General features: G+C 68.6%; 49 protein-coding genes, 1 pseudogene and 1 riboswitch (1 of these 51 only partly in view). Of the genes and pseudogenes, 23 read left to right on the top strand and 27 right to left on the bottom strand.

Annotated features, from left to right (window positions below):
• The 4 genes from ftsE to ung all read left to right on the top strand — a co-directional run.
• Positions 1-361, top strand: partial view of a cell division ATP-binding protein FtsE gene (ftsE, locus tag ASD82_RS06980; RefSeq protein WP_056717117.1) — the 3' portion only. The gene continues 317 nt to the left of window position 1, outside the view; only the last 361 of its 678 coding nucleotides appear in the window; the start codon falls outside the window, past its left edge; it ends in the stop codon at positions 359-361.
• The gene (gene ftsX / locus ASD82_RS06975) at positions 358-1,338 is read left to right on the top strand and encodes a permease-like cell division protein FtsX (RefSeq protein WP_056717116.1); all 981 of its coding nucleotides are present in this window, start codon (positions 358-360) and stop codon (positions 1,336-1,338) included. The genes ftsE and ftsX overlap by 4 nt, the downstream gene beginning before the upstream one ends.
• Before the next feature lie 129 nt (positions 1,339-1,467).
• Positions 1,468-2,310, top strand: coding sequence for a response regulator (locus ASD82_RS06970; protein WP_056717115.1), 843 nt, complete (start codon positions 1,468-1,470; stop codon positions 2,308-2,310).
• Entirely contained in the window at positions 2,307-3,017 is a 711-nt protein-coding gene (gene ung, locus ASD82_RS06965; protein ID WP_056717114.1) for a uracil-DNA glycosylase, read from the top strand. The genes ASD82_RS06970 and ung overlap by 4 nt, the downstream gene beginning before the upstream one ends.
• Here the strand turns inward: ung and thiD are convergent.
• The 7 genes from thiD to thiC are packed head-to-tail and all read right to left on the bottom strand — an operon-like array spanning position 2,963 to position 9,164.
• Entirely contained in the window at positions 2,963-3,796 is an 834-nt protein-coding gene (thiD, locus tag ASD82_RS06960) for a bifunctional hydroxymethylpyrimidine kinase/phosphomethylpyrimidine kinase (RefSeq protein ID WP_235580656.1), read from the bottom strand. The two genes, ung and thiD, sit on opposite strands and share 55 nt — an antisense overlap.
• The gene (locus ASD82_RS06955; protein WP_056717129.1) at positions 3,793-4,779 is read right to left on the bottom strand and encodes a HesA/MoeB/ThiF family protein; all 987 of its coding nucleotides are present in this window, start codon (positions 4,777-4,779) and stop codon (positions 3,793-3,795) included. The genes thiD and ASD82_RS06955 overlap by 4 nt, the downstream gene beginning before the upstream one ends.
• Positions 4,776-5,384, bottom strand: a complete 609-nt coding sequence (locus tag ASD82_RS06950; RefSeq protein ID WP_056717128.1) for a thiamine phosphate synthase — start codon at positions 5,382-5,384, stop codon at positions 4,776-4,778. Before ASD82_RS06950 ends, ASD82_RS06955 begins: the two co-directional genes overlap by 4 nt.
• Positions 5,381-6,151 carry a thiazole synthase gene (locus ASD82_RS06945; RefSeq protein ID WP_056717113.1) on the bottom strand — a complete coding sequence of 257 codons (771 nt, stop codon included), beginning with the start codon at positions 6,149-6,151 and terminating at the stop codon, positions 5,381-5,383. Before ASD82_RS06945 ends, ASD82_RS06950 begins: the two co-directional genes overlap by 4 nt.
• A 3-nt stretch (positions 6,152-6,154) precedes the next feature.
• Positions 6,155-6,352, bottom strand: coding sequence for a sulfur carrier protein ThiS (gene thiS, locus ASD82_RS06940; RefSeq protein ID WP_056717112.1), 198 nt, complete (start codon positions 6,350-6,352; stop codon positions 6,155-6,157).
• Positions 6,337-7,323: an FAD-dependent oxidoreductase gene (locus ASD82_RS06935; protein WP_056717111.1), complete on the bottom strand. Its 987-nt coding sequence runs from the start codon at positions 7,321-7,323 to the stop codon at positions 6,337-6,339. The genes thiS and ASD82_RS06935 overlap by 16 nt, the downstream gene beginning before the upstream one ends.
• Before the next feature lie 5 nt (positions 7,324-7,328).
• Positions 7,329-9,164 (bottom strand): phosphomethylpyrimidine synthase ThiC, encoded by a 1,836-nt coding sequence (gene thiC, locus ASD82_RS06930; protein WP_056717110.1) that lies wholly within the window; start codon positions 9,162-9,164, stop codon positions 7,329-7,331.
• Between the two features lie 69 nt (positions 9,165-9,233).
• Positions 9,234-9,334, bottom strand: a riboswitch (TPP riboswitch).
• 289 nt (positions 9,335-9,623) lie between these two features.
• Here thiC and rpoH point away from each other — a divergent pair.
• Positions 9,624-10,487 carry an RNA polymerase sigma factor RpoH gene (rpoH, locus tag ASD82_RS06925; RefSeq protein ID WP_056717109.1) on the top strand — a complete coding sequence of 288 codons (864 nt, stop codon included), beginning with the start codon at positions 9,624-9,626 and terminating at the stop codon, positions 10,485-10,487.
• Positions 10,488-10,588: 101 nt separating this feature from the next.
• On the opposite strand, the gene ASD82_RS06920 is transcribed toward rpoH, so the two are convergent.
• Together ASD82_RS06920 and ASD82_RS06915 are read right to left on the bottom strand one after the other, a co-directional pair.
• The gene (locus ASD82_RS06920; protein ID WP_056717108.1) at positions 10,589-11,962 is read right to left on the bottom strand and encodes a S41 family peptidase; all 1,374 of its coding nucleotides are present in this window, start codon (positions 11,960-11,962) and stop codon (positions 10,589-10,591) included.
• A 131-nt stretch (positions 11,963-12,093) separates the two neighbouring features.
• Entirely contained in the window at positions 12,094-13,389 is a 1,296-nt protein-coding gene (locus tag ASD82_RS06915; RefSeq protein ID WP_157599209.1) for a peptidoglycan DD-metalloendopeptidase family protein, read from the bottom strand.
• Between the two features lie 16 nt (positions 13,390-13,405).
• Between ASD82_RS06915 and ASD82_RS06910 the strand changes: the two genes are divergently transcribed.
• Positions 13,406-14,179, top strand: a complete 774-nt coding sequence (locus ASD82_RS06910; protein ID WP_056717126.1) for an NRDE family protein — start codon at positions 13,406-13,408, stop codon at positions 14,177-14,179.
• 107 nt (positions 14,180-14,286) lie between these two features.
• The gene (ligB, locus tag ASD82_RS06905; protein WP_200950242.1) at positions 14,287-15,987 is read left to right on the top strand and encodes an NAD-dependent DNA ligase LigB; all 1,701 of its coding nucleotides are present in this window, start codon (positions 14,287-14,289) and stop codon (positions 15,985-15,987) included.
• A 3-nt stretch (positions 15,988-15,990) separates the two neighbouring features.
• Here ligB and ASD82_RS06900 read toward each other — a convergent pair whose 3' ends face one another.
• The 5 genes from ASD82_RS06900 to dinG all read right to left on the bottom strand — a co-directional run bounded on the left by ASD82_RS06900 (position 15,991) and on the right by dinG (position 20,147).
• Complete coding sequence (locus ASD82_RS06900; RefSeq protein ID WP_056717106.1) at positions 15,991-16,392, bottom strand: YchJ family metal-binding protein; 402 nt, start codon at positions 16,390-16,392, stop codon at positions 15,991-15,993.
• Between the two features lie 194 nt (positions 16,393-16,586).
• The gene (locus ASD82_RS06895) at positions 16,587-17,180 is read right to left on the bottom strand and encodes a DUF938 domain-containing protein (RefSeq protein WP_056717105.1); all 594 of its coding nucleotides are present in this window, start codon (positions 17,178-17,180) and stop codon (positions 16,587-16,589) included.
• 12 nt (positions 17,181-17,192) lie between these two features.
• A complete protein-coding gene (locus ASD82_RS06890) occupies positions 17,193-17,390 on the bottom strand; it encodes a hypothetical protein (protein ID WP_056717104.1) in 198 nt (65 codons plus the stop codon).
• Between the two features lie 82 nt (positions 17,391-17,472).
• Entirely contained in the window at positions 17,473-18,033 is a 561-nt protein-coding gene (locus ASD82_RS06885; protein ID WP_056717103.1) for a HutD family protein, read from the bottom strand.
• Positions 18,030-20,147: an ATP-dependent DNA helicase DinG gene (gene dinG / locus ASD82_RS06880; RefSeq protein WP_056717102.1), complete on the bottom strand. Its 2,118-nt coding sequence runs from the start codon at positions 20,145-20,147 to the stop codon at positions 18,030-18,032. Before dinG ends, ASD82_RS06885 begins: the two co-directional genes overlap by 4 nt.
• Before the next feature lie 217 nt (positions 20,148-20,364).
• Here dinG and ASD82_RS06875 point away from each other — a divergent pair, with 217 nt between their 5' ends.
• Entirely contained in the window at positions 20,365-23,316 is a 2,952-nt protein-coding gene (locus ASD82_RS06875) for an EAL domain-containing protein (RefSeq protein WP_056717101.1), read from the top strand.
• 9 nt (positions 23,317-23,325) lie between these two features.
• On the opposite strand, the gene ASD82_RS06870 is transcribed toward ASD82_RS06875, so the two are convergent.
• The 4 genes from ASD82_RS06870 to ASD82_RS06855 form a co-directional block, all read right to left on the bottom strand.
• The gene (locus ASD82_RS06870; protein WP_056717100.1) at positions 23,326-23,979 is read right to left on the bottom strand and encodes a DsbA family oxidoreductase; all 654 of its coding nucleotides are present in this window, start codon (positions 23,977-23,979) and stop codon (positions 23,326-23,328) included.
• Between the two features lie 78 nt (positions 23,980-24,057).
• Positions 24,058-25,701, bottom strand: coding sequence for an NAD(P)/FAD-dependent oxidoreductase (locus tag ASD82_RS06865; protein ID WP_056717099.1), 1,644 nt, complete (start codon positions 25,699-25,701; stop codon positions 24,058-24,060).
• Between the two features lie 87 nt (positions 25,702-25,788).
• Entirely contained in the window at positions 25,789-26,295 is a 507-nt protein-coding gene (locus ASD82_RS06860; RefSeq protein ID WP_056717098.1) for a DUF1993 domain-containing protein, read from the bottom strand.
• Positions 26,292-27,629 carry a TCR/Tet family MFS transporter gene (locus tag ASD82_RS06855; protein WP_235580655.1) on the bottom strand — a complete coding sequence of 446 codons (1,338 nt, stop codon included), beginning with the start codon at positions 27,627-27,629 and terminating at the stop codon, positions 26,292-26,294. Before ASD82_RS06855 ends, ASD82_RS06860 begins: the two co-directional genes overlap by 4 nt.
• A gap of 142 nt (positions 27,630-27,771) precedes the next feature.
• Here ASD82_RS06855 and ASD82_RS06850 point away from each other — a divergent pair, with 142 nt between their 5' ends.
• On the top strand, positions 27,772-29,478 hold the full coding sequence (locus ASD82_RS06850) for a Zn-dependent hydrolase (protein ID WP_056717096.1): 1,707 nt from the start codon (positions 27,772-27,774) through the stop codon (positions 29,476-29,478).
• 31 nt (positions 29,479-29,509) lie between these two features.
• On the opposite strand, the gene ASD82_RS06845 is transcribed toward ASD82_RS06850, so the two are convergent.
• Positions 29,510-30,340, bottom strand: a complete 831-nt coding sequence (locus ASD82_RS06845; protein WP_056717095.1) for an alpha/beta fold hydrolase — start codon at positions 30,338-30,340, stop codon at positions 29,510-29,512.
• On the bottom strand, positions 30,333-31,469 hold the full coding sequence (gene hemH / locus ASD82_RS06840; protein ID WP_056717125.1) for a ferrochelatase: 1,137 nt from the start codon (positions 31,467-31,469) through the stop codon (positions 30,333-30,335). The genes ASD82_RS06845 and hemH overlap by 8 nt, the downstream gene beginning before the upstream one ends.
• 132 nt (positions 31,470-31,601) lie before the next feature.
• On the opposite strand from hemH, the gene ASD82_RS06835 reads away from it, so the two are divergent.
• The 4 genes from ASD82_RS06835 to tatC are packed head-to-tail and all read left to right on the top strand — an operon-like array spanning position 31,602 to position 33,800.
• A complete protein-coding gene (locus ASD82_RS06835; protein WP_056717094.1) occupies positions 31,602-32,291 on the top strand; it encodes a lipid-binding SYLF domain-containing protein in 690 nt (229 codons plus the stop codon).
• A 60-nt stretch (positions 32,292-32,351) separates the two neighbouring features.
• On the top strand, positions 32,352-32,591 hold the full coding sequence (tatA, locus tag ASD82_RS06830) for a Sec-independent protein translocase subunit TatA (RefSeq protein ID WP_056717093.1): 240 nt from the start codon (positions 32,352-32,354) through the stop codon (positions 32,589-32,591).
• A 17-nt stretch (positions 32,592-32,608) separates the two neighbouring features.
• Entirely contained in the window at positions 32,609-33,055 is a 447-nt protein-coding gene (gene tatB / locus ASD82_RS06825; protein ID WP_056717092.1) for a Sec-independent protein translocase protein TatB, read from the top strand.
• Complete coding sequence (gene tatC / locus ASD82_RS06820) at positions 33,042-33,800, top strand: twin-arginine translocase subunit TatC (RefSeq protein ID WP_056717091.1); 759 nt, start codon at positions 33,042-33,044, stop codon at positions 33,798-33,800. The genes tatB and tatC overlap by 14 nt, the downstream gene beginning before the upstream one ends.
• Before the next feature lie 16 nt (positions 33,801-33,816).
• Here the strand turns inward: tatC and ASD82_RS06815 are convergent, their stop codons facing one another.
• Positions 33,817-35,991 carry a primosomal protein N' gene (locus ASD82_RS06815; protein WP_056717090.1) on the bottom strand — a complete coding sequence of 725 codons (2,175 nt, stop codon included), beginning with the start codon at positions 35,989-35,991 and terminating at the stop codon, positions 33,817-33,819.
• A 387-nt stretch (positions 35,992-36,378) separates the two neighbouring features.
• Positions 36,379-37,584, bottom strand: coding sequence for a DUF3667 domain-containing protein (locus ASD82_RS06810; RefSeq protein ID WP_056717089.1), 1,206 nt, complete (start codon positions 37,582-37,584; stop codon positions 36,379-36,381).
• Positions 37,585-37,691: 107 nt separating this feature from the next.
• On the opposite strand from ASD82_RS06810, the gene ASD82_RS06805 reads away from it, so the two are divergent.
• Both ASD82_RS06805 and sppA read left to right on the top strand, forming a co-directional pair.
• Positions 37,692-39,077, top strand: coding sequence for an MATE family efflux transporter (locus ASD82_RS06805; protein WP_056717088.1), 1,386 nt, complete (start codon positions 37,692-37,694; stop codon positions 39,075-39,077).
• A gap of 46 nt (positions 39,078-39,123) precedes the next feature.
• A complete protein-coding gene (gene sppA, locus ASD82_RS06800) occupies positions 39,124-40,983 on the top strand; it encodes a signal peptide peptidase SppA (protein ID WP_056717087.1) in 1,860 nt (619 codons plus the stop codon).
• 17 nt (positions 40,984-41,000) lie between these two features.
• Here sppA and ASD82_RS06795 read toward each other — a convergent pair whose 3' ends face one another.
• Complete coding sequence (locus ASD82_RS06795; RefSeq protein ID WP_007809979.1) at positions 41,001-41,204, bottom strand: hypothetical protein; 204 nt, start codon at positions 41,202-41,204, stop codon at positions 41,001-41,003.
• Positions 41,205-41,306: 102 nt separating this feature from the next.
• Here ASD82_RS06795 and ASD82_RS06790 point away from each other — a divergent pair, with 102 nt between their 5' ends.
• Positions 41,307-42,089, top strand: a complete 783-nt coding sequence (locus ASD82_RS06790) for an SDR family oxidoreductase (protein ID WP_056717086.1) — start codon at positions 41,307-41,309, stop codon at positions 42,087-42,089.
• Between the two features lie 28 nt (positions 42,090-42,117).
• Here the strand turns inward: ASD82_RS06790 and ASD82_RS06785 are convergent, their stop codons facing one another.
• A complete protein-coding gene (locus ASD82_RS06785) occupies positions 42,118-43,062 on the bottom strand; it encodes a DegV family protein (RefSeq protein WP_200946052.1) in 945 nt (314 codons plus the stop codon).
• A 194-nt stretch (positions 43,063-43,256) separates the two neighbouring features.
• Here ASD82_RS06785 and ASD82_RS06780 point away from each other — a divergent pair, with 194 nt between their 5' ends.
• Positions 43,257-44,048, top strand: coding sequence for an AMP nucleosidase (locus tag ASD82_RS06780; protein ID WP_056717084.1), 792 nt, complete (start codon positions 43,257-43,259; stop codon positions 44,046-44,048).
• 79 nt (positions 44,049-44,127) lie between these two features.
• Here ASD82_RS06780 and grxD read toward each other — a convergent pair.
• A pseudogene (gene grxD, locus ASD82_RS06775) lies at positions 44,128-44,730 on the bottom strand (Grx4 family monothiol glutaredoxin); the annotation flags it as partial.
• A gap of 114 nt (positions 44,731-44,844) precedes the next feature.
• Between grxD and ASD82_RS06770 the strand changes: the two are divergent.
• Positions 44,845-45,543: a TetR family transcriptional regulator gene (locus tag ASD82_RS06770; protein ID WP_235580654.1), complete on the top strand. Its 699-nt coding sequence runs from the start codon at positions 44,845-44,847 to the stop codon at positions 45,541-45,543.
• Positions 45,527-46,312 carry an SDR family oxidoreductase gene (locus ASD82_RS06765; RefSeq protein ID WP_056717083.1) on the top strand — a complete coding sequence of 262 codons (786 nt, stop codon included), beginning with the start codon at positions 45,527-45,529 and terminating at the stop codon, positions 46,310-46,312. The genes ASD82_RS06770 and ASD82_RS06765 overlap by 17 nt, the downstream gene beginning before the upstream one ends.
• 16 nt (positions 46,313-46,328) lie before the next feature.
• On the opposite strand, the gene ASD82_RS06760 is transcribed toward ASD82_RS06765, so the two are convergent.
• Positions 46,329-46,937 (bottom strand): SGNH/GDSL hydrolase family protein, encoded by a 609-nt coding sequence (locus tag ASD82_RS06760; RefSeq protein WP_056717082.1) that lies wholly within the window; start codon positions 46,935-46,937, stop codon positions 46,329-46,331.
• 5 nt (positions 46,938-46,942) lie between these two features.
• Positions 46,943-48,184 (bottom strand): aminotransferase class I/II-fold pyridoxal phosphate-dependent enzyme, encoded by a 1,242-nt coding sequence (locus tag ASD82_RS06755; protein WP_056717081.1) that lies wholly within the window; start codon positions 48,182-48,184, stop codon positions 46,943-46,945.
• 171 nt (positions 48,185-48,355) lie between these two features.
• On the opposite strand from ASD82_RS06755, the gene rsgA reads away from it, so the two are divergent.
• From rsgA to aceE, 4 genes are all read left to right on the top strand, one after another.
• The gene (gene rsgA, locus ASD82_RS06750) at positions 48,356-49,411 is read left to right on the top strand and encodes a ribosome small subunit-dependent GTPase A (RefSeq protein WP_056717080.1); all 1,056 of its coding nucleotides are present in this window, start codon (positions 48,356-48,358) and stop codon (positions 49,409-49,411) included.
• Between the two features lie 152 nt (positions 49,412-49,563).
• Positions 49,564-50,853 carry a flavohemoglobin expression-modulating QEGLA motif protein gene (locus tag ASD82_RS06745; RefSeq protein ID WP_056717079.1) on the top strand — a complete coding sequence of 430 codons (1,290 nt, stop codon included), beginning with the start codon at positions 49,564-49,566 and terminating at the stop codon, positions 50,851-50,853.
• 104 nt (positions 50,854-50,957) lie between these two features.
• Positions 50,958-53,249, top strand: a complete 2,292-nt coding sequence (locus ASD82_RS06740; protein ID WP_056717078.1) for an NADP-dependent malic enzyme — start codon at positions 50,958-50,960, stop codon at positions 53,247-53,249.
• A gap of 156 nt (positions 53,250-53,405) precedes the next feature.
• The gene (aceE, locus tag ASD82_RS06735; protein WP_056717077.1) at positions 53,406-56,105 is read left to right on the top strand and encodes a pyruvate dehydrogenase (acetyl-transferring), homodimeric type; all 2,700 of its coding nucleotides are present in this window, start codon (positions 53,406-53,408) and stop codon (positions 56,103-56,105) included.
• The last annotated feature ends 34 nt before the right edge of the window (positions 56,106-56,139 follow it).

The raw sequence follows: 56,139 nt of genomic DNA, 5'->3' as shown, positions 1-56,139 counted from the left end.
CGGCGGCATCGCCCGGCCCGAGCGTGCGCGACGGGTGCGCGCGGCGCTGGAGAAGGTCGGCCTGCTCGCCTACGAACGGCAGCTGCCGGCCACGCTGTCCACCGGCGAGCAGCAGCGCGTCGGCATCGCCCGCGCCATCGTGGCGCGACCCAGCCTGCTGATCGCCGACGAACCCACCGGCAACCTCGATCCGCAACTGGCGGTGGAAATCATGGGCCTGTTCGACGAATTCCAGCAGGTCGGCACCACCGTGCTGATCGCCAGCCACGACCTGCCGCTGATCAAGCGCATGAAGAAGCGGGTGATCGTGCTGGACCATGGCCGGCTGGTCGCGGACCTGGCGGCGCAGGAGGTGTTGTGAGCGAGTCTTCCGAATCCGTGCGGGTGGCGGCGGATGCGCCGCAGCGCAACGGCCACAGCCGCGGCAGTCGCTTCGGCAGCTGGCAGGAACACCATCGCTGGAGTGCCGGCTCCAGCCTGCGCCGGCTGGCATCGCGCCCGCTCGGCAGCCTGCTGACGATCGCCGTGATGGGGCTGGCGCTGGCCTTGCCGCTGGCGTTCTACCTGCTGCTGGGCAACGTGCAGCAGCTCGGCCAGGCGCTGGGCCAGAGCCAGTCGATCAGCGTGTTCCTGCAGCCGGGGCAGGGCGCCTCGCAGGCACAGCTGCTGGCGAAACAGATCGGCGACCGGCCCGAGCTGGCCGCGGTCAGCGTGAAGACGCCGCAGCAGGGCATGGACGAACTGGCGAAGATGCAGGGTTTCTCCGGCGCGCTGCAGACGCTGGACGACAACCCGCTGCCCTACGTGCTGCAACTGCAGCCGCGCGACGGCACCACGGCGCAGGCGCTGGAACAGCTGGTGGTCGACGTGCGCGGCATGCGCGGCGTCGAACTGGTGCAGGACAGCGGAACCTGGCGCCAGCGCCTGGACGCGCTGCTCGGCGTGGGCAATCGCGTGGTGCTGGTGCTGGCCTCGCTGCTGGCCCTGGCCGCCCTGCTGGTGGTGGGCAACACGGTGCGAGTGGACATCGCCAGTCGCAGCGAGGAGATCGGCGTGCTGCTGCTGGTCGGCGCCAGCGGTGCCTTCATCCGGCGGCCGTATCTGTATGCGGGAATCTGGTACGGCCTGTTCAGCGGCGTGCTGGCCGCCTGCGTGGCGGTGCTGATCGAATGGACGCTGGCCGCGCCGGTGGCCCAATTGAGCCACGCGTATGACGGCAAGCTGCAGGTCGGCGGCCTGCCGGCGTGGTTGCTGCTGGCGGTGCCGCTGGTTGCCGCGGCGCTGGGCTGGCTCGGCGCGCGCCTGGTCAGTGCCTGGCAATTGCGCAAGGCGGGCTAGGAGCGGTGACGTGAATCGCAGCGCCGGGGGCGGCATTCGGTGCACTATGCGCTTTCAGGCTTGTGCAGGGGATGCGCTTGCAGGTTCTCTGGTCGGGGATGGCCACGGGTCAAGTGGATGAGCCAAGCAATGAGTACGAAGATCAGCAGCCGTCTGCTCACCGACGCACCGCGGGTGCTGGTGGTCGACGGTTCGCGCGTGGTGCGGCAGTTGATCACCCGGGTGCTGCAGGCCGAGCTGCCCGGGGTCGAGGTGGTCGGTTGCGGCAGCGGCGCCGAGGCACAGCAGGTGCTGGGCGAGGGCGTGTTCGATTTCATCACCATCGCGCTGCGGCTGCCCGACATGGACGGACTGGAACTGGCGCGTTTCGTGCGCGAGTCGGCGCCGCAGACCTATGTGCCGATCGTGGTGGTTTCCGGTGACGTCGAGGGACGCCTGCACAGCCGCTCGCTGGGCGAGCACGTCACCGACTATTTCGACAAGTCGCTGGGCTTCCAGGCGCTGGCGGAATTCATCCGCGGCTACGTGAGCCCGGACGCCAGCGCCGAGGGCGTGGTGCTGTACGTCGAGGACAGCCGCGTGGTGGCACTGGCCACCCGTCGCATGCTGGAGAAGGTCGGTCTTACCGTGCGTCACGTGGTCAGCGTGGAAGATGCGCTGGCACTGATGGAAACCTCGCGCGCGCAGGGCGAGGTGGGCGCCGACGTGGTGCTGACCGACGTCAGCCTGAAGGGCGAACTGACCGGTGGCGACCTGCTCGAGCACATCCGCAACGAGTTCGGTTACGGCAAGGGCCGACTGCCGGTGCTGGTGATGACCGGCGACGAGAACCCGGCCAACCAGGCCGCGCTGATCAAGTCCGGCGCCAACGACCTGGTCGAGAAACCGGTCGAGGAAAAATTGCTGATCACCAAGGTGCTGTTCCAGTTGCGCGTGGCCAGGCACCTGCGCGAGCACACGGCCGAGGCATGAGCGAGGCGGCGAAGGTCCGGCTGGAACCCTCGTGGCTCGCGCGCGTCGGCGACTACCTGCAGCGTCCGGACATGCAGGCGCTGGCGGCCTTCCTGCGCGACGAGATTCATCACGGCAAGCGCATCTATCCGCCCGGGCCGGAGATGTTTTCGGCGTTCGCGCATACGCCGTTCGAGGCGGTGCGGGTGGTGATCCTGGGCCAGGACCCGTACCACGGCCCCGGCCAGGCGCACGGCCTGTGTTTCTCGGTGCGCCCCGGCGTGCGGGTGCCGCCGTCGCTGGACAACATCTTCAAGGAAATCCAGCGCGACCTCGGCATCGCGCGCCCCGATCATGGCTGCCTGACGCCCTGGGCCGACCGCGGCGTGCTGCTGCTCAACAGCGTGCTGACGGTGGAAGAGGGCCGCGCCGGCGCGCACCAGGGCAAAGGCTGGGAAGGTTTCACCGACGCGGCAATCGATGCGCTCAACCGCGAGCGCGAAGGGATCGTGTTCCTGCTGTGGGGCAGCTACGCGCAGCGCAAGGGCCAGCTGATCGACACGACTCGCCACTGCGTGCTGAAGTCGGTGCACCCCTCGCCGCTGTCGGCCCATCGGGGCTTCCTTGGTTGCGGCCACTTCTCCGCGGCCAACCGCTATCTGGAAAGCCGCGGTCAGTCGCCGATCGACTGGTCGCTGCCGCCGCGGGCTTCGCTTCCCGTCGCTTGAGATGAAGACGGCCAGTGCTGGCGACCCATCAGCACGGCTCGCACATGGGCTTTCGCGCGACCAACGGCATCGGCCAGCGGATGGCCGCGGGCCACGCCCGCCGCGATGCCCGCCGAGAGCATGCAGCCGGTGCCGTGCAGACGGCGGGTGTCTATCCACGGCGCGGCGAAGCGCTGCGTGCCTTCGGCGGTGATCAGCAGGTCGACCGCTTCCGCCAGCGCGGCATGGCCGCCTTTCATCAGCACCGATCGCGATCCGATCGCGAGCAGGGCGCGGCCTTGTGCCTCCATGTCAGGCTCGCCTTGAGCACACGTCGTGCCGAGCAATGCGGCCGCTTCGGCCAGGTTCGGCGCAAGGCAATCGGCCAGCGGCAGCAGGCGCGAGCGCACCAGGTGCAGCGCGCCCTCGTCCAGCAGTCGGGTGCCCGAGCTGGCGATGAGCACCGGGTCGATGATCACGAAGGGCGGGCGGCGGCGCTCCAGCTGTCCGGCCACGGCCGCGACGATATCGGCGTTGGCCAGCATGCCCAGCTTCACGGCGCGGACGTCGATCTCGTCGAACACGGCGTCCAGTTGCGCATTTACCATCGCGGCGGACATCGCCTGTACGGCGCGGATGCCCGTGGTGTTCTGCGCGGTGACCGCAGTCACGGCGGTAGCACCGTCGACGCCGAAGGCGGCGAAGGTCTTCAGGTCGGCCTGGATGCCGGCGCCGCCGCAGGAGTCGGAGCCGGCGATGGAGAGCACGCTGGCTGCCGGCGTCACGCCTCTGTGCGTCACGATGGCAGGCCGGCGAGCGTCACCAGCGCCAGCTGACGGTAGCCACGGGATTGCAGCTGTCGGGCGGCACGCCATGCGCGCAAACCGCTCTGGCAGCACAGCACGACACGGCAATCGGTGGGCGGGTGTTCGGCGACGAACGCGGCGATGCGTTCGGGGCTGCAGCGCAAGGCGTTTGCCAGCGGGGAGGTCGGCGCTTCGTCAAGACTGCGCAGATCGATCACGACGTCGCGGGGCGTGACCTCGTCGACGTCGATGAAGCGCAGCACCTCGCCTTCGGGTTCGCCGGCATGGTGGAAATCGAAGCCGCCGAACGCCAGCCGGCCGGCGTCGAAACTCGTCAGTCGGCCCAGCGGCGATGGCTCGATGCCCAGCAGCCACTGCAGCACGAACTGCGCCTGCAGGCTGCCGAGCAGGCCGACCACGCTGCCCAGCACGCCGGCGCTGCTGCAACTGGCGGCGCGTGCGGGCATCTCGGGAAACACCGCGCGGTAGCTGGGCGCGCCGGCGCAGAAGCCGCCGACGTAGCCGGCCAGGCCGACCGCCGACGCGCTGATCAGGGGCGTGTGCTGTTGCAGGCAGGCGTCGCTCAGGACGTAGGTGGCGGCGAGACTGTCCGCGGCATCGACGACGATGTCGGCCGCGGCGACCAGCGCCGTCGCGTTGCCTGGCGTCAGCCGCTGCGCCAGCGCTTCCACCGCGATGTCCGGGTTCAGGCGCAGCAGCGCAGCGCGCGCCGCTTCCACCTTGCGTGCGCCGATGTCGGCCATCGTGTACAGCGGTTGCCGGTGCAGGTTGCTCTCTTCGACGCGGTCGGGGTCAACGACGATCAGCCGGCCGATGCCGGCGGCGGCCAGGTAGTGCAACACGGGACAGCCGAGGCCGCCGGCGCCGACCACCAGCACGCGGGCCGCGGCGAGTCGAGCCTGGCCGCTCGGGCCGACTTCGGGCAGGACGATCTGGCGCGCGTAGCGGTCGGTCATGCGCGCGCGCCGGTAGAAGCGATCCATTCCGCGACGCGGATGGCCGGCTCGGGATGCCGGGTCACGTCGCTGACCACGGCGACGCTGTCCGCGCCGGCGTCGAAACAACCGGCGGCGCGCCCCAGCGTGATGCCGCCGATCGCCACCAGCGGCCGCCTGCCGACCCGCCGTTTCCACTCACCGATGCGCGGCAAACCCTGCGGCGCCCACGGCATCGCCTTGAGCGTGGTGGGATAGATCGGACCCAGCGCAACGTAGTCGGGGGCGAACGCCAGCGCCTGTTCCAGCTCGGCGTGATCGTGCGTGCTGATGCCGAGCCTCGCGCCGCGCGCGCGGATCGCCTTCAGGTCCGCCGCGAGCAGATCCTGCTGGCCGAGGTGGATGAAGTCGGCGCCTTCGTCCAGCGCGATCTGCCAGTGATCGTTGACCACCAGTTGCACCTGCCGCGCGCGGCAGGCCGCCAGCGCCGCGCGCACTTCATGACGAACCTGCGCCGGCGACCGTTCCTTGATGCGCAACTGCAGCAGCCGGACGCCGAGCGGGGCGAGTCGACCGACCCAGTCGGCGCTGTCCACGATCGGGTAGAACGCGGGGAACGCGTTCATGCCAGCCACGCCGTGCCTGCCACCGGCGTCGAGGGCACGGCGAGATCGCGCGGCTCCATCGGTTGCGCCTCGAAGCCGGCGCGGCCCGCCTCGATCGCCCGTGCGAACGCCCCGGCCATCGCCACCGGATCGCCGGCCATGGCCACCGCGGTGTTCAGCAGCACGCCGTCGACGCCCAGCTCCATCGCCTGCACCGCGTGCGACGGGCGGCCGATGCCGGCGTCCACGATCAGCGGCACGTCCGGGAAGTGCGCGCGCAGCGCACGCAGGCCGAACACATTGTTGAGCCCGCGGCCGCTGCCGATCGGCGCGCCCCACGGCATCAGCACGCGGCAGCCGGCCTGCAGCAGACGATCGGCCACCACCAGGTCCTCGGTGGTGTACGGAAACACCTCGAAGCCGTCGGCGGCCAGTTCGGCCGCGGCCTCGACCAGGCCGAACACGTCGGGCTGCAGCGTGTCGGCATCGCCGATCACCTCCAGCTTGATCCAGGCGGTGTGGAAGATCTCGCGCGCCATCCTGGCGGTGGTCACCGCTTCCTTCGCCGAGTGGCAGCCGGCGGTGTTCGGCAGCACGCGCACGCCGAGGTCGCGGATCAGCGACCAGAAGTCCTGGCCGCTGCGCTGCGTGCCCGCTTCGCGCCGCAGCGACACGGTGACCACCTCGGTACCGGAGGCGCGCACCGCTTCGGCGAGGATCGCCGGCGAGGGGTAACGCGCGCTGCCCAGCAACAGGCGCGAGCCCAGTTCGATGCCGTAGAGATTCATGGCTCAGCCGCCCTGCATCGGTGCGAGGATTTCCAGCGCGTCGCCCTCGGCCAGTGCGGTCGTGTCGCGCTGGCTGGCCGCCACGAAGCGGCCGTTCACGGCCGTGGCGACGACGGCCTGGTGGTAATCAAGTTCGTCCAGCGCCTGCGCCAGGGTGGTGGCGCGTATCGCGCGGGCGACGCCGTTCACGGTGATGTGCATGAAGCGGTTTCCGGGAGGGTGGGAAGGATCATCTGCGCGGCCTGCCGGGCGAACGCCGGCGCCAGCAGGAAGCCGTGGCGGTAAAGCCCGTTGAGGTACACGGTGCGGCCGCGCCTGAGCACGCGCGGCAGGTTGTCGGCGAAGGCCGGGCGCAGGCCCACGCCCAGTTCCAGGATCTCGGCCTCGCCGAACGCCGGGTGCAGCGCGTACGCGGCGTTGAGCATGTCCATCGCCGAACGCACGGTGACCGGGCCGCGGCTGCTGCTTTCCAGCAGCGTGCCGCCGAGCATGAAGACACCGTCGCCGCGCGGCACCACGTACAACCCAAAGCGCGGATGCAGCAGGCGCACCGGGCGCGACAACGGGAGGTCGGGCGAGCGCACGACGATCATTTCGCCACGTACGCCGCGCAGATCCTCCAGCGTGTCGCGCGCGGCAAGGCCACGGCAGTCGAGTACCTGGTCCGCAGCGATGCGTTCGGCATCGGCGTCGACGCCATGGCGGATCGTCACGCCCATGGCCTTCAGTTGCGCGGCCAGCGCGGGCAGCGCGCGGCGTGGATCGAGGTGGGCTTCATCAGGGAAGAACAAGGCCTTGCGGAAACGCCCGGCCAGTTCCGGTTCCAGCGCGCCGATGCGCGCGGCATCGATCGGTTCGAAGCGCTCGGTACGCCGGCCGAACAGAGTCAGCTCGCCGGCGTCGCGGCTGGCCGCGACGACCAGCGTGCCGCGCTGCACGGTCCCGTCGAAATGGCGCCGCCACCACGCGATGGCGGGCGCGCCCAACGCGGCCACCTGCGGCTCGGCGGTGGCCTGCTCGCACCACGGCGCCAGCATGCCGCCGGCGACCCACGCGCAGGCCTGCGCGTGGTCTGGCGCGCGCTCGATGATCTCCACCCGGGCGCCGCGCTCGGCCAGCTCGATCGCCGCGACCAGGCCGGCGACGCCCGCGCCGAGGATGCCGATGCGCATGGCGGCTACTCCCCGGTCGGCACGTAGAGCGTGGCGCCGCGTTCGACGAACTCGCGCGACTTGCCGTCCAGACTGGCCTGCAGCGCGGCTTCTTCCATCTCGCGTACTTCGCGGCGCAGATCCTGGGTGATCTGCATCGAGCAGAACTTCGGCCCGCACATCGAGCAGAAATGCGCGACCTTGTGCGCTTCCTTCGGCAGCGTGGCGTCGTGGTAGGCGCGTGCCGTGTCGGGGTCGAGCGACAGGTTGAACTGATCCTCCCAGCGGAATTCGAAGCGCGCGCGCGACAGCGCGTCGTCGCGGCGCTGTGCCGCCGGATGGCCTTTGGCGAGGTCGGCGGCGTGCGCGGCGATCTTGTAGGTGATGACGCCGGTCTTGACGTCGTCGCGATTCGGCAGGCCGAGGTGTTCTTTCGGCGTGACATAGCAGAGCATCGCGGTGCCGAACCAGCCGATCATCGCCGCGCCGATGCCCGAGGTGATGTGGTCGTAGCCCGGTGCGATGTCGGTGGTCAGCGGGCCGAGCGTGTAAAACGGCGCCTCGGCGCAGTGCTGCAGCTGCTTGTCCATGTTGAGCCGGATCTTGTGCATCGGCACGTGGCCGGGCCCTTCGATCATCACCTGGCAGCCGTGTTCCCACGCGATCCGGGTCAGCTCGCCCAGGGTTTCCAGCTCGGCGAACTGGGCCGCGTCGTTGGCGTCGGCGATCGAGCCGGGGCGCAGGCCGTCGCCCAGCGAGAAGGCGACGTCGTAGCGGCGCATGATCTGGCAGATCTCGGCGAAGTGTTCGTACAGGAAACTCTCGCGGTGATGGCTCAGGCACCAGCGCGCCATGATCGAGCCGCCGCGCGAGACGATGCCGGTGACCCGCTGCGCGGTCAGCGGCACGTGCTGCAGGCGCACGCCGGCATGGATGGTGAAGTAGTCCACGCCCTGCTCGGCCTGCTCGATCAGGGTGTCGCGGAAGACCTCCCAGTTCAGCCGGGCCGGATCGCCGCCGACTTTCTCCAGCGCCTGGTAGATCGGCACGGTGCCGATCGGCACCGGCGAGTTGCGGATGATCCACGAGCGGATGTTGTGGATGTGGCGGCCGGTGGAGAGGTCCATGATGGTGTCCGCGCCCCAGCGGATCGCCCACACCAGTTTCTCGACCTCTTCGGCGACGCCGGAGGACACCGCCGAGTTGCCGATGTTCGCGTTGACCTTCACCAGGAAGTTGCGCCCGATCACCATCGGCTCCAGCTCGCCATGGTTGATGTTGGCGGGGAGGATCGCGCGGCCCCGCGCGATCTCGCTGCGTACGAACTCCGGCGTGACCAGGGCGGGCAGGGCCGCGCCGAACGCCTCGCCATCGGCCAGCCGGGCGACGTCGTCCTCGTGCATCCGGGTGCGCGCCAGATTCTCGCGCTGGGCCGCGTAGACCATTTCCTCGGTGATGATGCCGGCGCGGGCGAACTCCAGCTGGGTCACCGGCTGGCCCGGCCCGCCCATGCGCAAGGTGCGCTGCGCGGGACACGGCGCCACCAGCCGTTCCGCGCCGACCCCGCCGTTGTCTTCCGGGCGGGCGGCGCGGCCTTCGATGGTCGCGAAGCCGCGCGCCGCGATCCACGCGTCGCGCAGTGGCGGCAGGCCGGCGGCGAGATCGATCCGCGCGTCGTCGTCGGTGTACGGCCCGGACGGATCGTAGACCTGCAGCGTCGGCGTCAGCGGGTCCTTCAGCGTGATCTCGCGCATCGGCACGCGCAGCGACGGATGCCCGGGCGGCGTCACGTAGACCTTGCGCGAGCCGCGGATTGGCCCGGTGGTGACGGTCGAGGGTGCGGCAGCGGCGGGATGATTCATGGATCTCCTCCTTGGATGGAGATCCGGGGCGTGACGCTGCAACGGCGCACGGGCGCGCCGACTGGGGCCGCCCATGGTGATTCCCGTTCCTACGCCGGCATGACCCGGATCAGGTTCAAGGGTCAGCTCGCGCTATCTCAGCCCCTTGCGGGGCACCCCTCGGAATGCGCCGGAGGATGGCGGCGGGGTCGAAGGCTGTCAAGCGGATGGCACGACCTCTGGCACTCGCGGCGGCGGGCGAACCGCGTTCCGATGCTGACGTGGGAAACCCCTAGGGTCGATCGCGACGCGTCGTGGACGTAACTCCGGCCAGGCTGGGGACGAAGGAAAGAAAGGGCTGGACAGTCCAGTTCAATATCTGTACCATTCGGTTCATTAAAAGCCCGGAACCAAACGCCGGACTTAGCACTCCAACCACCCGAGTGCTAAACTTTGATGTCATTGAAGGAGGTTCCATCCATGTCTCAAGCCTTGGTGACCGCCAACTTCCCGCTGCCGAGTGTCGTCGGCAGCCTGGATGCGTATATCTCTGCGGTCCATCGGATTCCCGTGCTGAGCTCGGAAGAAGAGCAGGCGCTGTCGCGCGACTACCTCGAAGAGGCCAACCTGGGCGCCGCGAAGAAGCTGGTGATGTCGCACCTGCGTTTCGTGGTCCACGTGGCGCGTGGCTACAGCGGCTACGGCCTGCAGCTGGCCGACCTGATCCAGGAAGGCAACATCGGCCTGATGAAGGCGGTCAAGCGTTTCGATCCCGACCAGGGCGTGCGCCTGGTCAGCTTCGCGGTGCACTGGATTCGTGCCGAGATGCATGAGTTCATCCTGAAGAACTGGCGCATCGTGAAGGTCGCCACCACCAAGGCGCAGCGCAAGCTGTTCTTCAACCTGCGCAAAAGCAAGAAGCGCCTGGGCTGGATGAACGCGGCGGAAGTCAGCACGGTGGCGAAGGATCTGGGCGTGCCCGAGGCCACGGTGCGCGAGATGGAATCGCGCCTGTCCGGTCGCGACATCGGTTTCGAGGCTCCGGCCGACGCCGATGACGACGCCAAGCCGGCTCCGGCGGCGTTCCTGATCGACGACGGCGCCGACCCGTACGAGAACGTGGCCGACGAAGATTACGCCGACAACCAGATGCAGACGCTGACCGATGCGCTGAGCCATCTGGACAAGCGTTCGCGCGACATCATCCAGCGCCGCTGGCTGGACGACGACAACAAGGCCACGCTGCAGGATCTGGCCGACGAGTACGGCGTTTCCGCCGAGCGCATCCGCCAGGTCGAGGCGAACGCGATGAAGAAGATGCGCGGGCTGTTCGCCACCGCATGATCCGATTCCCGTAGCGACGTCCGCCCAGGAATGGGTGGACAGCAAGACGGCCCCGTGAGGGGCCGTTTTCGTATGCGTGATCGCGATTGTGGACGGTGTGTCTAGCGCCGTACCGCCGCGGGCTGGCGCAGCGCCATGCCCTTCAGCACGTTCAGTGCCTGCGACAGGGCGTAGTCGCTGGTGGCCAGTTTCGCATCGGCGGCGCTGCCGTCGTTGTTGATGTCGGTGCCGGTCGCCGCGTTCTCGTTGGCCAGATGGTTGGGCAGGTCGGCTTCCGAACTGATCAGCACCGGGCCGCTGTCGGCCTTGTTGACGGTGAGGTCGGCCAGCGCGATGTCGGGCTTGATCCCTTCGGCCTGGATCGAGGTGCCGTTCGGTGTGTAGTAGCGCGCGGTGGTGATCTTCACGGCGTGGTCGGCGTCCAGCGGCAGCACGGTTTGCACCACGCCCTTGCCGAACGTGCGCTGGCCCATGATCAGGGCGCGATGGTTGTCCTTCAGCGCGCCGGAGACGATTTCGGCGGCCGATGCGGTGCCGTTGTTGGTCAGCACGATCAGCGGGGCGCCATCGAGCTGGTCGCCGGGGTGCGCCTTGAAGCTCATGTTGGCGTCCTGCAGGCGGCCGCGGGTGGTGACGATGACGCCGGCGTCGAGGAAGTCGTCGCTGACGCCGACCGCGGCAGTGAGCAGGCCACCCGGGTTGTTGCGCAGGTCGAGCACCGCGCCCTTGGGCGCGCCGTTCTTCCTGATCAGTTCGGCCAGCTTGTGCTCGAGATCGCTGGCGGTGTCTTCCTGGAACTGGCTGATCCGCACATAGGCGTAGCCGGGTTCCAGTTCGCGCACCTTGATGCTGCTCACCGAGATGTTCTCGCGCACCAGCTGCAGGTCGACCAACTTGTCGCTGTTCGGATGCACGACAGTCAGCTCGATCTTGCTGCCCGGCTTGCCGCGCAGCTGGCGGAACATGTCATCCACGTTCTGCGCATCGATCAGCGTGCCGTTGATCTTGACGATGTTGTCGCCGGGCTTGATCCCCGCGCGCGCGGCCGGCGTGTCGTCGATCGGCGAGACGATGCGCAGGCCGCCGTCGACCTGCAGCACCTCGATGCCCAGGCCGCTGTATTCGCCGGTGGTGTCCTCGTTGAGCTGGGTCAGGCCGTCCTTGTCCAGGTATTCACTGTGCGGATCGAGCCCGGCCAGCATGCCGGTGATCGCGGCCTTCATCAGGGTCTTGTCGTCGACCTTCTCCACGTACGCCTGGCGCACCACCTCATAGACCCGGCTGAAGTTGCGGATGTCATCGAGGTCCACCGCGCTCGGCGCACTGGTGGCCGTGCTGCTGGTGGCGGGCAGGTCGACCGGGGCGGCGACGCTGGCGCTGCCGGCGGGCGTGTCCTGGGCGTGGCTGGCCGGCAGCGCCAACGCAAGCGGAGTGGCCAGCAGCAGGGCGAGCGGGATACGGGAGGTTGGACGCATGAAGGGTGACTCCGCACAACGGACAGGCAACGCGCTCGCACGCGGTGAAAAGGGGCGCAACCACTGGGACAACCAAACCCCGGCGGAATTCAGCGCAGGCGTGCCTAGCCTGCGTCGGGGTCGCGCCGGCGTCAACGGCGCTGGCTCAGCCAGCTGCGCGGGTCGACCGGCTTGCCGTTCTTGCGCAACTCGAAATACACGCCGGTGTTGATGCCGGTGGGCGGGCTGGCGGTGCCGATCACCTGGCCGGCCTCGACCTGGTCGCCGACGTCGCGCAGCAGGCTTTCGTTGTTGCCGTACATGCTCATCCAGCCATTGCCATGGTTGACGATCAGCAACATGCCGTAGCCGCGCAGGAAGCCCGCGTAGATCACCTTGCCGCGCGCCACCGCATGGATGTCGCTGCCGCCGCCGGCCTTGATCAGCACGCCGTTGCCGTAGCTGTTGACCACGCCGCTGGCCGGCCATGGCAGGTTGCCGCGGATGTTGGCAGCGGCGCCGCCCACCTCGATCGGCGGTGGCGGCTTGCGCCCGGGGTGCTTGCGCACCGCTTCCGCGCGTTCGGCGGCGGCGCGCCGGGCGGCCTCGTCGATCGCCTTCTGCAACTTGTCGAGCAGGTTGTTCAGCGATTGCGCGTTCTGCTTCAGGGCGGTCAGCTTCTGCGCCTGGTCCTTGTACTGGGCGTCGGCGGCGGCGGCCAGCTTCTGCTGGGCGGCGCGCTGCTGGCCGAGCTCGGCGGCCTGCTGTTCGCGCTTCGCCTTGACCGCCTGCAACGCCTGCTGCTCGGCGGTGATCGAGCTTTCCAGCTGTTGCAGGGTGGCCAGGTCGCCCATCAGCTTCTGCACCCGCTGCACGCGGTCCTGCTGGAAATACTTCGAGTACACCAGCGCCCGCGCGATGCGCGCCACGTCCTCGTCGCCCAGCAGCAGGCGCAGGTCCGAGCCATGGCCCAGCGCATAGGTGGCGCGCAGCAGATCGGCGATCGCGGCCCGCTGGCTGTGCAGGTTCTGGTTCAGCACGCCGCGTTGCTGCTGCAGCTGTTCGAGCTGGGCCTGCTTGGCGGTCAGTTCGGCGTCCGTCTGGCGCACCATCCGCGCCGCCTTGGCCAGCGCATTGGCCTGCCTGGCCAGTTCCGCATTGACGCTGTCACGGCGGGCTGCGGTGTCGGCCTGCTGCTGCGCCAGCGCCTTCATCTTCTGCTGCAGCTCGGCCAGCTTCTTCTTCGCCGCGGCCTGTTCGGTGCTGCTGCCCTGGGTCGGGTGGGCGATCGCCGCGGAGTGGAGCACACCCCAGGCCAGCAGGGCGCCAAGCAGGCGGGGGGCGAATGAACGGGCGACGCGAGGGCGTATGGGCATGGCCCGATTATCGCCGAGCTGGCGGCCCGTGGGCGAACCGGCGACGAGTCGCTGGAGATCGCCGCCCCGCATGGCGTAAATTCGGATGATGTGCCTGATCGCTTTCGCCTGGAAAAGCCACCCGCGCTGGCGCCTGCTGCTGGCCGGCAACCGCGACGAATTCCATGCGCGCCCGAGCCTCGCGCTGGCGCGCTGGGACGACCTGCCGATCATCGGCGGCCGCGACCGCGAGGCCGGCGGCACCTGGTTGGGGGTCAACGAAGACGGGCGCTGCGGCGTGGTGACCAATGTCCGTGATCCGGCAGACCCGCAGCGGGGTGCTTCGCGGGGCCTGCTGATCACCGACTATCTTGCCGGCAAGGTCGATGCGCCACGCCACGCGCAGCATATGCTGACTGCCGGCGCGCAGTACCGGCCGTTCAACCTGCTGACCTTCGACCCGCATGCCGCGTTCTACCTGGGCAATCGTCCCGAGCCGCGCATGCAGCCGGTGACGCCGGGCGTGCACGGCCTGTCCAACGCCGACTTCAACACGCCGTGGCCGAAGACGCGCGCACTGATGCGGCGAGTGCAGGCGTGGATCGACAGAGGCGACGAAGCGGATTTCGGTGAGCTGTTCGAGGCGCTGGCCGACGAGCGGCAAGCACCGGATGAGCAATTGCCGGATACCGGGGTGGGGCTGGAACGCGAACGCTGGCTGTCGTCGGCCTTCATCCGCGGCGAACACTACGGCACCCGCGCCAGCACGCTGGTGGCGATCGGTCATGACGGGAAGGGCGTGATCGTCGAGCGGCGGTTCGGCCCGCTGGGAAGCTTCGAGGGCGAGACGACGCTGCACTTCGCCAGCCCGTCGCCGGGCTGAACCCAGGCCAGAAGCCCCGCGCCTACGTGCGCCATCGGCATCCTCGACTGCCGGCATGGCCGCGGGCCGGCTAGCCTGCCTGCAATGTCCACGGAACGGAGCAAAGCATGCGTGCAGGGAAGCTGTTGATGATCGCGTTGCTGGTGCTGGTGCTGGTGCTGGCTGCAAGCGCGGCGCGGGCCACCGACTGCCCCGGCTGGTCGCCGACGCAGGCACGCGAGGAGATGCTGGCGCTGCACGATCGCCTGGATGGCTGGAATCGTGCCTATCGGGTCAGCGGCCAGTCGCCGGTCGACGACGCCGTCTACGACCAGTCGCAGCAGCGGCTGGCGCAATGGACGCGCTGCTTTCCTTCGCAGGCGCCGCAGGCGCTGGCGCAGCTTGCCGACGCCGGCGGCACGGCAAGCTCGCCGGTGGCGCAGACCGGCCTGGCCAAGTTGCCCGACGCGGCGGCCCTGGCGAGGTGGATGCAGCAGCGCGGCGGGCACGACCTGTGGGTGCAGCCGAAGGCCGACGGCGTGGCGGTGACCCTGCTTTACCTGGACGGCCATCTGCGCCAGGCGACCAGCCGCGGCGATGGCCTGCACGGCTCGGACTGGCTGGAAAAGGCGCAGCGCATCGAGGCGATCCCGAAGACGCTTCTGCATGCTCCGAAACGCGTGGTGTTGCAGGGTGAACTGTACTGGCGCCTTCCCGGTCACGTGCAGACCGGGGACGGCGGGGCGAATGCGCGCTCGGCGGTCGCCGGCGCGTTGGCGCGCGACACGCTGGATGCGGACACCGCCGCGCAGATCGGCCTGTTCGTGTGGGACTGGCCCAGCGGTCCGGCCGACATGCCGGCGCGGCTGGCCGGGCTGCAGGCGATGGGGCTGGCCGACAGCGTGACCTATACGCATGCCGTCACCTCACTGGACGAGGTGCAGCGTTGGCGCGAACAGTGGTATCGCCACGCGATGCCGTTCGCCGCCGACGGCACGGTGGTACGCCAGGGCCATCGCCCGCCGGCCTCGAGCTGGCAGCCCTCGCCGCCGACGTGGGCGGTGGCCTGGAAATACCCGGCGGCGTCGGCGCTGGCCCTGGTGCACGCGGTGGACTTCACGATCGGCCGCAGCGGGCGCATCACCCCGGTGCTCGAACTCGAGCCGGTGCAACTGGACGATCATCGGGTGCAGCGGGTCAGCGTGGGCTCGCTCAAACGCTGGCAGGAACTCGACATCCGTCCCGGTGACCAGGTCGAGGTGGTGCTGGCCGGCCTGACCATTCCGCGCCTGCAGTCGGTGGTCTGGCGCGCGCGCCAGCGTGTGCCGGTGACGCCACCCGATCCGGCCCGGCATGGTCCGCTCAGTTGCTGGCAGGCCGGTCCGGGTTGCCAACAGCAGTTCCGTGCGCGGCTGGTCTGGCTGGGCGGTCGCCAGGGCCTGCAACTGGACGGTGTGGGCGAGGACACCTGGCAGGCATTGATCGACGCCGGCCTGATCCACGACTTGCTGGACTGGATGCGGCTCACCCCCGCGCAGCTGGCGACCGTGCCAGGGATCGGCGCCGATCGCGCGGCGGTGCTGGCCCGCGCCTTTGCCGCCGCCCGCGATCGTCCGTTCCCGCACTGGCTGCGTGCGCTCGGCCTGCCCGCGGGCATCGCCAGCGGCCTGTCCGACTGGCAGGCGATGAGCGCACGCGCGGCCGGTGACTGGCAGGCACTGGACGGCATCGGCGCCGGGCGGGCGAACCAGCTGGTGGCGTTCTTCGATTGCGCGGACGTGCGGGCGCAGGCCGCCCGGCTGCACGCGGCGGGCGTGCAGGGCTTCTGAGCGTCAGCTCTTCAGTTCGCCGTCGAGGTAGTACCAGCGGCCGTCCATGCGCACGAAGCGGCTCGTCTCGTGCTGGCGTTGCGCGCGACCGCCGCCCAGGCGGTAGCGGGCCACGAACTCGACCACGGCATGTTCGTCATCGATCTGCTTGGCCTGCCGCACCTCCAGCCCCAACCAGCTGGGCGGCGGTTGCTGCGCCGCCAGTCGCAGCGTGTCCGGCCGGGTGTTGGGATGCCAGCTGGCCAGCAGGTAGTCCTCGCGCTTGAGCACGTAGGCGCTGTAGCGCGAGCGCATCAACTGCTCGGCGCTGGTGGCGGCGCCGCCGTCATGCAGCGATCCGCAACAGGCGGCGTAGCCGGCCGGGTTGCCGCAGGGACATGGGGTCAACGTATCGATGGACTTCATGCCGCCTTTGTACCCGGTTCGGCGGATTCGTGCAGGCGGGCCTCAGCGCCTGTGAAGAAAACCACTTCCTGTGGTTTTCTTCTATCGCGAGTCCGGCGCATGTCCGGACTCGCTCACATGAAACAGTCACTTGCGTGACTGCTTCATGCCCGGCCCTCGTGGCCGGACTGAGAGGTTGAAAAACTCACAACCTCTCAGCCGCGGCGATGCCACACCCGACAGCGGTTGTTCGCCGGCATCGCGATGTCGGCAACCAGCTGCAGGCCGGCCTGGTTCGCCAATGCATCGACCGCTTCCGCATCGCGGATCGCCATGTGTTCGCCGCGTTCCTTCAACCAGACGTCGAACGCGGCATTGCTCTGGCTGCTGTAGCGGCCGTCGTGGTTGAACGGGCCGTAGATGACCACCACGGCATCGCTGGCGAGGATCGTGGGCAGTCGCGCAAACAGCTGCTGCACTTCGTCCCAGCGCATGATGTGCAAGGTGTTGGCGCTGAACACCGCGTCGAACGATCCGGCCGGCCAGTCGCCGCCGACGTCGAATTCCAGCGGTGCCGGCGTGTTCGGCAGTCGTGCATCGTCCAGCCAGGCGCGGATGCCGGGCAGGTTTTCGCGGCGGTCGGAGCTTTGCCAGGTCAGCTGCGGCAACGCCGCGGCAAAGTGCACGGCGTGCTCACCGGTGCCGCTGCCGATCTCCAGCACGTGGCGACGATCGGCGAACTGCTCGCGCAGCACCTCGAGGATCGGTTCGCGATTGCGCTGGCAGGCCGGCGAGCGGGGTTTTTCCACGCCGCGATCGATTCAGGCCGGATGGCCGCGCAGCACTCGCGCCGGCAGCATCAGCAGCGCGTGGAGGAAGGCGAACACCGCGCCGACGGTGATGCCGACCAGCCGGAATGGCAGAAGCACCAGCCACACGATCGGATAGAGCACCAGCGCGAGCAACGCCAGCGGCCAGCAGAACACCAGCAGCAACAGCCAGAGCAGGAAACCAGCCATCGGTCGTTCCTCGCGGTTGGGGATGTCGGAGATTCTAGCGCAGCCAAAACGGCGGCCACAGGTGACTCTCGGCACCCCGCCGTCAGCCGGCCACGGCCTCGACCCGGACGACCAGCGCCACGGTGGCGTCATGCAGGGTGATCTCGACCGCGCCAGCCGCATCGGGGCGCCAGGCGTCGCCGGCCTGCAGCTGTCCGTCGGCGGTATCGATCGCGCCACGGGCACAGAACACCAGGGCGGTGCCGGCGGCCATCGTGCGCGTGCCGGCTTCCGTCCATGCCTGCACCTCGCCACGCACCCGGGCACGACGCAGCATCAGGTTGAAGTCGCGGGTAGGTCCGCCGGCCAAGGCCACGGTGACCTTCGCTTCGCCGGGAAAGGCGAACGGGGCGAACGGCGTGGTCAGCGCATGGATGCGGCCATCGTCCAGCGTCATCGTGAAGCCGGCGCCGTCGAGCAGGGCGATCTGCCGGTCGATGCCCGGGAAAAGCGAGAACGGCGCCGCGCTGTCGACCTCGGCGATGCTGACCCGCCAGTCGAAATCGTCGCCGTGGGCCAGCGTCGGATGGACGGCTATTTCGCGGGTGCGGCCGAGGCCGTTCTTCCACGGCTGCGACGGGCAATCGGCGAGGCGGATGATCATGCGGTTCTCTCGATGACGCGCTCGAACGGCGGCAGCGCGCGCAGCATGCCGGCGCCGTAGCGCTTGGTGACGACGCGGCGGTCCAGCAGCACGATGCGGCCGTGGTCGGTCTCATTGCGGATCAGGCGGCCGCAGTATTGGGTGAGCAGCCGCGTGGCTTCGGGGATGCTGACCTCGATGAACGGATTGCGCCCGCGCGACTCCAGCCATTCGGCGTAGGTGGCGCCGACCGGATCGGTGGGCACCGCGAACGGCAGCTGGGTGATCACCACCGTCTCGCAGAACTTGCCCGGAAGATCGAGGCCCTCGCCGAACGAGGCCAGCCCGAACAGCGTGCTGCCCTTGCCTGCCTCGATGTCGGCGCAGTGCTCGGCGACCAACTGCGACTTGCCCAGCGAGCCTTGCGCACGCACCTTGCGCACCTGGGCGATCGGCAGTTTCTGCAGCACGCGGTCGAGCTTCTGGCGCGAGGTGAACAGCACCAGGTTGCCGGCATCCCAGTCGAGGTTGTCGGCCAGCCACTCGCTGATCTCTTCGGCGTGCGCCTCGCGTGCGTCGGGCAGGGTGCGCATCGCCGGGACTTCCAGCCGGGCCTGTGCGGCAAGGTCGAACGGCGAGGGCAGGCTCAAGGTCACCGCGTCGTTGGGCAGGCCGACGGCGTCGGCGAAGCCGCGGAAATTGCCGCCCGCGCTCAACGTGGCCGAGGTCATCACCACGCCGCTGGCGTTGTCCCACAGCACGTTGCGCAGCAGGCCCGCGGCGGACACCGCCGAGGCGTGGCAGACCAGCTGCTGGTCAGCGCCAAGCGTGACCCAGCGCGCCATGGGCGGGGTGTTGTCGGAGTCCTCACTGGACCATGCACGCCAGCACGCGGCCTGCTTGCCGATGCGCTCCAGCGCCAGGCCCAGTTCGCGCGACAAGGCTTCCTGGGTCGGCCCGCCGTCGGTCATCTCGACCACGGCGCGACGCACCGCGGCCAGCCAGCGCTGCACCTCGCCGGTGAGCAGGTCGAGCATGCGGGCGTGTTCCACCCACGGCCCCGGCAACTGCCCCAGCGAGCCCCGGTACATCGGTTCGTTCTCGGCCGGATCGGGCAGCCAGGCCAGGCGGATTTCCTTCTCCAGTTCCTCCAGCGTGTTGCTCAGTTCCTGCAGTTTTTCGTCGCCCTGGTCGAGGCCGAGCTTGCCCAACCGTTCCTTGTCGGTCAGCGAATAGGCTGCGTGCACCTGCCGGCCGAGCCGGCTCAGCTGGCGCACGGTGGCGGTCATGTAGACCTCGGCGGCGCCGCGGTCGATCGCCTTGCCCGGCACGTGGTGGCCTTCGTCGAAGATGTACAGCGTTTCGTCCGGCCGCGGCAGGATCACGCCGCCCCAGCCCTGCACGCCCTCGGCGCCGCCTTCGCCCGGCATGGTCAGGTCGGCCAGCACCAGGTCCTGGTTGGCCACGATGATCTCGGCGTCGTCGACCGCACGCCGCGCGGCGAAGAACGGGCAGTTCATGAACTGCCCGCACTTGCGTCCGGTGCAGCCGCCGGCGCTGGTGGTGATCATCGGCCGCAGCAGGTCGCTGACCGGTTCGGGCGCGCTGTCCATGTCGCCGTTCCACTCGTTGTGGTCGAACGCCACGCGCAGCTTCGCCAGCGACTGCTTGTCGCGTGCCTGTGGCGGTTTCGCCCACAGCATCAGGTCCGATTCGAAGCCGGCCAGGCCCATCTGCGCGTCGTGGATGCTGTTGGCGGCCATCAGCAGGTTGCGCGGGCACAGGTAGCGACCACGGCCCTTGGCCAGCGCCACCTTGGCCTCGATGCCGTTGAGCTGCAGGTACAGCGGGATGTCCCGTTGCACCAATTGCTCCTGCAGCGCCACTGTGGCGGTGGCGATCAGCAGTTTCTTCTTCTGCGCGCGCGCCACTTCGACGCCGGCGATCAGGTAGGCCATCGACTTGCCGGTGCCGGTCGGCGCCTCGATCACCGCCACGCCGCCGGTCTGGCCGAAGGCCTTGGCCACTTCGGCGATCATCTTTCCCTGCGAGGCGCGCGCCCGGAAACCGGGCAAGCCGTCCTTCAGGCGCGCGTAGGCGGCGCGGATGGCGTCTTTGGTGGTGTCGGCAAGCATGGACGAATCGGCAACCTGTGGCGCGGTCGCGGCTGGGCGTCGGCAGGATCGACGGCCGGCGCGGATGACCGGTACAAAGGCACAGTCTATCGGTATTGCGTGTTCCGCCCCATGCAGGCAGGCTCGGTCCCGTCTGGCGAGGTCTTGCCGCGTCGGTGCGAAGCGGTATCCTGACCAACCGGCATTGGCAGGCCCGGGACTGGGGGAGTCTTCAACGATGAAGCAGGCGGGCGCGGTCGGCTCGGCATCGTACGAGGGAGCGCAGCAGCTGAGCTGGCTGGCTCGGCTGATCATCGCGCATACCCCGGAGGAAGTGGCCACCGGCGTGGCCGGCCTGGTCAGGGCGCATCCGGATTGCCTGGCGGCCGAAGTCCTGTGGGGCAGCGGTGCCCTGGAGTACGTGCAGCAGCACAGCCCGGGGCTGGTGGCGGCAGCCGACGCGCCCTGGCTCGATGCCGCGCGCGCCAGCTCGCAGCCGCTGTGGCATGCCGACGGTCGCCGCGCCGCTGTGCGGTTGTGCGAGCAGCCCGAACCCGTGCTGCTGGTGGTGCGCACGGCGCACCCGGCGTCCAGCCTGTTCGAGGCGTTGCAGGAGCCGCTGACGCTCGCCGGGCAACTGCTGCAGCGGGCGCTGGAATGGGTGGAACTGCGCGATTCGCACGAACAGCTGGAGCGGTCGGAGAACCTGCAGCGCGCGCTGTTCGCGATCTCCGACCTGGCCGGCTCCGAACGCGACATGCCGGACATGCTGCGTGGCATCCATGCCATCGTCAGCACGCTGATGTACGCGGAAAACATGTTCATCGTGACGCGCAACGCGGGCGAAAATACGGTGCGCTTCCTCTATTACGTGGATGTCGTCGACCCGTCCGTGCCCGGTGACGGCCAGGACATGCCGTTGAGTGCGATCGAGCACACGCTGACCTGGTACGTGATGCGCGACGGCAATGCGCGGATGGGCGACGCGGAGGAGCTGCGCAACCAGGCGCCAGGCCCGGTGGCCGTGATCGGACCGGACAGCCACGACTGGCTCGGCGTGCCGATGCTGCGCGACGGTCATGTCGGCGGCGCGCTGGTGGTGCAGAGTTACCAGCAAAACATCGGTTTCAGCGAGGAAGATCTCGCCCTGCTGCAGTTCGTCGGCAGCCACATCCTGACCGCGCTGGAGCGCAAGCAGGGCAAGGACGAACTCGAACGCCAGGTGCAGCAACGCACCGTGCAGCTGGCCGAGGCCAATCGCGGCCTGCAGATGGAAGTGATCGAACGGCAGCGCGCCGAGCATCTGCAGGCAGCGCTGTTCCGGATCGCCGAGATGGCCACCGCCGACATCGATCAGGACGCCTTCTACCGACGCGTGCACGGCGTGGTGGGCGAGCTGCTGAACGCGGAGAATTTCTTCATCGCGCTGCTTTCCGACGATCGCCAGAAGCTGACCTTTCCCTACTCGGTGGACGCCGTGCTGGCACCGCCGGCCGAGCGCCCGCTGGGCCGCGGCCTCAGCGAGTACGTGCTGCGCCAGGGCACCGAGTTGCGGCTGGACAATGCGCAGATCGAGGAGCTCGAACGACAGGGCGAGATCGCGCCCGGCCGCATGGGCTCGCCGGCGATGTGCTGGCTGGGCGTGCCGCTGGTCGTCGGTGACGAGGTGATCGGCCTGGTCACCGTGCAGAGCTACCGGCCCGACGTGGTGTACGGGCCGGCCGACCAGGAACTGCTGAGTTTTGCCGCATCGCAGATCGCCAACAGCCTGAGCCGGCGGCGCTCGGCCGAGACGTTGCGGCGCGCCTACGGCGAACTGGAGCAGCGGGTGGAGGAACGCACGCTGGCGCTGCGCAAGGAAATCATCGAGCGCGAGCGCATGCAGGACCAGCTGCGCCACCAGGTCATGCACGATTCGCTGACCGGCCTGCCCAATCGCAGCTACCTGCGCGACCGCATCGATCGCGTGCTCGCCACGATGCGGCACAACCCGGACCAGCGCTGTGCGCTGCTGTACCTGGACGTCGACCGCTTCAAGATCATCAACGACAGCCTCGGCCACCTTGCCGGCGACGAAGTGCTGAAGGAAGTGGCGAACCGCCTCGCCGCCTGCGTGCGCCATCCCGACCTGGTGGCGCGGCTGGCCGGTGACGAATTCGCGATCCTGCTGGAACAGGAGGAGCTGCCGCCGGCGGCCACCACGGTGGCGCAGCGCGTGCTGGATGCGCTGGGCCCGCCGATGCTGGTGGCCGGCAAGGAGCTGCAGGTGACCGCCAGCGTCGGCATCGCGATGGGCGACGACCACTACGCCACCGCCGACGAGATGCTGCGTGATGCGGACATCGCGCTGTATCGCGCCAAGGAACTCGGCCGCAAGCGCTTCGCGATGTTCGACGAGACCCTGGCCAAGAACGTGGTCGACGTGCTGGCGATGGAAGGCGAGTTGCGCCAGGCCCTGCAGCACGACCAGTTCGAGCCGTACTTCCAGCCGATCTGCGCGCTGGACGGCAGTGACCGCGTGCTCGGTTACGAGGCGCTGATCCGCTGGAACCATCCCCGGCGCGGCGTGCTGGTTCCCGGCGACTTCCTGAAGATCGCCGAGGACAGCGGCCTGGTCGAGGCGATCGACTGGCGCATGTTCGAACTGAGCTGCCGGGAACTGCTGCGCCATGGCGACGGCGAGGCGTTCATGACCATCAACGTCTCGGCCCTGCACCTGCGCCACGCCGATTTCGATCGTCGCCTGGTGCAGCTGCTGGAAACCACCGGGCTGCCGCCGTCGCGGCTGGTGGTGGAAGTCACCGAGGGCGCCCTGCTGGACAACCCCGAACACGTGCGGGCCACGCTGGACCGCCTGCGGCTGATCGGCGTCGGCGCCGCGCTGGACGACTTCGGCACCGGCTATTCGTCGCTGAGCTACCTGCATTCGCTGCCGCTGCGCATCCTGAAGATCGACCGCGCCTTCGTGCACGAGCTGGACAAGGGCGCGAACACCTCGGGCACCACGGTGGTCGCCGCGATCCTGGCGCTGGCGCGGGCGCTGAACATCCAGGTGATCGCCGAGGGCATCGAGACGCCGATCCAGCGCGGCGCGCTGATCGCGATGGGTTGCGAGATGGGCCAGGGCTACCTGCTCGGCCGCCCCGCGCCGATCGCCCGGCCATCGGCGGCCGTCGGTGGCGCGGCCTGAGTCCGCGGCCTACTCGCCCGCAGCAATCTGCCGCAAGGCCTGCTCGAACGCCTCCGGCGGCTGGCCACCGGAAATCAGGTGCTGGCCGTTGACGATGGTGGCCGGCACCGAATGGATGCCGCGCGAGGTGAAGAACCGTTCCTGCTCGCGGACGTCGTCGGCGTACTCGTCGCCGGCCAGGATCTGCCGTGCGCGCTCACCGTCCAGTCCCGCTTCGATGGCCAGGCGCTGCAAGGTGTCGTGCGCGCTGACGTCCTCGCCATCGGTGAAGTACGCGCGCAGCAGGATCTGCTTCAGCGCCAGCTGGCGACCTTCCAGCCCGGCCCAGTGCAGCAGCCGGTGCGCATCGAAGGTGTTGTAGACGCGGCTGCGCCGATCCATGTTGAAGGTGAAGCCCAGCGCCGCGCCACGCTCGCGGATCGCCGCGCGGTTGGCGTCGATCTGCTCGGCGCTGCTGCCGTACTTGCGCACCAGGTGCTCGGTGGCGTCCTCGCCTGCGGCCGCCATCTGCGGATTCAGCTCGAACGGCTGGAAGTGGATCTCGGCGCTGATCTCGCCGTCTAACCTGGCCAGCGCCTGCTGCAGCGAAGCCAGTCCCACCGCGCACCACGGGCAGGAAACGTCGGAGACGAAGTCGATGCGGAGGGCGGCGGGGGTGGTCATGGCAGGCCTTCGAACAGGAAGCGGATTCTCCAGAATTGGGGCGCCGCGCAGCTGTTCAATGGTGACGAGGGCCGGTGTTCACCGGGTCATGCTCAAGGCCACCGCCTCGGCGATCCTGATCCCGTCGACAGCGGCGGAGAGGATGCCGCCGGCGTAACCGGCGCCTTCGCCGGCGGGATACAGGCCGCGGGTGTTGAGGCTTTGCAGGCTGTCGTCGCGCTTGATGCGCACGGGCGAGGAGGTGCGCGTCTCCACGCCGGTGAGGATCGCGTCGGGCATCGCGTAGCCGCGAACCTGCCGTTCGAATGCGGGCAGCGCTTCGCGGATCGCGGCGAGGGCGTAGTCGGGCAGGGCGCTGTCCAGGCTGCCAAGCATCACGCCGGGCTTGTACGACGGCTGCACCTCGCCGAACTCGCGCGAGGCGCGGCCGGCGAGGAAATCGCCGACCAGCTGCGCTGGCGCGCTGTAGTTTTCGCCGCCCAGCGCATAGGCGTGGCTTTCCAGCGCACGCTGCAGCGCGATGCCGGCCAGTGGGCCGCCGGCGGGATCGAACGCGGCAAAGTCCGACGGCTCGATGCCGACCACCACCGCCGCGTTCGCGTTGCGCTCGTTACGCGAATACTGGCTCATGCCGTTGGTGACCACGCGGCCCGGTTCGCTGGTGGCCGCCACCACGGTGCCGCCGGGGCACATGCAGAAGCTGTACACCGAGCGGCCGTTGCCCGCGTGGCTGCCCTTGCAGTGATGCACCAGCTTGTAGTCCGCTGCTCCAAGAATGGGATGGCCGGCTTGCGGGCCGAAGCGGGCACGATCGATCACCGATTGCGGATGTTCGATGCGGAAGCCGATCGAGAACGGCTTCGCTTCGAGATAGACGCCGCGGGCGTGCAGCATCTCGAAGGTGTCGCGTGCGCTGTGGCCCAGCGCCAGCACCACGTGGTCGGAGCGGATCTGCTCGCCGCTGGCCAGGGTGACGCCGCGCACGCGGCGTTCGCCGTCCGCGTCGGTGTCGATCAGCAGGTCGTCCACGCGCTGGCTGAAGCGGATCTCGCCGCCCAGCGACTCGATCGTCTCGCGCATGTTCTCCACCATCGACACCAGCCGGAAGGTGCCGATGTGCGGCTTGCTGACGTAGAGGATTTCCTCCGGCGCGCCGGCCTTGACGAACTCGGTCAGCACCTTGCGGCCATGGTGCTGCGGATCGCGGATCTGGCTGTACAGCTTGCCGTCGGAAAACGTGCCGGCGCCGCCCTCGCCGAACTGCACGTTGGACTCCGGATGCAGCTCGCGCTTGCGCCACAGGTCCCAGGTGTCCCTGGTGCGCTCGCGCACGGCCTTGCCCCGATCGAGGATGATCGGGCGAAAACCCATCTGGGCCAGGACCAGTCCCACGAACAGCCCGCAGGGGCCGAAGCCGATCACCAGGGGACGATGGGGCAGTTGCGCGGGCGCGTTCGCCACGAAGTGGTAGTCGGTGTCCGGCGTCGGTTGCACGTGCGGATCGTCGGCGTAGCGCTGCAGCAGCTCGGCTTCGCGCGGCGTGTCGATATCCACCGCATAGATCAGCGCGATCGCGCCGCGCTTGCGCGCGTCATGGCCGCGCCGCGCCACGGTGAAGCTGCGGATGTCGGTCGCCGCGAGGTGCAGGCGCTTGCGGATCGCCGCCGCCAGTTCGGCCTCGTCGTGATCGAGGGGCAGCTTGAGGTCGCTCAGTCGCAGCATGGTCCAGCGTTCCGTGAAGGCATCAGTTGCATGCGACGATTTTCGCAGATATCGCGCCGCCGCGAAGATCGCGGCGGCGCGCGGCGATCAGGCCTGGCCGATGAAGTCGGTCTTGCCGATGTCGGTGCCGGCCTCGCGCAGGATGTTGTACGCGGTGGTGCAGTGGAAGAACAGGTTGGGGATGGTGAAGCCGAACAGGTAGGCCTGGCCCGCGAAGGTCATCTCGCCGGTGCGCATCTTCATCACGACGGTGCGGTTCTCGCTGCCGTCGATCTGTTCCGGCGTGAAGCTCTTGATGTATTCGATCGCGCGTTCGATGCGACCGTACGCCTGTTCCAGCGTGGTCTCGTTGTCCTCGAACGATTGGGGTTCGACGCCGGCCAGACGGGCGGCGCCACGGGCGGCCATGTCGCAGGCGATCTGGATCTGCTTGATCAGCGGCAGCATGTCGGGGATCAGTCGCGTCTGCAGCAGCACCTCGTCGCTGACGTTCTTCGATTTCGCGTGTTCGGCACCTTTCTTCAGCACATGCGTGAGGTTGGTCAGCGCGCGGGTGAAAACGGGGACGGAGGCTTGGTACATGGACAGCGTCATGGGTGACTCTCCTGCGGTTCGTGAAGTGATTCGGGCAAGGGGTTGATGGCCAGCGCGGGCAGATCGCCGGTGAGCACGACGGGCGCGGCCTCGTCGGGTTGTAGTGCGACGAAGGCGGGCAGGTTTCGGGTGACCCGCGCCGCGACCACCAGGCCGATCAGCATCAGCACGGCCGAGAGCACGAACGCGGCGCCTGGCAGGTGGACGGGCGAACCCGGCGCGATCGACAGCGCGAAAATCTGTGCAAACAGATATGGCCCGAAGATGCCGGCGAAACTGCCCAGGCTGCCGATCGCGCCCTGCAGCCGGCCCTGCTCGGACGGATCGACCTGCTGCGTCATGATCGACTGGATCGGCGGCATCGCCAGCCCCCACAGCGCCAGCAGCGGGATGCCGAACAGGAACGCCCAGCCCACGTTGGCCACGCCCATCACCAGGAACGCACCGACGCCGAACAGCATGCCGGCCAGCAGCACGCGGCGCTCGCCGAAGCGCGGCGCCAGCTTGCCGGTGAGCACCGCCTGCACGAAACCGTCGCAGCCGCCGACCAGCATCAGCACGTAGCCGACCGCCTGTGGGCCCCAGTGGTAGCGGTAATCCGCGTACAGCACGAACACCGTCTGCAGCACGTAATGAGCGAGATAGACCATGAACAGCACCACTGCCAGGCCGAGCACCTGCGGCTGGCGGCGCAGCAGTTTCAGCGAGCCGAACGGATGCGCGCTGTGCAATTCGAGTCGGGCCGTGCGGCGTTCCTTCGGCAGTGATTCGGGCAGGACGAAACAGCCATACAGGAAGTTGCACAGCGCCAGTCCCGCTGCCACCCAGAACGGCAGGCGCAGCGCGATGCTGCCGAGGAAACCGCCCAGGCCCGGGCCGATGATGAAGCCCAGGCCGAATGCGCTGCCGAGGATGCCGAACGCGGCCGCGCGCTTTTCCTTCGGCACGATGTCGGCGATGTAGGCATTGGCCGTGCTGAAGCTGGCTGCGGTCATGCCCAGCAGGATGCGCGCCGCGAACAGCATCCACAGCGTAGGCGCCAGCGCCAGCACCACGAAGTCCACGGCCAGGCCGAGGTTGGAGATCAGGATCACCGGCCGCCGGCCGTAGCGATCGGACAGCGCGCCTTGCACCGGCGAGAACACGAACTGCACGATCGCGAACACCGTGCTGAAGATGCCCACCCACCACGCCGCCCGGGCGATGCCGCCGCCGGCCAGCTGCTCGATCAGGTGAGGCAGTACCGGGATGATGATGCCGAACGCCAGCATGTCCAGCAGCACGGTGACGTAGATGAAGGCCAGCGCGGCGCGATGGCGCGGAGCGACAGGCATCGGCGACTGGTTCATGGGCGTGGCGAGGCGGAGGGACTGCGACGATAGCCGAAGCGGGGGCGCCGCGGCATGTGCATCCGGTCAGGTATCGCCGCGGCATCGGCGCGATACCATGGAGCATTCTCCTGCCAGGACTGCCCTCATGGTTCGACGTCTGCTTCCCGTCTGTCTGCTGCTGGCGCTTGCCGGCTGCTCTTCCCACCAGGACGCGCCGGCGCAGGCGCCGGTGTCGAAGGAGGAGCTGGCCCCCGCGCCCGCCGCCACGGCGTCGGATGCCGTCGAGTCCGCCGCGGCCGTGCGCAAGCATCTGGCCGACTACGCCACGGTGAAGCTCACTGCCGACCTGTCGAAGTTCGATGCGCAACAGCAGCAGATGATTGCCTTGCTGGTCGAGGCCGCGGACAGCATGAACGCGCTGTACTGGAAGCAGGGCTGGGGCGACAAGGACGCGCTGCTGGCGAAGATCAGCGACCCGTCGGTGCGCGAGTTCGCCGAGATCAACTACGGCCCGTGGGACCGGCTGGACAACGACAAGCCCTTCGTCGACGGCATCGGTCCGCGTCCGGCCGGCGCGCAGTTCTACCCGGCCGACATGACGAAGGAGCAGTTCGAGCAGTCGCCGCTGAAGGACAAGACCGGGCTGTACACCTTGCTGCGCCGCGACGACAAGGGCCAGCTGATCAGCGTGCCCTACCACGAGGCGTACAAGGCCGAACTGGAAAAGACCGCCGGCCTGCTGCGCGAAGCCGCGAAACTGGCGAAAGATGCCGGTTTCCGCAAGTACCTCACGATGCGCGCCGACGCGCTGCTCAGCGACGACTACCAGGCCAGCGACTTCGCCTGGATGGACATGAAGAGCAACCCGGTCGACATCGTGATCGGTCCGATCGAGACCTACGAGGACCAGCTGTTCGGCTACAAGGCCAGCTACGAATCCTACGTGTTGATCAAGGACCAGGCCTGGAGCGCGAAACTCGCGCGCTTCGCCAAGTACCTGCCCGAATTGCAGCGCGGCCTGCCGGTGGCCGACAAGTACAAGGCCGAGAAACCCGGCTCCGACGCCGACCTCAACGCCTACTTCGCGATCTACTACGGCGGCGACGCCAACGTCGGCGCCAAGACCATCGCGATCAACCTGCCCAACGACGAGCAGGTGCAGCTGAAGAAGGGCACGCGCCGCCTGCAGCTGGAAAACGTGATGCAGGCGAAGTTCGACAAGATCATGCTGCCGATCGGCAAGGAACTGATCGCCGACGACCAGCAGAAGAACCTCACCTTCGACGCGTTCTTCCAGAACACCATGTTCCATGAAGTGGCGCACGGCCTCGGCATCAAGGAAACACTTGACGGCAAAGGCACGGTACGCAAGGCGCTGAAGGACCAGGCCTCCAGCTTCGAGGAGGGCAAGGCCGACATCCTCGGCCTGTACATGGTCAGCAAGCTGGCCGACAAGGGCGAGCTGGACAAGTCGAAGCTGATGGACAACTACGTCACCTTCCTCGCCGGCATCCTGCGCTCGGTGCGCTTCGGCGCCAGCGACGCGCACGCCAAGGCGAACATGGTGCGCTTCAACTTCTTCAAGCAGCAGGGTGCCTTCAGCCGCGACGAAGCCAGCGGCCGCTACCGCGTCGACTTCGACAAGATGACCGCGGCGATGAACGCGCTGTCGGCGAAGCTGCTGACCATCCAGGGCGACGGCGATTACGAAGCCGCGAAACAGCTTACCGAGCAGATGGGCAACGTCGACGCCGGGCTCGCCGGCGACCTGAAGCGACTCGACCAGGCGCACATCCCGGTCGACATCCGCTTCGAGCAGGGGCTGGACGTGCTGGGCCTCAAGCAGCCCTGATGCATGAGGACGCAGGCGGGCAATGCCCGCCCTACGCGGCGGCGATCCAGTCGGCGACGGCCTGCGGGTGTTCCAGGTGCAGGTGATGGCCACCGTCCATGTGCGTCACGGTGATGTTCGCCACGCAGGCGGCGCGCGCCTGCATCATCGCGTCGGGCAGGTACGAGGTGGCCGGCTGCGCCAGCAGCAGGGCGGTGGGTGCGGTGATGCCGCGCAGCAGGGCATGAACCTGCGATTCGGTCAGTCGGCTGGCGCTCGATCGGGTCAACCGTGAATCGCTGCGCCAGCGCCAGCCGCCGCCGGTTTCGATCAGCCCCCGTTCGACGATGGGACGGGCCAGTTCGGTGGCCAGGCCGCTGACCATGCTGCGTGCGTCGACTGCCTGTTCGATGCTGTGGAACACCCGCAGGGGCTTGTCGCTGCGCGGCGCCAGTGCATCGCGAAAGCGCTGCAGCGTGTGCGAGCCATCGTCGCCGAGCGGGCCCAATCCTTCGATCAGCAACAGCCGCTCGATCCGCTGCGGCCGCGCGCTGGCCACCAGCGCGGCGACGCCGGCACCCAGCGAATGCCCGAGCAGGGTGTAGCGCGCAAGCTGCAGCGCATCCGCGGCGGCCAGCACGTCGCGCACGTAGTCGAGGAAGTGGTAATGGCTGCCGGCGGGCAGGTGATCGGAATGGCCGTGGCCGGGCAGCTCCAGCGCGATCACGTGATGATGTTCCGCCAGCAGGGGCGCCAGCCGCGCAAAGCTGCCGGCGTTGTCGAGCCAGCCATGCAGGGCCAGCAAGGGCGGCAGCGCGGCGTCGCCCCAGCGCTGCGCGCGCAGCGAGCACGGCGGCAGGTCGATCGTGACGAACTCACTCATGGCCGGCGCGGACGGCTGTTGCCCGCTGCCCCGCCTGGATGCGCTGTTGCCGGTGTGCGGCGGCATCGTAGTCGGCGGCGAACTCGGGCCAGCCCTGGGTGTGCCGCAGCACCAGCGCGGCAAGGCTGTCGACCTGGTCCGGACTGTCGTTGAGCGCGGGGATGTAGCGCAGCGCTTCGCCGCCGGCGCCGATGAAGAAGTCGCGGTTCTGCATGGCGATCTCTTCCAGCGTCTCCAGGCAGTCCACCGCGAAGCCCGGGCAGGCCACGTCGAGCTTGCGCACACCCTCGGCGGCGAGCCGGCGCACGGTGGCGTCGGTGTACGGATGCAGCCAGCGTTCGCGACCGACCCGCGACTGGAAGCTCACCACCAGCTGTTGCTGGTCCAGCTGCAAGCGCTCGCGCAACAGCCGCGCGGTGGCGTGGCACTGGCAGAAATACGGGTCGCCTTCGTGCAGGTAGCGCTCGGGAATGCCGTGGAACGACAGCAGCAGCTTGTCGCCGCGGCCGTTCGCGGCCCACCAGCGTTCGATGCTCCGCGCCAGCGCCTCGATGTGCGCCGGCTCGTCGTGGTAGTCGTTGACGATGCGCAGTTCCGGTGGCCAGCGCAGCTGCTTGATGGTGTCGGCGACCGCGTCGAGCACCGAGCCGGTGGAGGTGCCCGAATACTGCGGGTACAGCGGCAGCACCAGCAGCCGGCGCACGCCTTCGCGCTGCAGCTGTTCGATCGCCTGGCGCACCGAAGGCTCGCCATAGCGCATCGCCAGCGCCACCTTCACCGGCGCCTGTGGCCGTTGCCGGGCGATTTCCGTTTGCAGCGCCGTGGCTAGCGCCTCGCTGCCGAAACGCAGCGGCGAGCCGCGGATGTCCCAGATTCTGGCGTAGGCATGCGCCGAACGTTTGGGCCGCAGGCGCAGGATCACCCCGTGCAGGATCAGCCACCACAGCCAGCGCGGATACTCGATCACCCGCGGATCGGCGAGGAACTCCGCCAGGTAGGGGCGCACCGCGCGGGCCGTCGGCGCGGTCGGCGTGCCCAGGTTGACCAGCAGGACGCCAGCCTGAACGGGCTGAACATCCGGGTCATGGGAATAGCCGGCAAGGCCGGTATAGTTGTTGCGAAATGGCATGGTGGTGATCGTGACGACGTCGATCAGTGAGTCTGCCACAAGCCCGCCACCCCCACTTGGCATCGGGGCCGGGTTCGACACGTATCCCCCGATTCCAGCCGAAACCGACCCCGAACCGAAGCGGAGCTGCCCATGTTGAACAAATCAATGCGACGACTGCTGCTGATCGGCATGGCCCTGTTGCTGCCGGCGATGGCCGCGCACGCCGAGGATCCGCCGCTGGTGCGCGCCAGCAACGCCGTGCGCGTGATGAACGACATCATGCAGGCGCCGGACAAGGCGATTCCGCAGGACCTGTTGCGCAATGCGCGGGCCATCGCGGTGATCCCGGACATGATCAAGGCCGGTTTCATCTTCGGCGGTCGCCGTGGCGAAGGGCTGATCTCGGTGAAGAGCCCGGACGGCACCTGGTCCAATCCCAGCTTCATCACCATGACCGGCGGCAGCGTGGGCTTCCAGGCCGGCGTGTCCTCCACCGACGTGATCCTGGTGTTCCGCACCCAGCGCGGCGTGGATTCGATCGTCAACGGCAAGTTCACCCTCGGCGCGGATGCGTCGGCCGCGGCCGGCCCGGTGGGTCGCACCGCCAGCGCCTCCACCGATGCCCAGCTGAAGGCCGAGATCTATTCGTACTCGCGCAGCCGGGGCCTGTTCGCCGGTGTCGCACTCGACGGTTCGGCGCTGCGCATCGACTATGATGCGAATGCTGCCGTGTATGGCGCTGGCGTGACCCCGCGGCGCATCTTCGAGGGCGGCGTCAGCAACGTGCCCACGCCCGTGGTGGACTTCCGCGACCGCCTCGAAGAGTACACTTCGCGCTGATGCGGAATGCCGGCCCGTGCGGGCTGGCGTTTCCGGTTCGATCCGTTTTCGAGGTAATACATGAGCATCTGGCACCTGATCATCCTGCTGGTCGTGGTCGTAGTGATCTTTGGCACCGGCAAGCTGCGCAACATCGGCTCCGATCTCGGTGGTGCCATGCGCGACTTCAAGAAGGGCCTGAACGGCGACGAGGAAGAAGCCAAGCGCAAGGAAGAGGCCGAGCGCCTGCGCGCCGATCCGCCCGCGTCGTCCGCTGGCCAGACCACGCAGAGTCAGCGCGACTCCAGCGATCCGAAGTAAGCCGGCGGGTTGCGGCGATGATCGAGATCAGCTTCGGCAAGCTGGTGCTGCTGGCGCTCATCGCGCTGATCGTGCTCGGCCCGGAAAAGCTGCCGGGCGCGGCGCGCACCGCCGGTGCGCTGCTGCGCCGCATGCGCAGTGGCTGGGACAACGTGCGCGCCGAAGTGGAGCGCGAATTGCAGATTGAGGAAATCAGGCGCACCGCGCGCGAGGCGGCCGCGCGGGCCGAAGCCGCGCAGGCGGAGCTGGATGCGGCCGTGCAGAAGGTCCGCGACGTGGGCAACGAGATTCCGCCGCCTGCCGCGACGGCGGTCGAGGCGGGCGAGGAACCCCCGATCATGCTGCCGCTGGTGGAGGCGCCGTCAGCGCCTGCCGCCGCCGATGATGCCGGATCCGACGACCGTACCGGCGACCTGTTCGCCCCGGTGAAGTCTCACGCGGAGCCGCCGCATGGCCACGCCTGAGCCCGACATCGACCTGCAGCAAGGCCTGTTCTCGCACCTGCTGGAGCTGCGCACGCGCCTGCTCAAGGCCTGCGCCACGGTGCTGCTGGTGCTGCTGGCGCTGGTGCCGTTCGCCAACCGCCTGTACACCGAACTGGCCGCGCCGCTGGTGGCGCGCCTGCCGCAGGGCGCGCACCTGATCGCCACCGAGGTGGCCAGCCCGTTCGTGACGCCGCTGAAGCTGGCGTTCTACGCGTCGCTGTTCATCAGCATGCCGATGATCCTGTACCAGCTGTGGGCCTTCGTCAGCCCCGGGCTGTACAAGCACGAGAAACGCCTGGCCCGCCCGCTGCTGGCCGCGGCGCTGGTGCTGTTCTACGTCGGCTGCGCGTTCGCCTATTTCCTGGTGCTGCCGGCGGCGTTCCGGTTCCTCACCGCGGTGACTCCCCAGGGCGTGGAGATGATGACCGACATCACCCACTACCTCGACTTCGTGATGCTGATGTTCTTCGCCTTCGGGCTGTGCTTCGAAGTGCCGGTGGCCGTGGTGGTGCTGGCCGCGGTGGGCATCGTGGACGTGGACAAGCTGCGCAGCGGGCGCCGCTACGCGATCGTGGGCGCGTTCGCGATCGCCGCCTTCATCACCCCGCCGGACATCACCTCGATGATCATGCTGGCGGTGCCGATGTGCCTGCTCTACGAGCTGGGTGTGCTGGCGGTGCGCTGGCTGGTCAAGCCGGTGAAGCCGACTCCGGCCGGCAGCTGATCGCGCGCCAACGGCGTCAGTACAAGTCGATCGGATCGACGTCCAGCGACCAGCGCAGCTTGCGCGCCAGCGGAAGCCTGGCCAGCGCCAGCTGCCACGAGCGCAGCATGCCGTGCAGGCTGCGCCGGCTGGCGGCTTCCAGCAGCAGCTGGGCGCGATGACGGCCGGCGCGCAGCGGCATCGGCGCGGGCATCGGGCCGGCGATCTGCAGTGAATCGTCCTGCGGCAAGGCCGCACGTGCGGCGGCGAGGAAGCCGTCCACGTCCTCGCGCCGCACCGACTCGGCACGCAGCAGCACCTGGTGGCTGTATGGCGGCAACTGGATCAGCCGGCGTTCGGCCAGCAGTTCGCGCGCCGCCGCCGCATAGCCTTGCGCCAGCAGGCTGCGCAACAGCGGGTGTGCCGGCTGGTGGGTCTGCAACACCACACGGCCGGGCTTGCTGGCGCGGCCGGCGCGGCCGGCCACCTGCACCACCAGCTGGGCCAGCCGTTCGCCCGCGCGGAAGTCGATGCTGTGCAGGCCTTCGTCGACACCGACGATGGCGACCAGGGTGAGGTTGGGCAGGTCGTGGCCCTTGGCCAGCATCTGGGTGCCGACCAGGATCGCCGGCTGGTCGTCGGCCAGCGTTTCCAGCAATTGCTCGAAGGCGTCCCGGCGCCGGGTGGTCTCGCGATCGACGCGCAGCACCGGCGCCTGCGGAAACAGCGTGACCAGCGCCTCCTCCAGCCGTTCGGTGCCCTGGCCCTGCGGCTTGAGATCGCCGGCGCCGCAGGTGGGACAGGCGGCGGGCAGGCGCTGGCGATAATCGCAGTGGTGGCAGATCAACTGGCGCCGACCCGCGTGCAGGGTCAGCGGCCGCTCGCAGCGGGGACAGTCGGCGTGCCAGCCGCAGGCGTGGCACAACAACACCGGCGCGTAGCCGCGGCGGTTGCGGAACACCAGCGCCTGTTCGCCGCGCGCCACCGTGTCCGCCACCGCGGCCAGCAGGGCGGGCGACATGCCGTGCTCCAGCCGCTGCGCCCGCATGTCGATGATCTGCACCTGGGGCGGCCGTATCGCGCCGGGGCGTGCACGCAGGTGCAGGGTGCGGTAGCGGCCGGCCTCGGCGTTGGCCAGCGATTCCAGTGACGGCGTGCCCGAACCCAGCAGCACCGGCACGCCCAGCGCCCGGGCGCGCACCACGGCCAGGTCGCGGGCGTGGTAGCGGAAGCCGTCCTGCTGCTTGTAGGAGCCGTCGTGTTCCTCGTCGACGATGATCAGCCCGGCCTGCGGCAGCGGGGTGAAGATCGCCGAGCGGGTGCCCAGGATCACCCGCGCCGTGCCGGCGCGTGCACGCAGCCAGGCGCGGGCGCGATCGCCCTCGGACAGGTTCGAATGCAGCACTTCGATCAGTACGCCGAGCCGCTGGCGCAGGCGCCGCACGGTCTGCGGCGCCAGGCCGATTTCCGGCACCAGCAGCAGGGCCTGCTTGCCCTGTGCCAGCACCTGTTCGATCAGCGCCAGGTAGACCTCGGTCTTGCCGCTGCCGGTGACGCCGTCGAGCAGGAAGGGCTGGAAGCTGCCGAGGCTGGCGCCCACCGTGGCCACCGCCTGCTGCTGCTCCTCGTTGAGTTGCGGTGCCGGCGATGCTGGAGGCCGGTGATCCGCTGGCGGCCGTTCGCTGCGTTCGAGCAGGCCGGCCGCGGCCAGCCGCCGGGCCGCTTCGCGCCAGCCGGGCAGGCGTTCGGTCAGTTCCTGCGCGCTCAACGCTCCCGTGGCGAGCAGGGCCAGCAAGGCCTTGCTGCCGCCGCGCCGGTTGCCGGTATCGTGCGCGCTGCGCCCGCTTGCGGTGGTCGACCAGTACTCGTCGCCGATCGGCGGCAACGGCTTCGCTTCGCGCAAAGCCAGCGGCAAGGCGTTAGCGTATGCCTCGCCCGGCGCGCCGAGCCAGTAGTCGGCGGCCCAGGCCAGGGTTTGCATCAGTTCGGCGTCGAGCAGGGGCTCGTCGTCCAGCAGACGGGTCACCTGCTTCAGCCGGCCGCCCTCGACCGCGGCGGCGGCCTCGATCGCCACCACGACGCCGACGCGCTTGCCACGGCCGAACGGCACCAGCACCCGACTGCCCACGCCAGCCTCTCCCGTGGCCGGTGGCAGGTAATCGAACAGGGTGGGAAGGGGCACCGGCAGGGCGATGCGCAGGACGGCGGGCATGGGCAACCTCATGGGCGGGTCAGTGTAACCGCCGGCTCCGTCCGGCTCGCCGCGCCGTGTGCGGCCGCTCGCCCGGAGTTGCGTGAACTTGCTCCCCGTCTATCGAGGAGTCGGGGGTAAGTGGCTATCCCGGGGAGGGTTTTACGCTTATCCACAGCGGCTGTGGATAAGTCTGTGGATGCAACGGGGAGGGCAGGCCGCAAAGGGCGTGGTGGCGCCCTTCATGACGGCTTGACGACGTTTTGGTCACGTAGAAAAATTGTTTTCAATCAAGTGCATGCAAAATGCGTTCGGGCATGGTTCACACAATTGACAAACCCGTGAGCAGTGCCTTGACAGTCAGTTGATGCTGTGCAAAACCGCTGGCGGAGCCATCGAAAAACGGGCTCAGTGAGCCATGCCCAGCAGCGCGGCGATCGTCAGCGCGAAGATCAGCAACCAGAAGTAGAACCAGCCGATGAACCAGAATTTCACCACGGTCATCGGCCAGCCCTGGTGGTATATCCGTTTCTGCATGATCAGCAGACAGGTCGGGATCCACAGGATCAGCAGGGTCTGCACCCAGCCCAGCACCTCGCCGGTCCAGGCTGCATGTGGATGCAGCCAGCTCGACAGCATGCCGACGAGGGTGATCAGCAGCAGGCTCATGAACATGAAGGCGTGGCTGTGCAGGGCCACGATCAGGTGTTCCATGTACAGCCGTCGGCGGAATATGTAGAACAGCTTGAGCAGGCCGGCGAACACCGGGATCAGCACGAACATGGTCATCGGCAGCGCGCCGAAGACGCCATTGATCATGCGTTGCTTGGCTTCGGCGCGGGTGGCGGGATCACCGTCCTTGTACGCCCGTACGTTGTCGCGGAAGCGCTGGCCCAGCGTGGTCAGGCGGGCGTTGACCACGTCCGGCAGCCAGCTGACGTGGATCGGTTCGGAGGCTTCCCTGGCCCTGGCGGACCGGACTTTCGCCGGCTTGGCGCTGTCGGCGCTCCGTGCCGGTGCCGGCTCCGGCGATGCGGCGACGGAGCTGGCCGGCATCGGCGCGGAGCCCAGCGCAATCAGGCGTTGGTTGGCCTTCTGGCGAAGTTCCTGGTCGGCGGCCTGGATGCGTTTTTCCAGTGCCTTGGGCGGTAGCACGCCGGTTTCCCGCGCGCTCTGCAGGCCTTCAAGTTCCTCCTTCAGTGCCTTGCGCACGTCAGCCGGAGTGGCGGCGCCTTCGATCTCCGAACTGTCCACCTTCACCAGGGGCAGTCCGGTTGCGGGGAGCTTGTCGGCAAACTGGTCGATCGCCAGGTGAAACACGAAGAACGACAACAGGCACAACACGAACATCAGCCGGAACGGCGCGATGTAGCGCACCCGCCGGCCGCCGAAATATTCCAGCGTGAGGAAACCGGGCTTCAGCAGCAGTGGCGGCAGTGTGTGCACGATGCGACCGTCGATGTGCAGCACCGTCTCCACGGTCTCCTCGAACATGTGGTGCATCGGCTTGAGCACGCTGTGGATCGACTGCCCGCACTCGTGGCAGAACTCGCCCTGCATCGGGGCGCCGCAGTTGGCGCAATGCATTCCTTCGTAGCTGGTGAGCTGCTTCATGGCAGTCCGTAGTCCGTCGCAGCGGGGAATAGTCGCACAGGTTGCCCGGGCGGCGGCCGTGACGAATGGCTCAGGTAGAATGACCGGCTCTGGAGTCTGCTGTGTCGATGAAACCCTTCCGTCCCGAACGTGCCCGTCTGCAGCACGAGGTGCGCGCCACGGTGCGTCTTGCGCTGCCGTTGATCGCTGCCCAGCTGGCGGCGATCGGCAGCAACGTGATCGACACGGTGCTGGCCGGCCACGTCAATGAACACGTGCTGGGCGCGGTGGCGGTGGGCGCGAACATCTGGTCGCTGGCGATCGTCAGCGGCATCGGCATGATGATGGCGGTGCCGCCGTCGGTGGCCCAGCTCGATGGCGCCGGGCGCCGGCCCGAGGTGGGCGCAGTGTTCCACCAGGCGCTGTGGATGGCGCTGGGCATGGGCGTGCTGCTGTGGTTCGCGGTGCGCCACGCGGAACCGCTGATCGATTTCATCGGTGTGACGCCGAGCCTGCGCCACGACGTGCAGCGCTTCCTGCTGGCGATCAGCTGGGGCGCGCCGGCGCTGACCTGCTACTTCGCGCTGCGCGGCCTGTCCGAAGGCCTGTCGCTGACCCGGCCGTCGATGTATTTCAGCCTCGGCGGGCTGGCCCTGCTGATCCCGCTGGGCTACGTGCTGATGTTCGGCAAGCTCGGCATCCCGCCGCAGGGCGCGCACGGCTGCGGCGTGGCCACCGCGATCGTGCTGTGGCTGGAGATGCTGGCATTCGGCACTTATGTGGTCTTCCGCAGCAATTATCGCGGGCTGGGGCTGTTCGAACGTTTCGAATGGCCGAACCTGCGCCGGATCGGCCATCTCCTGCACATCGGCCTGCCGATGACGGTAACCCTGCTGGCCGAGGCCGGGCTGTTCGTGGCCACCGCGCTGATCATCGCCACGCTGGGCGAGTCGGTGATCGCCAGCCACCAGATCGCGATCAACATCGCCTCGTTCTTCTTCATGATCCCGCTCGGACTGGCGATGGCGATCACCGTGCGGGTGGGCAATGCGGTGGGGCGTGGCGACGAGCAGGGCGTGCGCTACGCGGGTTTCTGCGGGATCGGCCTGACCTTGGTGACGCAACTGGTTTCGGCCGGCTTCATGCTGGGCCTGCCCCATTTCATCGCCACGCTGTACACGCGCGATCCGAAGGTGATCATGCTGGCCGCGCAACTGATCATGCTGGCCGGCGTGTTCCAGTTTTCCGACGGCATCCAGGTGGCCGCCAATGGCGCGCTGCGCGGCCTCAAGGACACCCGCGTGCCGATGGCGATCACCCTGTTCGCGTACTGGGTGGTCGGCATGCCGGTGGGCTGGTGGCTGGCGTTCCACCACGGCATGGGCGCGCGGGGCATGTGGATCGGCCTGATCGCCGGCCTGTCGGTGGCCGCGGTGATGCTGTTCACCCGCTTCTGGCGCAGCGCCTGGAAACAGCGCTGGCGCCGCCACCGGTCGATCACGGCAGCGGCCTGACCCTCGACCCGCTACGCTGGCCCATCAAACACGGACTACCCATCGCATGACCTCACCGCCACCGCTCCGCCGCAACGGCTTCTGGGCCTTTCTCTGCGCCGTGGGGCGTTTCATCAACGGCTGTCGGCTGATCATCATCAACGTGGTGTTCTTCGGCCTGCTGTTCATCCTGCTGCTGGTGCTCGGCGCCGACGTGGATCGCACGGTGCAGTCCGACAGCGTGCTGGTGATCAAGCCGCGGGGGCAGCTGGTCGAGCAGTCCAGCATCGATCCGCTGCAGCGCGCGCTGGACGGGTTGTCCGGCGAAGAGCCCAGGCAGGTGCAACTGCGCGACCTGGTCGGCGCGATCGATGCCGCGGCGAAGGATCCGCGGATCAGCCGCATCCTGCTGCTGCCCGACGAATTGCAGGGCGGCGGCTTTGCCGCGTTGCGCGAAGTCGGCGCGGCGCTGGACCGGTTCCGGGCGGCGGGCAAGCCGGTGATCGCCTGGGGCGTGAACCTGGACCAGGGCCAGTATTACCTGGCGGCCCACGCCGACCGGCTGCTGGTCGATCCGCAGGGCGGCGTGATGCTCACCGGCCTGGCCAATTACCGGCTGTTCTACAAGGACCTGCTGGACAAGCTCGGCGTGGACGTCCACCTGTTCCGGGTCGGCGAGTTCAAGAGCGCGGCCGAGCCGTACATCCTCGACCACGCCTCGACCGAGGCGAAGCAGGCCGACAGCTACTGGATGGGTGGCCTGTGGACGGGCTACCTGGCCGAGGTGGCGCAGCTGCGCAAGCTGGACCCCGCCACGTTGCGCGACGACGTCGACAACCTGCCCGAGCATATCGCCAGCACCCAGGGCAACCTCGCCGAGCTGGCGCTGAACCAGCACCTGGTCGATGGGCTGGCCACGCGGGCCGACCTGATCGCGATGATGCGCAAGGAAGGCGTGCCGGCCGACCGCAAGGGCCACGACTTCCGCCAGATCGCGCTGGACCGTTATGTCTCCGCAGTGTCGAGCGATGGCGATCTGCCCGCCGCGGGCGTGGCGATCGTGGTGGCCGAGGGCGAGATTGCCGGCGGCAAGCGCGGTCCCGGTTCGATCGGTGGCGAATCGACGGCGGCGCTGATCCGCAGCGCCCGCGAGGATCGCAAGACCAGGGCGCTGGTGCTGCGGGTCAATTCGCCCGGCGGCGAGGTGTATGCCGCCGAGCAGATCCGCCGCGAGGTCGAGCTGACCCGCACGGCCGGCATTCCCGTGGTGGTCTCGATGGGCGACGTGGCGGCCAGCGGCGGCTACTGGATCTCGATGAATGCGAACCGCATCTTCGCCGAGCCCAACACGATCACCGGATCGATCGGCATCTTCGGCCTGTATTACACGGTGCCCGGCACGCTGGCCAGGCTCGGCGTGCAGAGCGACGGCGTCAGCACCGGGCCGATGGCCGGCGCGTTCGACATCACCCGTCCGCTCGATCCGAAGGTCGGCACGGTGATCCAGGCGATCATCGACAAGGGCTATCGCGATTTCGTGGGCAGCGTGGCCAAGGCCCGGGGCAAGAGCTACCAGGCGATCGACGCCATCGCGCAGGGGCGGGTGTGGACCGGCGAGCAGGCGCTGCAGCGTGGCCTGGTCGACCAGCTCGGCGGGCTGGACGCGGCGGTGGCCGAGGCGGGTCGTCTGGCCCGGCTGGGCAAGGGCTATCCGGTGCGCTACGTGGAACCGCCGCAAGGCGGCTTCGAGCGCTTCCTGATGGGCCTCAGCCAGAGCGCCAGCGTGCATGTGCTGCAATCGTTCGGCGTGCGCCTGCCGGACTGGGTCGCCCAGCTGCCGGCGAAAGCCCCCGAACTGCAGTTGCTGCGCAATGCGAAGGCGGGCACGCCGAACATCTACGCTGACTGCCTGTGCCGTCCGCGTTGAGCTGAGGCCGCCAGCGGCTACTGGCCCGCGGCCTCGATCTGCTTGTCCTGCTCGGCGGATTTTTTCTCCAGCGCCTTGCTGACGTCCTTCGCGCGCTGCTCGTCGGCGCGCATCGCGTCGAACGGCGTGCTGACCGCGGCCGGTTTCGCCTGCGGTTCGGGCGGCTTGCGCGAGCATGCGCCCAGCGCGGCAAGGCAGAGCAGGAGCGGCAGCAGCTTCATGGCGATGTCCGTGCGTGATGGATGCGGCGAGTGTCCCGCCAGTGGCGGGCGCCAGGCAAGGAACGCGTTGGCAGCCTGCGTATGAGGCTTTAAGCTGACCGGATGAACAGCCGCCTCGATGCCTGGCAACTGCAAGGCCACAACGCCCTGATCACCGGCGCCAGCAAGGGCATCGGCCACGCCACGGCGCGCGAGCTGGCCGAGCTGGGCGCCAACCTGCTGCTGGTGGCGCGCGATGCGGATCACCTGGAGCAGGTCAGGGTCGAGCTGGCCGACGATTTCCCCGCCAGCGAGGTGATGGCGTTCGCCGCCGACGTCAGCGAAGCGGAGGATCGGCTGGCCGTGTTCGACTGGATCGCCGACCTGGGCACGCCGCTGTCGCTGCTGGTCAACAACGCCGGCGGCAACCAGCCCGGCGCCACGCTCGACTATCGCGTGGACGACTGGCGCCGGATCTTCGAGCAGAACCTTTTCAGCGCGTTCGAGATGTGCCGGCTGGCGCATCCGCAGCTGGTGCAGCACGCGCATGCGGCGATCGTCAACGTGGGCTCGGTGTCCGGAATGACCCACGTGCGCACCGGTTCGCCCTACGGGATGAGCAAGGCCGCACTGCACCAGCTCACTCGCAACCTGGCCGCCGAATGGGCGGTGGACGGCATCCGGGTCAACGCCGTGGCGCCGTGGTACATCCGCACCCAGCGCTCCGAACCGGCGCTGGCCGATGCCGACTACCTCGACGAGGTGCTCGATCGCACGCCGCTGGACCGGATCGGCGAACCGGAGGAAGTCGCGGCGGCGATCGCCTTCCTGTGCCTGCCCGCAGCCAGCTACATCACCGGCCAGGTGCTGGCGGTGGATGGCGGCTTCCTGAACTACGGCTTCTGAGCCTTGCGCGCGCCGGCGCGCCGCGGCGTCAGAACTCGGCCACGTGATCCTCGGCGGCAAAGCCGATGGTGACCGCGCCCTCGCCCACGTTGACCATGCCGGTGATGCTCATCGGCGCTTCCATCAGCTCGACGCCGCATTCCTCGCAGGCCTGGCGCAGCTCGAGATAGCCGGGCAGGTGCTCCAGCACGGCAAGGTCGCCGCCGTAGCTGGCGCACACCATGGGCACGATCAGGCCGGCGCGGACCCGTTTGGTCACGTAGCCGAACAGCGCTTCGGCGCCCTGCTCGAAGCCGCGCACCTTGCCGACCGGGCCGGTTTCGCCCTGGAAACAGCGCAGGATCGGCTTGATGTCGAGTGCCGAGCCCAGCATGGCACTGACCAGGCCCACGCTGCGGTCGTTCTTCTTCTTGGCGCGGGCGCGCAGGTAGTAAAGGTCACGCGGCAGCATGTAGCCATAGGTGTGATTGGCGACATGGGTGAGTCGCTCGCGGATCGCGGCGGGCGGTTCGTCGGCGGCGATCAGGCGGGTCGCCTCGTAGATCGCCGGCGCGGCGCCGGCGAAGATGTTGCGGGTGTCGACCACGCGCATCATGAACGGGCCGGGGACGCCGGCCTGGTCGCGCACCTGGCGATAGTTCTTGAGGATGCCGAAGCTGGCCTTGTTGACGTGCTCGTTGATCGGGCTGCGGGTGGCGGTGATGGTCAGGCAGAACACGCAGTCCTGTTCCAGCACCAGTTTTTCCAGGAACAGCTTCTGGACCTCTTCCACCGGGCACGGTTCGGTCTCGGCCGAATGGCTGCGGTTGCCCAGCCGGCGGTTGATGAAGCGCTGGATCTCCTCCGGCCGGCGGTCATCCATGAAGACTTCGCGGTCGATCCGGACCGTGATCGGCATCACCGCGATGTCGTGCTTCTGAAGGAACTCCTGCGAAAGATCGCAGGCCGCATCGATTGCCAGACCCATCCGCATCAGGTAGTCCCCCGCAACATTGATGGCAGGCAAAACATAACATGAGGGCCGTGATTGTGGCGTCTGTCGCGACTTTGAACGAACGCCGCGATGATCCGGCTGGTCGGGGGCCGACGGCCCCCCTAAAATGAAGCCACTGAACTGGCATCTCGCCGGCGTGGCGTCGCCGGTAACGTGATTCGGGCAATACCCAGATGAAAAGCAAACAGGAAATCGTCTCCAACTGGCTGCCGCGCTATACCGGCACCGCGCTGGAGCAATTCGGCGAACACATCCTGCTGACCAATTTCGGCAATTACGTGGAGCTGTTCGCCCAGTGGCATGGCGTGGAGGTGCAGGGCCGCGACCGGCCGATGCCGAACGCCACCGCCGACGGCATCACCCTGATCAACTTCGGCATGGGCAGCCCCAACGCGGCGACCGTGATGGACCTGCTCGGTGCGATCGAACCGCAGGCCGCGCTGTTCCTGGGCAAGTGCGGCGGGGTCAAGAAGAAGAACCAGCTGGGCGACCTGGTGCTGCCGATCGCAGCGATCCGTGGCGAAGGCACCAGCAACGACTACCTGCCGCCGGAGGTGCCGGCGTTGCCGGCGTTCCAGTTGCAGCGTGCCGTGTCCACCATGATCCGCGACCTTGGCCACGACTACTGGACCGGCACGGTCTACACCACCAACCGGCGCGTGTGGGAACACGACGACACGTTCAAGGATTACCTGCGGCGCACCCGCTGCATGGCGGTGGACATGGAGACGGCGACGATCTTCGCCGCCGGCTTCGCCAACCGGATTCCGTGCGGCGCGCTGCTGCTGGTATCGGACCAGCCGATGGTGCCCGAGGGCGTCAAGACCGAGGCCAGCGATCGCAGCATCACCGCGAAGTATGTCGAGGCCCATATCAAGATCGGCATCGAGGCACTCAAGCTGGTGCGTCGCAACGGTCGCAGCGTGAAGCACCTGCGCTTCGAGGAAGAGATCGAGTCGGAATGAGCTGCAATGAAGAGCCCCGCCATGGCGGGGCTCTTCATGTAGCGAGTCGACCGGGTCGAATGCCCGATCAGGCTTCCGGCGCGCCCGGGAATTTCAGGCTGAGGCCTTCGCCCTGCACGGTGGACACCCAGTCGATCACGATGCCCCGGGCACGCTGTGCGCTGGCCGGATCAAAATGCACTTCGAGGCCGTTGGCCACCGCCACGATGTCGTGCTCGCTGGCCGGCGCCAGCTGGAAACCGGCGCTGTGGTCGGGGCCGATCTCCAGGTGCAGCGCCACGCCCTGGGCGTTCGCGGTGCCCTGGCGGATCGCCTCGGCGGCGGCGTCGGTGATGGTGATTTCCGGCGGCGTGCGGTCCGGTGCGGACACGCCGAACAGCTGGTGCAGTTCGCCGCTGCCGTACATCTGGCGAATGATGTCGGCGCCGCCGACCAGCTCGCCTTCCACGTACAGCTGCGGAATCGTCGGCCAGTCGCCAAAGGCCTTGATGCCTTCGCGGATCTCCGGATCGTCCAGCACGTTGACCGTGTGGTATTCCGGCAACAGTTCGTTGAGCGTGTTGGTGGCGGCGGCGGAGAAGCCGCACATCGGCTGGCTGCGGTTGCCCTTCATGAACAGCACCACGCGGTGCTCCCTGAGCAGGGTTTCGATGCGTTCGCGGGTGCCGGGATCGAGCGACATGGCGTGATTTCCTGAAGATCGGGGGGAGACCGTCCATGATACCGCGCCTGCGGGGCCGGCTGACTTGACCCGGATCAGCTTGAAAAATGACTTCCGGTCATTTATAAATGACCAATGGTCAACAAAGCTCCCGCCAAGATCGGTCCGGGTCGTCGCGCCGTCAGCGCCGACCTGAAGGATCGCCGCCGCAGCGAAATCCTTGCCGCCGCGCTGCGGCTGCTGTCGGAGCGGCCGTATGCGGCGATCACGATGAGCGACGTGGCGGCGGCGGCCGGCGTGGCCAAGGGCACCAGCTACTTGTACTTCCCCACCCGGGAGGCGCTGTTCCTGCAACTGCTGGCCGAGCATTACCTCGGCTGGTTCGATGCCTTCGATGCACGGCTGCAGGCGTCCGCCGCCAGCAACCTCGACGGCTGGATCGACGGGCTGCTGCAGGATTTCGCCCGGCGTCCGCTGCTGCTGCAGCTGATGGGCGTGCTGCATGCCGTGCTGGAACACAACGTGCCGGTGGCCGAGGTGCTGGCGTTCAAGCGGCAACTGGCGCAGCGGGTGACCGCCAGCGGCGCCGCGCTGGAACAGCGGCTGCAGCTGTCGCCCGGTGCAGGCAGCCGCCTGCTGCTGTGGCTGCAGGCGATCGTCCCCGGCCTGGCACAGATGGCGGCGCCGCCGGCGCCGTTGCGGGCCGCGCTGCTGGCTGCGCCGGATCTGTCCGGCTTCGTGATCGACTTTTCCGCCGAACTGCGGCGACTTCTGCTGGCCCTGATTGCCGGCTTGCGTACCTGCCCGGAGACCTTGCATGACCCCCGAACCTGATCACCGCACCGCCCTGGTGACCGGCGCTTCCAGCGGGCTGGGCGTGGCCTTTGCCCGCGAGCTGGCACGGCGTGGCTGGAACCTCGTGCTGGTGGCGCGCAGCGAGGCACCGATGCAGCAACTGGCCGATGAATTGCGCGCCGACGGTGCGATGGTGCAGGTGCATCCGGCTGACCTTGTCGACGCGGGCGCGCGCGAAGCGCTGGTGGCGAACCTGGCCAGTGCCGGCGTGCAGATCGATGCGCTGGTCAACAACGCCGGCTTCGGCGTGTTCGGTGAATTTGCCGACACCGATTGGGCGCGCCTGGAAAGCATGCTGATGGTGGACGTGATGGCGCTCACCCATCTGACCCGCCTGTTCCTGCCGGGCATGCGCCAGCGCGGCTACGGCCGCGTGCTGCAGGTGGCATCGACCGGCGCGTTCCAGCCTACGCCCGGCTACGCCGCCTACGCGGCGGCGAAGAGCTACGTGCTGGCGTTCTCCCACGCGCTGGACGAGGAGCTGCGGGACAGCGGCGTGCATTGCACCGTGGTTTCCCCCGGGGTCACCGCTACCCGTTTCCTCGAAGTGTCCGGCCAGCGCGCCACCTGGTACCAGCGGCTGACCCGGATGGAGGCGCCGGCGGTGGCCAGGCGCGGCATCGACGCGATGCTGGCCGGGCGCGCCGGGGTGATCACGGGTTGGGTCAATGCCTTGATGGCCCATTCGATCCGGCTGACGCCGCGCGTGCTGTCGGCGCGGGTCGCGGGCAGGCTGATGCGCAACTGAGCCGGTGCGGCGGTGATCAGCCCTGCGTGCGCAAGGCGTCCGCCGCCACCGGGGCGATCGCGGCCAGCCAGCGCCGGTACTGGTCGGCGGCAGGATGCAGTCCGTCTGCGGCGACCAGCTGTGGATGCGCCCGCGAGATGCCGGTGATGTCGACGAAACCGGCGCCCGCGCGCGCACTCTCGTGGCGGGCGATCGCGTTGTAGACGTCCAGTTCCGCCGCGATCACCGAGCGGTCGCGGCCCTGTTCGCCGGCGAAGCGGGTGACGCCCCAGTCGGGAATCGATACCACCACCACGCGGGCGGCGCGGCCACCCGCCAGTGCCGTGGCGCGGGCCAGCAGCGCGGCGAACTGCGTGCGGTATTCGTCGGCCGGCCGGCCGCGATACTGGTTGTTCACGCCGATCTGCAGGCTGACCAGCGCGTAGGGCGGGTGCAGCGCGGCCTGGTCCATGCCCTGCGCCAGCTCGTCGGTGGTCCAGCCGGTGACCGCGATGATCTGCGGCTCGTCGATCGGCAAGCCATCCGCCCGCAACTGCCGCGCCAGCAGGGCCGGCCAGCGTTCGTCGGCCGCCACGGCCTCGCCGATCGTGTACGAATCGCCGAGCGCGAGATAACCCGTCGGCACGACGTTCAGGCCACCGCGGCGGCGGGTGACTGCTCGCGCGCCATCCCCGCCAGCACCCGTTCGATGCGCACGAACACTTCATGCAGCTGCGCCGGCGGCGGCAGCAGGGTCAGCCGGAAGTGGCGGCTGCGCGGCACGTTGAAGCTGCTGCCGGGCACCACCAGCACCGACTCCTCTTCCAGCAGGCGCAGCGCAAACGCTTCGTCGTCGAAGCCGGGAATGCGGTCGGCGCGCACCTGGGGGAACGCGTAGAGCGCGCCATCGGGTGCGACCAGTTCCAGGTATTCGCTGGCGGCCACGCCGTCGAGCACGGCCCGCCGCGCCTCATGCAGGCGGCCGCCCGGCGCGGTCAGCGTGCCGATCGTGGGCGCGTCCTGCAGGGCGGGCAGCACCGCCCACTGCGCGGTGACGTTGGCGCACAGGCGCAACGCAGCCAGCAGCTGCAGTGCGTCGCGATAGGCGGCGCTGTGGGTCGGGTCGCCGGAAAGACTCATCCAGCCGACCCGGTAGCCGCAGGCACGATGGACCTTCGACAGGCCGCCGAAGCTGAGGCAGGGCAGCTCGCCGGCCACTTCGGCCAGCGGCTGGAACCGGGCGCCGTCGTAGAGGATCTCGTCGTAGATCTCGTCGGCCAGCAGCAGCAGCCGATGGCGCGCCGCGATCGTCACCAGCCGTTCCAGCATCGCGCGCGGGTAGGTGACGCCGGTGGGATTGTTCGGGTTGATCAGCACCAGGGCGCGGGTGCGCGGGCCGATCAGCGCCTCGATCTCGTCCGGATCGGGCAGGTGGCCGTTGCGCGCCAGGCAGCGGTAATAGCGTGGCTGGCCACCGTTGAGGATGGTGGCGGCGCTCCACAGCGGATAGTCCGGGCTGGGCAGCAGCACTTCGTCGCCGTCCTGCAGCAGCGCGCGCAGGGACAGGTCGATCAGCTCGCTGACGCCGTTGCCGATGAAGATGCGCTCGGCGTCCACGCCGCAGGCGCCGCGGGCGCGCTGTTGCGCGGCAATCGCCTCGCGGGCCAGCTCCAGTCCCTGCTCGTGGCCGTAGGCCTCGCTGTCGTGCAGGTGGCTGGCGATCGCCTCGCGCAGGTGCGCCGGCGCCTCGAAACCATAGCGGCCGGGGTTGCCGATGTTGAGCTTGATGATGTCCCGCCCGGCCGCTTCCAGCTCGCGCGCGCGCCGGGTCAGCGCCCCGCGGATTTCATAGCGCACGTCCGCCAGGTGCGCACTGGGTGTGATCGAGACCAACGCCGGTATCCTTGTCGCAGGTTGATGACGGGCGGCGGTCGTGCCGCCGGCAGCCCGATGCTAGCAGCGTGATGCAGTGCAGCGCGAGGGCTGCACGGCCGTTTTGCGGTTCATCGTCGGGCAATCTTCGGGCAGGGCATAATCACCGAACCGTGCCGACTGATCTCCCCCATGAGTGATCCCGAAACGATCGAACGCCTGCGCAGCATCGGCTGGCGTGGTGACTGGCTGCCCGATGGCGGCCTGCGGCTGGCGCGGGTGGTTGCCCAGCACCGGGCCGGCTACGAATTGCACGACGGCCAGACGCTGTTCGGCGCGCAGCCGGACGGGCGCTACCTCAAGCGCGGCATCGATGCGGGCGAGCGGCCGGTGGTTGGCGATTTCGTCGAAGTGAGCGACGGCAAGCCGCCGCACATCGTCAACGTGCTGCCGCGGCGCACGGTGCTGTCGCGCGCCGCCGCGGGCGAGCGCTACGAGCGCCAGCTGATCGCCACCAACATCGACTACGTGCTGGTGCTGACCGGTCTGGACGGCGATTTCAATCCGGCGCGGATCGAGCGCTACCTGTCGCTGACCGAGGACTCCGGCGCGCAGCCGGTGGTCCTGCTCAGCAAGCTGGACACCCGCGACGATGCGGACGCGCAGATCGCGGCCTTGCGCGCACGGCTGCCCGCCGATGTGCCGATCCATCCCTTGAACGGCAAGGATCCGGCCAGCGTGGCCTTGCTGGCCCGCTATCTCGGGCCGGGCGACAGCGCGGTGCTGGTCGGTTCGTCCGGCGCCGGCAAGTCGACCCTGACCAACACCTTGCTCGGCACCGCCACGATGGCCACCGCCGAGGTGCGCAGCCACGACAGCCGTGGCCGCCACACCACCACCCATCGCGCCCTGCTGCAGCTGCCCAGCGGCGGCTGCATGATCGACACGCCGGGCATGCGCGAACTGAAGCTCACCGGCGAGGAAAACCTCGACCTGTTCGCCGACATCGAGGCGCTGGCCGAAGCCTGCCGGTTCGCCGACTGCGGCCACGGCAGCGAGCCGGGCTGCGCGGTGCAGGTGGCGCTGGACAATGGCGAACTGGCGCCCGGCCGCTGGCGCAACTACCTCAAGCTGCACGACGAGCGCGAGGAGCAGGCGGCCACGCTGGAAGCACGTCTGCGCAAGCAGCGCGGCGGCCGTCCGATCGAACGGCCGCACGGCCATCGCGGGCAGCGCGAGCGCGACTGAAGCCGGGCGGCTCCCACGCTGGCGGGCGAAGCGTCTAGTATCGCGGCAACGCCATGGGTGCGCCGGCATGCGCTGGCGGAGTCGCCGCCTGCCACCCACCGCCGCGCGCCCGGATGGTGCGCCGACGCCGCCACCTGCGCTGGACTGCCACCATGAACGCCCCGGATCACCACGTCGCGCCCGAGCTGCAGCGCTACGCCGCCCTCGACCAGCGCCTGCTGGCGGCCGTGCGCGGCATCCACATCCTGCCCACGGTGGCGTGGCCGGCGTCGCTGGAAAACCGCATGATCGACGCCTACAGCCGGGGCCAGTTCAGCCTGCCGGAAGTGACGTACGCGCGGCCGGAGCTGAGTGCCGTGCGGGCCGAGCTGGCGGCGATCGAGGCCGCCGCCGGCGGCAGGGATCCGCTCGACATCGATCCGCTGGGCGACTACCTGCGGCGCACCGCCGAGTCCTGGCGCATCGCCGCCGAAATGCTGGAGTCGGTCGGCAGCGCGGGCGTCACCGCGCCGTCGATCGCCCTGTATGGACGTCCGGACGACATGATCCCCGGCAGCCAGCGCAGCAACCTGGACGCCGCCCATTACTTCGTCGCCCTGTCCGACGAGCTGGGCGCGGACCTGCTCGCCGACGACAGCATCGTGAACATGCCGGCCGACGCGCTGCGCGCCGACCTGTCCGCCACCCTCGACGACTTCTTCGGCGCCGGCACGATCAGCGTGGAAGTGGACCCCGAACTGACCGCCAAGGCCGCCGCCGGCGCCACCCGCATCCGCCTGCGCGGTGGCGACTGCTTCAGCGATTACGATCGCCACCAGTTGCTGGCGCACGAGGCCTTCGTGCATTCGCTGACCGCCCTGAACGGCCGCCGGCAGCCGTTGCTGGCGTCGCTGGCGCGCACCTCGCCGCGGGTCACCGCCACCCAGGAAGGCCTGGCGGTGTTCGCCGAGCTGATGTCCGGCGCCATCGACATCACCCGGCTCAAGCGCATCAGCCTGCGCATCCTGGCCATCGACATGGCGCTGAACGGCGCGGATTTCGTCGAGGTGTACAAGTATTTCAGCCTGTGCGGGCAGAGCACGGCGGACAGCTTCCACTCGGCCCAGCGGGTGTTCCGCGGCGTGCCGCCGGGCGGCGGCGCGGTGTTCGCCAAGGACAACGTCTACCTGTCCGGGCTGCTCACCGTGCACACCTTCTTCCGCTGGGCGCTGCGACAGCGGCGGATGGATCTGCTGCGCCACCTGTTCGCCGGCAAGCTGACCCTGCACGACGTGATCGCGCTGCAGCCGCATTTCGAATCCGGCGCGATCCTGCCGCCGCGCTGGCTGCCGCCGTGGATGCAGCACGTGCATGGACTGGCCGGCAAGCTGGCCTTCTCGGTCTTCATCAACGGCATCCAGTTGAGCCAGGTGCAGGGCGAGGACTGGCTGGCCGGCGTCTGAATCCGCGCCGTGGTCGAAACCGGGGCAGGCCGCGCCGGTGTTAACATCACGGCACGTCGACTGCACTGCCGGCCGACGCTCCTTCAAGGACAACAACGCATCCCATGAGCCTCCCCGAAGAACTGCGCCTCGCCGCGCTCGAATATCACCGCCTGCCCCGGCCGGGCAAGATCAAGGTCACCCCGACCACCTCGCTGCTGACCCAACGCGACCTGTCGCTGGCGTATTCGCCCGGTGTGGCCGCGGCCTGCGACGCGATCGTCGAGGACCCGACCACCGCCGCCGAATACACCGCGCGCTCGAACCTGGTGGCGGTGATCAGCAACGGCACCGCGGTGCTCGGCCTGGGCAACATCGGCCCGCTGGCCAGCAAGCCGGTGATGGAAGGCAAGGGCGTGCTGTTCCAGAAGTTCGCCGGCATCGACGTGTTCGACATCGAGATCGACGAGAACGACCCGGACAAGCTGGTCGACATCATCGCCAGCCTGGAGCCGACCTTCGGCGGCATCAACCTGGAAGACATCAAGGCGCCGGAGTGCTTCATCGTCGAGCGCAAGCTGCGCGAGCGGATGAAGATCCCGGTGTTCCACGACGACCAGCACGGCACCTCGATCATCGTCGGCGCGGCGCTGATCAATGCGCTGGTGGTGGTCGGCAAGAAGATCGAGGACATCCGCGTGGCCACCACCGGCGCCGGCGCGGCGGGCATTTCCTGCCTGGACATGCTGGTGGCGCTGGGCGTGAAGCCGCAGAACATCCTGGCGTTCGATCGCGACGGCGTGATCCACACCGGGCGCACCAACCTCGACCCCGACAAGCAGCGCTACGCGCGTGACACGAAAGCACGCACGCTGGCCGAGATCGTCGATGGCGCGGACGTGTTCCTGGGCCTGTCCGCCGGCGGCATCCTGAAGCCGGAGATGGTCGCCACGATGGCCGAGCGGCCGATCATCTTCGCGCTGGCCAACCCGAACCCGGAGATCACCCCGGAAGACGCCAAGGCGGTGCGGCCGGACTGCATCATGGCCACCGGCCGGTCGGATTATCCGAACCAGGTCAACAACGCGCTGTGCTTCCCCTACCTGTTCCGCGGCGCGCTGGACGTGGGCGCCACGGTGATCAACGAGCCGATGAAGATCGCCTGCGTCAAGGCGATCGCGGCGCTGGCGCGGCGCGAGTCGTCCGACGTCAGTGCGCGCGCCTACGGCGGCAAGCCGCCCAGCTTCGGGCCGAATTACCTGATCCCGCAGCCGTTCGACCCGCGCCTGCTGCTGCAGTTGCCGCCGGCGGTGGCGAAGGCGGCGATGGATTCGGGCGTGGCCACGCGGCCGATGGCCGATTTCGCCGAATACACCGATCGCCTCACCAGCTTCGTGTTCCGCACCGGCCTGCTGATGAAGCCGGTGTTCGAGCGGGCCAAGTCCGCGCCCGCGCGGCTGGTCTACGCCGAGGGCGAGGAAGAGACCGTGCTGCGCGCGGTGCAGGTGGTGGTCGACGAAGGCCTGGGCAAGCCGATCCTGATCGGTCGCCCCGAAGTGATCGACAAGCGCATCAAGCGCGCCGGCCTGCGCATCAAGCCCGGCGTCGACATCGAGATCTGCAACATCAACTCCGACCCGCGCTTCGACGACTACTGGCAGCACTACCACCGGCTGATGGAGCGCCGCGGGGTCACGCCGTCGATGGCCAAGGCGGTGATCCGCTCGCGGCCCACCGCGATCGCCGCGCTGATGGTCGAGCGCGGCGAGGCGGACGCGATGATCTGCGGCCTGGTCGGCCAGTACCAGAGCAAGCTGCGCTACATCCGCGACATCATCGGCCTGGACGAGGGCGTGGTGGAACCGTCGGCGATGGCCGCGGTGTCCACTGACAAGGGCACCTTCTTTTACCTCGACACCCACGTGCAGGACGATCCCTGCCCCGAGCAGATCGCCGAGGCCACGCTGCAGGCATCGATCCGGCTGAAGCTGTTCGGCATCCAGCCCAAGATCGCGCTGCTCTCCGGCGGCAACTTCGGCAGCCGCGACACCTGCGGCTCGAAGAAGATGCGCAAGGCGCTCGAGCTGATCCGCGCCCGCGCGCCGCGGCTGGAAGTGGAAGGCGAGATGCAGGCCGACGTGGCGCTGGTGCCGGCGTTGCGCGAAAAGCTGTTCCCGCATTCACGACTCGAGGGCAAGGCGAACGTGTTCGTGTTCCCGAACCTGGACGCGGCCAACATCGCCTACAACATGACCCGCATGCTGTCGGACGGCGTGGTGATCGGCCCGATCCTGATGGGCGTGGCCAAGCCGGCGCACATCCTGATGCCGCAGTCGACCGTGCGCCGCGTGGTCAACATGAGCGCGGTGGCCTGCGTCGAGGCGCAGATCCGCGCGGCAAATCGTTCGCAGGGCTGAAGTTTTGCGACGCCTGCCATGCGCCGGCGCATGGCAGGCGGATTGGCTAGCCTCAGGCCCAGCGGCTAGACTTGGACGTTGATTCCCGCCGCACTCCCCGGCGGCGGGCATTCCCCCTCAAGCATGAGCGCTGCAACGGCGCTGCGGAGAATCTTCATGGATCAGCTCGACGATATCCTCAACCAGGACATCGACCCCACCGAAACCCGCGAGTGGATCGATTCGCTCGACGCGGTGATCCATCACGACGGTACCGAGCGCGCGCACTTCCTGCTGGAGAAGATGGTCGACACCACCCGCCGTTCGGGTGGCCATCTGCCGTTCAATCCCACCACCGAATACGTCAACACGATCCCGCCCAGCCAGGAGGCGAAGAGCCCCGGCGACGCCGCGATGGAATGGCGCATCCGCTCGCTGATCCGCTGGAACGCGATGGCGATGGTGGTGCGCGCCAACCGCAAGCCCGGCGAGCTGGGCGGCCACATCGCCAGCTTCGCCTCCAGCGCCACGCTGTACGACGTGGGCTTCAACCATTTCTGGCGCGCGCCCAGCGCCGACCACCCGGGCGATCTGGTATTCCACCAGGGCCATTCCAGCCCGGGCGTCTACGCGCGTTCGTTCCTCGAAGGCCGCCTGGCCGAGGACCAGCTCGACCTGTTCCGCATGGAAGTGGTCGGCAAGGGCCGCGCGCTGTCGTCGTATCCGCATCCGTGGCTGATGCCGGATTACTGGCAGGTGCCGACGGTGTCGATGGGCCTGGGTCCGATCCAGGCGATCTACCAGGCACAGTTCTTCAAGTACCTGGAGAACCGCGGCCTGGTGCCGAAGAGCGACCGCAAGATCTGGTGCTTCCTGGGCGACGGCGAGTGCGACGAGCCGGAGTCGCTCGGCGCGATCTCGCTGGCCGGGCGCGAAGGCCTGGACAACTTGATCTTCGTGATCAACTGCAACCTGCAGCGCCTGGACGGCCCGGTGCGCGGCAACGGCAAGATCATCCAGGAACTGGAAGGCGTGTTCCGCGGCGGTGGCTGGAACGCGATCAAGCTGGCCTGGGGCAGCTACTGGGACCCGCTCCTGGCGCGCGACGACAAGGGCGTGCTGCGCAAGCTGATGATGGAAACCGTCGACGGCGAGTACCAGGCCTGCAAGGCGTTCGGCGGCGCGTACACGCGCGAGCATTTCTTCGGCAAGTATCCGGAGACGCGCGAGATGGTCGCCAACCTCAGCGACGACGACATCTGGCGGCTGAACCGTGGCGGCCATGATCCGCACAAGGTCTATGCGGCCTACCACGCGGCGTCGAACACCAAGGGCATGCCGACGGTGATCCTGGCCAAGACGGTCAAGGGCTACGGCATGGGCCTGGGTTCGGGCGAATCGCAGAACCCCACCCACCAGCAGAAGAAGCTGGACGACGAATCGGTGCGCCACTTCCGCGACCGTTTCCAGATCCCGATCGCCGACGACAAGCTGCACGACGAAGTGCCGTACTACCACCCGGGCATGGATTCGCCGGAAGTGCAGTACATGCTGGAACGCCGCAGGGCGCTGGGCGGCTTCCTGCCGCAGCGCCGGCGCAAGGCCGAGGCCAAGCTGAAGGCGCCGGAGCTGGCCGCGTTCGAGCAGATCACCAAGGGCACCGGCGAGCGCGAGATCTCCACCACCATGGCGCTGGTGCGCGGCATCAACCTGCTGCTGCGCGACAAGCAGCTGGGCGAGCGGATCGTGCCGATCGTCGCCGACGAGGCGCGCACCTTCGGCATGGAAGGCATGTTCCGCCAGATCGGCATCTACGCGCCGTTCGGCCAGAAGTACAAGCCGCAGGACTCCGACCAGCTGCTGTACTACCGCGAAGACCAGAAGGGCCAGGTGCTGCAGCAGGGCATCAGCGAGGCCGGCGGCATGGCCTCGTGGATGGCGGCGGCGACCAGCTACTCGGTCAGCAACCAGGCGATGTTGCCGTTCTTCATCTACTACTCGATGTTCGGCTTCCAGCGCATCGGCGACCTGTGCTGGGCCGCCGGCGACATGCGTGCGCGCGGCTTCCTGGTCGGCGGCACGGCCGGCCGCACCACGCTGAACGGTGAAGGCCTGCAGCACGAGGACGGCCACTCGCACCTGCTGGCCGGCGCGATCCCCAACGTGAAGGCGTACGACCCCACGTTCTCCTACGAGGTCGCGGTGATCCTGCAGGACGGCGTGCGCAGCATGCTGCAGGAGCAGGAAGACCACTACTACTACATCACCGTGATGAACGAGAACTACAGCCACCCCGACCTGCCCAAGGGCAGCGAGGAAGGCATCATCAAGGGCATGTACCTGTTCCAGGATGGCGGCAAGCCGAAGAAGGGCGAGCCGCGCGTGCAGCTGCTGGGCTCGGGCACGATCCTGCGCGAGGTGATCGCGGCGGCCGAGCTGCTGGAGAAGGATTTCGGCGTGAAGTCCGACATCTGGTCGTGCCCCAGCTTCGTCGAATTGCGTCGTGACGGCTTCGACGCCGAGCGCTGGAATCGCCTGCATCCGGAAGCGGAGCAGCGCGTGCCGTATGTCACCAGCCTGCTCGACGGGCGTTCCGGCCCGGCGATCGCCGCCACCGACTACGTGCGCGAGTTCGCCGACCAGATCCGCGCCTTCATGCCCGACGGCATGCGCTACACCGTGCTCGGCACCGACGGTTATGGCCGCTCGGACACCCGCGCGCACCTGCGTGACTTCTTCGAGGTCGACCGTTACTGGATCGCCCACGCGGCGCTGGCCGCGCTGGCGAAGGACGGCAAGGTCAACGCCAAGGACGTCAGCCGGGCGATCAAGGAATACAAGCTCGACCCGGAGCGGCCCAATCCGCTGGGTCAGTAGGCACCGCGCTCACGAAAGCCCCGCTTCGGCGGGG

Source organism: Rhodanobacter sp. Root179 (assembly GCF_001428465.1).
GTDB lineage: Bacteria > Pseudomonadota > Gammaproteobacteria > Xanthomonadales > Rhodanobacteraceae > Rhodanobacter.
This window is presented reverse-complemented; position numbering and strand designations above follow the sequence as displayed.

What these genes read in the sequence shown, in the direction of transcription:
- ASD82_RS06765 (WP_056717083.1), top strand. Translation starts at nt 45,527, where the DNA reads ATGACCCCCGAACCTGATCACCGCACCGCCCTGGTGACCGGCGCTTCC.
- thiC (WP_056717110.1), bottom strand. Translation starts at nt 9,164, where the DNA reads ATGAATCATCCCGCCGCTGCCGCACCCTCGACCGTCACCACCGGGCCA.
- ASD82_RS06935 (WP_056717111.1), bottom strand. Translation starts at nt 7,323, where the DNA reads ATGCGCATCGGCATCCTCGGCGCGGGCGTCGCCGGCCTGGTCGCGGCG.
- ASD82_RS06920 (WP_056717108.1), bottom strand. Translation starts at nt 11,962, where the DNA reads ATGCGTCCAACCTCCCGTATCCCGCTCGCCCTGCTGCTGGCCACTCCG.
- ASD82_RS06835 (WP_056717094.1), top strand. Translation starts at nt 31,602, where the DNA reads ATGTTGAACAAATCAATGCGACGACTGCTGCTGATCGGCATGGCCCTG.
- ASD82_RS06845 (WP_056717095.1), bottom strand. Translation starts at nt 30,340, where the DNA reads ATGAGTGAGTTCGTCACGATCGACCTGCCGCCGTGCTCGCTGCGCGCG.
- ligB (WP_200950242.1), top strand. Translation starts at nt 14,287, where the DNA reads ATGCGTGCAGGGAAGCTGTTGATGATCGCGTTGCTGGTGCTGGTGCTG.
- ASD82_RS06810 (WP_056717089.1), bottom strand. Translation starts at nt 37,584, where the DNA reads ATGAAGCAGCTCACCAGCTACGAAGGAATGCATTGCGCCAACTGCGGC.
- rsgA (WP_056717080.1), top strand. Translation starts at nt 48,356, where the DNA reads ATGAGTGATCCCGAAACGATCGAACGCCTGCGCAGCATCGGCTGGCGT.
- ASD82_RS06745 (WP_056717079.1), top strand. Translation starts at nt 49,564, where the DNA reads ATGAACGCCCCGGATCACCACGTCGCGCCCGAGCTGCAGCGCTACGCC.
- ung (WP_056717114.1), top strand. Translation starts at nt 2,307, where the DNA reads ATGAGCGAGGCGGCGAAGGTCCGGCTGGAACCCTCGTGGCTCGCGCGC.
- ASD82_RS06870 (WP_056717100.1), bottom strand. Translation starts at nt 23,979, where the DNA reads ATGACCACCCCCGCCGCCCTCCGCATCGACTTCGTCTCCGACGTTTCC.
- ASD82_RS06875 (WP_056717101.1), top strand. Translation starts at nt 20,365, where the DNA reads ATGAAGCAGGCGGGCGCGGTCGGCTCGGCATCGTACGAGGGAGCGCAG.
- ASD82_RS06770 (WP_235580654.1), top strand. Translation starts at nt 44,845, where the DNA reads ATGGTCAACAAAGCTCCCGCCAAGATCGGTCCGGGTCGTCGCGCCGTC.
- thiS (WP_056717112.1), bottom strand. Translation starts at nt 6,352, where the DNA reads ATGCACATCACCGTGAACGGCGTCGCCCGCGCGATACGCGCCACCACC.
- tatA (WP_056717093.1), top strand. Translation starts at nt 32,352, where the DNA reads ATGAGCATCTGGCACCTGATCATCCTGCTGGTCGTGGTCGTAGTGATC.
- hemH (WP_056717125.1), bottom strand. Translation starts at nt 31,469, where the DNA reads ATGCCATTTCGCAACAACTATACCGGCCTTGCCGGCTATTCCCATGAC.
- aceE (WP_056717077.1), top strand. Translation starts at nt 53,406, where the DNA reads ATGGATCAGCTCGACGATATCCTCAACCAGGACATCGACCCCACCGAA.
- ASD82_RS06865 (WP_056717099.1), bottom strand. Translation starts at nt 25,701, where the DNA reads ATGCTGCGACTGAGCGACCTCAAGCTGCCCCTCGATCACGACGAGGCC.
- ASD82_RS06855 (WP_235580655.1), bottom strand. Translation starts at nt 27,629, where the DNA reads ATGCCTGTCGCTCCGCGCCATCGCGCCGCGCTGGCCTTCATCTACGTC.
- ASD82_RS06950 (WP_056717128.1), bottom strand. Translation starts at nt 5,384, where the DNA reads ATGAACGCGTTCCCCGCGTTCTACCCGATCGTGGACAGCGCCGACTGG.
- tatC (WP_056717091.1), top strand. Translation starts at nt 33,042, where the DNA reads ATGGCCACGCCTGAGCCCGACATCGACCTGCAGCAAGGCCTGTTCTCG.
- ASD82_RS06805 (WP_056717088.1), top strand. Translation starts at nt 37,692, where the DNA reads ATGAAACCCTTCCGTCCCGAACGTGCCCGTCTGCAGCACGAGGTGCGC.
- ASD82_RS06890 (WP_056717104.1), bottom strand. Translation starts at nt 17,390, where the DNA reads ATGGCTGGTTTCCTGCTCTGGCTGTTGCTGCTGGTGTTCTGCTGGCCG.
- rpoH (WP_056717109.1), top strand. Translation starts at nt 9,624, where the DNA reads ATGTCTCAAGCCTTGGTGACCGCCAACTTCCCGCTGCCGAGTGTCGTC.
- dinG (WP_056717102.1), bottom strand. Translation starts at nt 20,147, where the DNA reads ATGCTTGCCGACACCACCAAAGACGCCATCCGCGCCGCCTACGCGCGC.
- ASD82_RS06795 (WP_007809979.1), bottom strand. Translation starts at nt 41,204, where the DNA reads ATGAAGCTGCTGCCGCTCCTGCTCTGCCTTGCCGCGCTGGGCGCATGC.
- ASD82_RS06785 (WP_200946052.1), bottom strand. Translation starts at nt 43,062, where the DNA reads ATGCGGATGGGTCTGGCAATCGATGCGGCCTGCGATCTTTCGCAGGAG.
- ASD82_RS06860 (WP_056717098.1), bottom strand. Translation starts at nt 26,295, where the DNA reads ATGACGCTGTCCATGTACCAAGCCTCCGTCCCCGTTTTCACCCGCGCG.
- ASD82_RS06740 (WP_056717078.1), top strand. Translation starts at nt 50,958, where the DNA reads ATGAGCCTCCCCGAAGAACTGCGCCTCGCCGCGCTCGAATATCACCGC.
- ASD82_RS06815 (WP_056717090.1), bottom strand. Translation starts at nt 35,991, where the DNA reads ATGCCCGCCGTCCTGCGCATCGCCCTGCCGGTGCCCCTTCCCACCCTG.
- ASD82_RS06945 (WP_056717113.1), bottom strand. Translation starts at nt 6,151, where the DNA reads ATGAATCTCTACGGCATCGAACTGGGCTCGCGCCTGTTGCTGGGCAGC.
- ASD82_RS06970 (WP_056717115.1), top strand. Translation starts at nt 1,468, where the DNA reads ATGAGTACGAAGATCAGCAGCCGTCTGCTCACCGACGCACCGCGGGTG.
- ASD82_RS06790 (WP_056717086.1), top strand. Translation starts at nt 41,307, where the DNA reads ATGAACAGCCGCCTCGATGCCTGGCAACTGCAAGGCCACAACGCCCTG.
- ASD82_RS06885 (WP_056717103.1), bottom strand. Translation starts at nt 18,033, where the DNA reads ATGATCATCCGCCTCGCCGATTGCCCGTCGCAGCCGTGGAAGAACGGC.
- sppA (WP_056717087.1), top strand. Translation starts at nt 39,124, where the DNA reads ATGACCTCACCGCCACCGCTCCGCCGCAACGGCTTCTGGGCCTTTCTC.
- ASD82_RS06915 (WP_157599209.1), bottom strand. Translation starts at nt 13,389, where the DNA reads ATGCGGGGCGGCGATCTCCAGCGACTCGTCGCCGGTTCGCCCACGGGC.
- ASD82_RS06955 (WP_056717129.1), bottom strand. Translation starts at nt 4,779, where the DNA reads ATGACCGACCGCTACGCGCGCCAGATCGTCCTGCCCGAAGTCGGCCCG.
- ASD82_RS06780 (WP_056717084.1), top strand. Translation starts at nt 43,257, where the DNA reads ATGAAAAGCAAACAGGAAATCGTCTCCAACTGGCTGCCGCGCTATACC.
- ASD82_RS06900 (WP_056717106.1), bottom strand. Translation starts at nt 16,392, where the DNA reads ATGAAGTCCATCGATACGTTGACCCCATGTCCCTGCGGCAACCCGGCC.
- ASD82_RS06850 (WP_056717096.1), top strand. Translation starts at nt 27,772, where the DNA reads ATGGTTCGACGTCTGCTTCCCGTCTGTCTGCTGCTGGCGCTTGCCGGC.
- tatB (WP_056717092.1), top strand. Translation starts at nt 32,609, where the DNA reads ATGATCGAGATCAGCTTCGGCAAGCTGGTGCTGCTGGCGCTCATCGCG.
- ASD82_RS06910 (WP_056717126.1), top strand. Translation starts at nt 13,406, where the DNA reads ATGTGCCTGATCGCTTTCGCCTGGAAAAGCCACCCGCGCTGGCGCCTG.